This is a genomic window from Candidatus Frackibacter sp. WG13, assembly GCF_900114655.1.
GTDB lineage: Bacteria > Bacillota > Halanaerobiia > Halobacteroidales > Acetohalobiaceae > Frackibacter.
The window spans coordinates 237,659-295,329 of the sequence record NZ_FOTT01000001.1 but is presented as its reverse complement, the minus strand read 5'-3'; the positions used below and the strand labels follow the sequence as shown (position 1 = coordinate 295,329).

At 33.5% G+C, this 57,671-nt stretch carries 59 protein-coding genes and 3 riboswitches (2 of these 62 running past the window's edge); of the genes, 58 read left to right on the top strand and 1 reads right to left on the bottom strand.

Annotated features, from left to right (window positions below; translation table 11 throughout):
• The 47 genes from BM077_RS01555 to BM077_RS01330 form a co-directional block, all read left to right on the top strand.
• Positions 1-435 carry the 3' portion of an ATP-binding protein gene (locus BM077_RS01555; RefSeq protein WP_089747434.1) on the top strand. The gene continues 879 nt to the left of window position 1, outside the view, so only the last 435 of its 1,314 coding nucleotides appear in the window; its start codon lies beyond the left edge, outside the window; it ends in the stop codon at positions 433-435.
• A gap of 94 nt (positions 436-529) precedes the next feature.
• Complete coding sequence (locus BM077_RS01550) at positions 530-1,645, top strand: M20/M25/M40 family metallo-hydrolase (protein ID WP_089747432.1); 1,116 nt, start codon at positions 530-532, stop codon at positions 1,643-1,645.
• Between the two features lie 179 nt (positions 1,646-1,824).
• Positions 1,825-2,481, top strand: a complete 657-nt coding sequence (locus BM077_RS01545; protein WP_089747428.1) for a 4Fe-4S dicluster domain-containing protein — start codon at positions 1,825-1,827, stop codon at positions 2,479-2,481.
• 217 nt (positions 2,482-2,698) lie between these two features.
• Positions 2,699-3,817: a M20/M25/M40 family metallo-hydrolase gene (locus tag BM077_RS01540; RefSeq protein ID WP_089747427.1), complete on the top strand. Its 1,119-nt coding sequence runs from the start codon at positions 2,699-2,701 to the stop codon at positions 3,815-3,817.
• Between the two features lie 70 nt (positions 3,818-3,887).
• A complete protein-coding gene (locus tag BM077_RS01535) occupies positions 3,888-4,976 on the top strand; it encodes a DUF3866 family protein (protein WP_089747426.1) in 1,089 nt (362 codons plus the stop codon).
• A 19-nt stretch (positions 4,977-4,995) separates the two neighbouring features.
• Positions 4,996-5,544 (top strand): NUDIX hydrolase, encoded by a 549-nt coding sequence (locus tag BM077_RS01530; RefSeq protein ID WP_089747618.1) that lies wholly within the window; start codon positions 4,996-4,998, stop codon positions 5,542-5,544.
• 35 nt (positions 5,545-5,579) lie between these two features.
• Positions 5,580-6,287 carry a hypothetical protein gene (locus tag BM077_RS01525; RefSeq protein WP_089747422.1) on the top strand — a complete coding sequence of 236 codons (708 nt, stop codon included), beginning with the start codon at positions 5,580-5,582 and terminating at the stop codon, positions 6,285-6,287.
• A 69-nt stretch (positions 6,288-6,356) separates the two neighbouring features.
• Positions 6,357-7,004 (top strand): stage II sporulation protein M, encoded by a 648-nt coding sequence (gene spoIIM, locus BM077_RS01520; protein ID WP_089747421.1) that lies wholly within the window; start codon positions 6,357-6,359, stop codon positions 7,002-7,004.
• Between the two features lie 155 nt (positions 7,005-7,159).
• The gene (locus BM077_RS01515) at positions 7,160-8,341 is read left to right on the top strand and encodes a phosphopentomutase (protein ID WP_089747418.1); all 1,182 of its coding nucleotides are present in this window, start codon (positions 7,160-7,162) and stop codon (positions 8,339-8,341) included.
• Positions 8,342-8,353: 12 nt separating this feature from the next.
• On the top strand, positions 8,354-9,169 hold the full coding sequence (locus BM077_RS01510; RefSeq protein ID WP_089747415.1) for a purine-nucleoside phosphorylase: 816 nt from the start codon (positions 8,354-8,356) through the stop codon (positions 9,167-9,169).
• On the top strand, positions 9,169-10,473 hold the full coding sequence (locus BM077_RS01505) for a pyrimidine-nucleoside phosphorylase (protein ID WP_089747413.1): 1,305 nt from the start codon (positions 9,169-9,171) through the stop codon (positions 10,471-10,473). The genes BM077_RS01510 and BM077_RS01505 overlap by 1 nt, the downstream gene beginning before the upstream one ends.
• A 337-nt stretch (positions 10,474-10,810) precedes the next feature.
• Positions 10,811-10,893: riboswitch (cyclic di-GMP riboswitch) on the top strand.
• A gap of 108 nt (positions 10,894-11,001) precedes the next feature.
• The gene (locus tag BM077_RS01500) at positions 11,002-11,166 is read left to right on the top strand and encodes an aspartyl-phosphate phosphatase Spo0E family protein (protein ID WP_176941579.1); all 165 of its coding nucleotides are present in this window, start codon (positions 11,002-11,004) and stop codon (positions 11,164-11,166) included.
• Between the two features lie 234 nt (positions 11,167-11,400).
• Positions 11,401-11,483: riboswitch (cyclic di-GMP riboswitch) on the top strand.
• A gap of 108 nt (positions 11,484-11,591) precedes the next feature.
• Positions 11,592-11,762 (top strand): aspartyl-phosphate phosphatase Spo0E family protein, encoded by a 171-nt coding sequence (locus tag BM077_RS01495; protein ID WP_089747409.1) that lies wholly within the window; start codon positions 11,592-11,594, stop codon positions 11,760-11,762.
• 138 nt (positions 11,763-11,900) lie between these two features.
• Positions 11,901-12,635 carry a DUF3784 domain-containing protein gene (locus tag BM077_RS01490; RefSeq protein ID WP_090095101.1) on the top strand — a complete coding sequence of 245 codons (735 nt, stop codon included), beginning with the start codon at positions 11,901-11,903 and terminating at the stop codon, positions 12,633-12,635.
• A 168-nt stretch (positions 12,636-12,803) separates the two neighbouring features.
• Positions 12,804-13,994 (top strand): D-alanyl-D-alanine carboxypeptidase family protein, encoded by a 1,191-nt coding sequence (locus BM077_RS01485; RefSeq protein WP_089747405.1) that lies wholly within the window; start codon positions 12,804-12,806, stop codon positions 13,992-13,994.
• Positions 13,995-14,123: 129 nt separating this feature from the next.
• On the top strand, positions 14,124-14,462 hold the full coding sequence (spoIIAA, locus tag BM077_RS01480; protein ID WP_089747403.1) for an anti-sigma F factor antagonist: 339 nt from the start codon (positions 14,124-14,126) through the stop codon (positions 14,460-14,462).
• Between the two features lie 25 nt (positions 14,463-14,487).
• On the top strand, positions 14,488-14,919 hold the full coding sequence (gene spoIIAB, locus BM077_RS01475; RefSeq protein WP_089747401.1) for an anti-sigma F factor: 432 nt from the start codon (positions 14,488-14,490) through the stop codon (positions 14,917-14,919).
• 12 nt (positions 14,920-14,931) lie between these two features.
• The gene (locus tag BM077_RS01470) at positions 14,932-15,702 is read left to right on the top strand and encodes a SigF/SigG family RNA polymerase sporulation sigma factor (protein ID WP_089747399.1); all 771 of its coding nucleotides are present in this window, start codon (positions 14,932-14,934) and stop codon (positions 15,700-15,702) included.
• A 136-nt stretch (positions 15,703-15,838) separates the two neighbouring features.
• On the top strand, positions 15,839-16,072 hold the full coding sequence (locus BM077_RS01465; protein ID WP_089747396.1) for a hypothetical protein: 234 nt from the start codon (positions 15,839-15,841) through the stop codon (positions 16,070-16,072).
• Positions 16,069-16,281 (top strand): dodecin family protein, encoded by a 213-nt coding sequence (locus BM077_RS01460; protein WP_089747394.1) that lies wholly within the window; start codon positions 16,069-16,071, stop codon positions 16,279-16,281. Before BM077_RS01465 ends, BM077_RS01460 begins: the two co-directional genes overlap by 4 nt.
• A 53-nt stretch (positions 16,282-16,334) precedes the next feature.
• The gene (gene spoVAC, locus BM077_RS01455) at positions 16,335-16,781 is read left to right on the top strand and encodes a stage V sporulation protein AC (protein WP_089747392.1); all 447 of its coding nucleotides are present in this window, start codon (positions 16,335-16,337) and stop codon (positions 16,779-16,781) included.
• Positions 16,782-16,803: 22 nt separating this feature from the next.
• Positions 16,804-17,853: a stage V sporulation protein AD gene (gene spoVAD, locus BM077_RS01450; RefSeq protein ID WP_176941578.1), complete on the top strand. Its 1,050-nt coding sequence runs from the start codon at positions 16,804-16,806 to the stop codon at positions 17,851-17,853.
• A gap of 40 nt (positions 17,854-17,893) precedes the next feature.
• On the top strand, positions 17,894-18,244 hold the full coding sequence (locus BM077_RS01445) for a SpoVA/SpoVAEb family sporulation membrane protein (RefSeq protein ID WP_089747616.1): 351 nt from the start codon (positions 17,894-17,896) through the stop codon (positions 18,242-18,244).
• Between the two features lie 53 nt (positions 18,245-18,297).
• Positions 18,298-18,879 carry a stage V sporulation protein AE gene (locus BM077_RS01440; RefSeq protein WP_089747388.1) on the top strand — a complete coding sequence of 194 codons (582 nt, stop codon included), beginning with the start codon at positions 18,298-18,300 and terminating at the stop codon, positions 18,877-18,879.
• Positions 18,863-20,332, top strand: a complete 1,470-nt coding sequence (locus tag BM077_RS01435) for a spore germination protein (protein ID WP_089747386.1) — start codon at positions 18,863-18,865, stop codon at positions 20,330-20,332. The genes BM077_RS01440 and BM077_RS01435 overlap by 17 nt, the downstream gene beginning before the upstream one ends.
• 34 nt (positions 20,333-20,366) lie before the next feature.
• Positions 20,367-21,089 (top strand): ZIP family metal transporter, encoded by a 723-nt coding sequence (locus BM077_RS01430; RefSeq protein WP_089747384.1) that lies wholly within the window; start codon positions 20,367-20,369, stop codon positions 21,087-21,089.
• Between the two features lie 28 nt (positions 21,090-21,117).
• Positions 21,118-22,044 carry an acyl-CoA dehydratase activase-related protein gene (locus BM077_RS01425; protein ID WP_090095099.1) on the top strand — a complete coding sequence of 309 codons (927 nt, stop codon included), beginning with the start codon at positions 21,118-21,120 and terminating at the stop codon, positions 22,042-22,044.
• A complete protein-coding gene (locus BM077_RS01420; RefSeq protein WP_089747380.1) occupies positions 22,041-23,141 on the top strand; it encodes a CoA protein activase in 1,101 nt (366 codons plus the stop codon). The genes BM077_RS01425 and BM077_RS01420 overlap by 4 nt, the downstream gene beginning before the upstream one ends.
• Complete coding sequence (locus BM077_RS01415) at positions 23,138-24,088, top strand: acyl-CoA dehydratase activase (protein WP_089747378.1); 951 nt, start codon at positions 23,138-23,140, stop codon at positions 24,086-24,088. Before BM077_RS01420 ends, BM077_RS01415 begins: the two co-directional genes overlap by 4 nt.
• Before the next feature lie 18 nt (positions 24,089-24,106).
• Positions 24,107-24,256: a hypothetical protein gene (locus tag BM077_RS13660; protein WP_176941577.1), complete on the top strand. Its 150-nt coding sequence runs from the start codon at positions 24,107-24,109 to the stop codon at positions 24,254-24,256.
• A gap of 256 nt (positions 24,257-24,512) precedes the next feature.
• A complete protein-coding gene (locus tag BM077_RS01410) occupies positions 24,513-26,804 on the top strand; it encodes an efflux RND transporter permease subunit (RefSeq protein WP_089747375.1) in 2,292 nt (763 codons plus the stop codon).
• Positions 26,805-26,983: 179 nt separating this feature from the next.
• Positions 26,984-27,757 carry an outer membrane lipoprotein-sorting protein gene (locus tag BM077_RS01405; RefSeq protein ID WP_089747373.1) on the top strand — a complete coding sequence of 258 codons (774 nt, stop codon included), beginning with the start codon at positions 26,984-26,986 and terminating at the stop codon, positions 27,755-27,757.
• A 121-nt stretch (positions 27,758-27,878) separates the two neighbouring features.
• Positions 27,879-28,982 carry a hypothetical protein gene (locus BM077_RS01400; protein ID WP_089747371.1) on the top strand — a complete coding sequence of 368 codons (1,104 nt, stop codon included), beginning with the start codon at positions 27,879-27,881 and terminating at the stop codon, positions 28,980-28,982.
• A gap of 16 nt (positions 28,983-28,998) precedes the next feature.
• Entirely contained in the window at positions 28,999-29,577 is a 579-nt protein-coding gene (locus tag BM077_RS01395) for a TetR/AcrR family transcriptional regulator (protein WP_089747368.1), read from the top strand.
• Positions 29,578-29,930: 353 nt separating this feature from the next.
• Entirely contained in the window at positions 29,931-31,331 is a 1,401-nt protein-coding gene (locus tag BM077_RS01390) for an OmpP1/FadL family transporter (protein ID WP_089747367.1), read from the top strand.
• A 133-nt stretch (positions 31,332-31,464) separates the two neighbouring features.
• Positions 31,465-32,661 carry a hypothetical protein gene (locus BM077_RS01385; RefSeq protein ID WP_089747365.1) on the top strand — a complete coding sequence of 399 codons (1,197 nt, stop codon included), beginning with the start codon at positions 31,465-31,467 and terminating at the stop codon, positions 32,659-32,661.
• Positions 32,662-32,884: 223 nt separating this feature from the next.
• Positions 32,885-33,814 carry a DMT family transporter gene (locus BM077_RS01380; protein WP_089747364.1) on the top strand — a complete coding sequence of 310 codons (930 nt, stop codon included), beginning with the start codon at positions 32,885-32,887 and terminating at the stop codon, positions 33,812-33,814.
• 79 nt (positions 33,815-33,893) lie between these two features.
• A complete protein-coding gene (locus BM077_RS01375) occupies positions 33,894-34,313 on the top strand; it encodes a secondary thiamine-phosphate synthase enzyme YjbQ (protein WP_089747363.1) in 420 nt (139 codons plus the stop codon).
• A gap of 127 nt (positions 34,314-34,440) precedes the next feature.
• Positions 34,441-34,611, top strand: a riboswitch (Lysine riboswitch).
• A 131-nt stretch (positions 34,612-34,742) separates the two neighbouring features.
• Positions 34,743-36,065 (top strand): diaminopimelate decarboxylase, encoded by a 1,323-nt coding sequence (lysA, locus tag BM077_RS01370; protein ID WP_089747361.1) that lies wholly within the window; start codon positions 34,743-34,745, stop codon positions 36,063-36,065.
• A 223-nt stretch (positions 36,066-36,288) separates the two neighbouring features.
• Positions 36,289-38,964: a CBS domain-containing protein gene (locus BM077_RS01365; RefSeq protein ID WP_089747359.1), complete on the top strand. Its 2,676-nt coding sequence runs from the start codon at positions 36,289-36,291 to the stop codon at positions 38,962-38,964.
• Complete coding sequence (locus BM077_RS01360) at positions 38,965-39,555, top strand: site-2 protease family protein (RefSeq protein ID WP_089747356.1); 591 nt, start codon at positions 38,965-38,967, stop codon at positions 39,553-39,555. It begins immediately after the preceding gene.
• Positions 39,556-39,570: 15 nt separating this feature from the next.
• Positions 39,571-40,560, top strand: coding sequence for a tryptophan--tRNA ligase (gene trpS / locus BM077_RS01355; RefSeq protein WP_089747353.1), 990 nt, complete (start codon positions 39,571-39,573; stop codon positions 40,558-40,560).
• Between the two features lie 13 nt (positions 40,561-40,573).
• Complete coding sequence (locus tag BM077_RS01350) at positions 40,574-41,347, top strand: segregation and condensation protein A (RefSeq protein ID WP_089747351.1); 774 nt, start codon at positions 40,574-40,576, stop codon at positions 41,345-41,347.
• On the top strand, positions 41,340-41,924 hold the full coding sequence (scpB, locus tag BM077_RS01345; protein WP_089747614.1) for an SMC-Scp complex subunit ScpB: 585 nt from the start codon (positions 41,340-41,342) through the stop codon (positions 41,922-41,924). The genes BM077_RS01350 and scpB overlap by 8 nt, the downstream gene beginning before the upstream one ends.
• Positions 41,925-42,065: 141 nt before the next feature.
• The gene (locus tag BM077_RS01340) at positions 42,066-42,833 is read left to right on the top strand and encodes a DUF2953 domain-containing protein (RefSeq protein ID WP_089747349.1); all 768 of its coding nucleotides are present in this window, start codon (positions 42,066-42,068) and stop codon (positions 42,831-42,833) included.
• A complete protein-coding gene (gene ytfJ / locus BM077_RS01335) occupies positions 42,806-43,225 on the top strand; it encodes a GerW family sporulation protein (RefSeq protein ID WP_089747347.1) in 420 nt (139 codons plus the stop codon). The genes BM077_RS01340 and ytfJ overlap by 28 nt, the downstream gene beginning before the upstream one ends.
• Positions 43,226-43,283: 58 nt before the next feature.
• On the top strand, positions 43,284-44,456 hold the full coding sequence (locus tag BM077_RS01330; protein WP_089747344.1) for a D-alanyl-D-alanine carboxypeptidase family protein: 1,173 nt from the start codon (positions 43,284-43,286) through the stop codon (positions 44,454-44,456).
• Here the strand turns inward: BM077_RS01330 and BM077_RS01325 are convergent.
• The gene (locus BM077_RS01325) at positions 44,422-45,117 is read right to left on the bottom strand and encodes a 4Fe-4S binding protein (RefSeq protein ID WP_089747341.1); all 696 of its coding nucleotides are present in this window, start codon (positions 45,115-45,117) and stop codon (positions 44,422-44,424) included. The genes BM077_RS01330 and BM077_RS01325 overlap by 35 nt on opposite strands.
• Before the next feature lie 141 nt (positions 45,118-45,258).
• On the opposite strand from BM077_RS01325, the gene BM077_RS01320 reads away from it, so the two are divergent.
• The 11 genes from BM077_RS01320 to ffh all read left to right on the top strand — a co-directional run.
• Entirely contained in the window at positions 45,259-45,672 is a 414-nt protein-coding gene (locus tag BM077_RS01320) for a c-type cytochrome (RefSeq protein ID WP_089747339.1), read from the top strand.
• 15 nt (positions 45,673-45,687) lie between these two features.
• Complete coding sequence (locus tag BM077_RS01315) at positions 45,688-47,112, top strand: cbb3-type cytochrome c oxidase subunit I (protein ID WP_090003383.1); 1,425 nt, start codon at positions 45,688-45,690, stop codon at positions 47,110-47,112.
• A 157-nt stretch (positions 47,113-47,269) separates the two neighbouring features.
• Positions 47,270-48,013 (top strand): pseudouridine synthase, encoded by a 744-nt coding sequence (locus tag BM077_RS01310; protein ID WP_089747333.1) that lies wholly within the window; start codon positions 47,270-47,272, stop codon positions 48,011-48,013.
• Positions 48,014-48,024: 11 nt separating this feature from the next.
• The gene (locus BM077_RS01305; protein WP_090095097.1) at positions 48,025-49,050 is read left to right on the top strand and encodes an elongator complex protein 3; all 1,026 of its coding nucleotides are present in this window, start codon (positions 48,025-48,027) and stop codon (positions 49,048-49,050) included.
• A gap of 90 nt (positions 49,051-49,140) precedes the next feature.
• Positions 49,141-50,055: a prenyltransferase gene (locus BM077_RS01300; protein WP_089747328.1), complete on the top strand. Its 915-nt coding sequence runs from the start codon at positions 49,141-49,143 to the stop codon at positions 50,053-50,055.
• A 115-nt stretch (positions 50,056-50,170) separates the two neighbouring features.
• The gene (locus BM077_RS01295) at positions 50,171-50,431 is read left to right on the top strand and encodes a stage V sporulation protein S (protein ID WP_089747326.1); all 261 of its coding nucleotides are present in this window, start codon (positions 50,171-50,173) and stop codon (positions 50,429-50,431) included.
• A gap of 154 nt (positions 50,432-50,585) precedes the next feature.
• Positions 50,586-54,152 (top strand): chromosome segregation protein SMC, encoded by a 3,567-nt coding sequence (gene smc / locus BM077_RS01290; protein ID WP_089747324.1) that lies wholly within the window; start codon positions 50,586-50,588, stop codon positions 54,150-54,152.
• 73 nt (positions 54,153-54,225) lie between these two features.
• Positions 54,226-55,359, top strand: a complete 1,134-nt coding sequence (locus BM077_RS01285) for a peptidase S7 (protein WP_090003380.1) — start codon at positions 54,226-54,228, stop codon at positions 55,357-55,359.
• Positions 55,360-55,401: 42 nt separating this feature from the next.
• Complete coding sequence (gene ftsY / locus BM077_RS01280) at positions 55,402-56,550, top strand: signal recognition particle-docking protein FtsY (RefSeq protein WP_089747320.1); 1,149 nt, start codon at positions 55,402-55,404, stop codon at positions 56,548-56,550.
• 98 nt (positions 56,551-56,648) lie between these two features.
• Positions 56,649-56,999, top strand: coding sequence for a YlxM family DNA-binding protein (gene ylxM, locus BM077_RS01275; RefSeq protein WP_089747318.1), 351 nt, complete (start codon positions 56,649-56,651; stop codon positions 56,997-56,999).
• Between the two features lie 21 nt (positions 57,000-57,020).
• Positions 57,021-57,671, top strand: partial view of a signal recognition particle protein gene (ffh, locus tag BM077_RS01270; RefSeq protein WP_089747316.1) — the 5' end (the start) only. 702 nt of this gene lie beyond the right edge of the window; the window shows 651 of its 1,353 coding nt (coding positions 1-651); it begins with the start codon at positions 57,021-57,023; its stop codon lies off the right edge, out of view.

The window sequence follows — 57,671 nt, the reverse complement described above, 5'->3', positions numbered from 1 at the left end:
AAGGAGATAAAACCTTTATGTAAAGCAAGAGGGATTAATTTTGAGTTTTTTAATCGAAATCAAGTAATGTTAATGCTGCGCAGAAAGATCTTTAAAAGAGCGATACATAACTTATTAATAAATGCTATTAATGCTATGGATGATGAGGGTGAAATTATGATTCAAACTTCTCAAATAGAAGATAAATTACGCATAGAGATAAGTGATACCGGCCCAGGGATACCACCGGAAATTGAAGATAATATCTTTCAACCTTTTGTTAAGCAAGGTGAAGAAGGTACTGGACTTGGACTTTATATGGTTTATCAGACTATTGTTGAGGTTCATCAAGGAGAGATCTGGTTTGAAACTAAGGCAGGAGTAGGTACTACATTTTATATTGAACTTCCTACTGTAAAAGAAGATAGTGATAATTCAGAACGAAAATTACATTAATAATAAGCAGGATAACCAATAACATTCTTGAAGTTATATCATATAGTAAATATAACTTATTTAAAATATTGGACTGAAGAAGGAGAGATTAGCAATGATTACACCTAAGAATGTTGTAGACTTATTCACTGAGCTAGTAAGAATAGATAGTGAATCAAAGAATGAAAGAGCAATAGCTGATAGACTTAAAAAGAAGTTAAAAAACTTAGGTTTAGAAGTAAGAGAAGATAATGCGGGTAATAAGGTTGAGAGTGATACTGGGAATATAATTGCTAAACTAGAAGGAACCAGTTCTGATTTACCAACACTATTATTATCAGCACATATGGATACTGTTAAACCAGGGCAAGGGATAGAACCGACCATCAAAGAAGATATCATTTATAGTCAAGGTGAGACTATTTTAGGGGCTGACGATAAAGCAGGTATTACTACAATTTTAACTGTTTTAGAGAATTTAATCGAGAGTGAAAGAGAATATGGCGATATAGAGGTAGTCTTTACTATTTGTGAAGAAGCAGGGTTATTAGGTGCTAAATACTTAGATATCGAGTTATTAAAGGCTGATTTTGGGATTATATATGATGCTGGAGGAGAGATAGGGACTGTTGTTACTGAGGCTCCAGCTCAAGATAAGATTCATGTAGTGATTAAAGGTAAATCTGCTCATGCTGGAATAGAGCCGGATAAAGGAGTTAATGCGATAAAAGTAGCTAGTATAGCTCTTTCTAATATGGATTTAGGACGGATTGATGAAGAAACAACAGCTAATATAGGAGTAATTAAAGGTGGAAAAGCCACCAATATTGTACCAGATAGGGTGGAATTAGAAGGCGAAGCCCGAAGTAGAGATGAAGCAAAGCTAGATGCACAGACTAAGCATATGGTAGAAATCCTTAAAAAATCAGCAAAACAATTTAATGCTGAGGTAGAAGTTGAAACTGAGCGATTATTTGCAGCGTTTAAATTAGATGAAAATTTACCGATACTGAAGTCAGCTATTAAAGCAGCAGAAAGAATAGGTGTTGAACCTAATTTAATAGCAACTGGCGGTGGTAGTGATGCTAATATTTTAAATGGCAAAGGGATTCCAACTATTAATCTTGGGATCGGCATGACCGATGTTCACACTACTGATGAACATATTAAGATAGCTGATTTGATGAAGAGTATCGATTATACTTTAGCGATAATAAAAAGTTTAGGTTAAATTAATAAACTAGAATTGTTAGGTAGCCAATTGGTACTGTAATTGATTACAAGTGACAATTTATTATAAACTTTTTAAATTAAATTGGGCTTTGTGAAATAAGTCATATAATTGTTGGAATTATTACGATATAATTTGATATGTATTTTAACTAAGTATTTATCAAAGGAGTTGTAATAATGAGTAAGAAAGATAGAAGAAAAGGTTTAGATTCAATCTTTGAATTTAAAGCTTGTTCGGGTGTTAAACGTAATTGTCCTAATGTTATTCTTAATGCTGAGGAATTACTTTTGAAATTAAAAGAGATTGTGGAGGAGGAAGGATTAGAGAAGGAATTAAAGAGTGGATATAAAGGGCCAATATTACCACACTTTAAATTTAAAGTAGGGATTGCCGGATGTCCTAATGGCTGTTCGCGACCACAAATTATGGATTTATCATTATTGGCTAGGGTGAGGCCAGAAGTTGTAGATGAAGAATGTATCGGATGTCAAAAGTGTATTGAAGCTTGTAAAGAGGAGGCAATTGAACTTCAGGACGAAATTGCAGTGGTTGATTACGAAAAATGTCTTGATTGTGGAGATTGTATTAAAGCTTGTCCAGTAGATGCTATTGAGAAAGTAAAAGAAGGATGGTCATTTGGAATCGGTGGTAAGCTAGGAAGACATCCGCAGTTTGCTACTAAATTAGTTGACTTAATGGGTGCTGAAGAAGTTATTGATAAGTTTGTACGACTAATTAAATTTTATCAAGAAGAACGGAAAGGTAGAGAAAAATTAGCCGTAGTACTTAATCGCTTAGGTGAAGTAAAAGTTAGACAAGAATTAGATATTTAAGTGAATTTCATAATTAGATTGCAAGCATAATTAACAGATAATTTTTAGGTATCAGTAATTAACTATGCAAGAGTCTTATTTAAAATCTTATATCCTATATTCCAAGGTGCAGCTGCTTAATAGTTGCACTTTTTTCTTCTAGTGAATGATTAGACGGCGATTAACAAATACTAACTTTGCTTGCTTGAAATTGAGTATAATTTAGGAGGCAAAGTTTATGGAAGTTAATCAAGAACGAATCGTTGAGCAATTTTTAGAATTAGTCAAGATCAATAGTCCTTCCCGAAATGAAAGAGAACTAGCTGATTATTTGAAGCGTAAGTTAGGAACTTTAAGTGTTACGGTAGAAGAGGATAATGCAGGAGATAAATTTGACGGAAATACTGGTAACTTAATTGGTAGATATCCTGGTGATGATAGTTTGCCTACTATCTTTTTAGCTGCCCATATGGATATTGTTAGGTCAGCAGAAGGGATTAAACCCGTAGTTGAAGAGGGAATAATTAAGACTGATGGTACAACGATTTTGGGTGGAGATGATAAAGCAGGAATTACAGCAGTTTTAGAGACATTAAAGGTGTTACAGAAGTCTGAAATTAATCACGGTAATATAGAAATTATATTTACTTCTGGAGAAGAGATTGGGCTTTTTGGTTCTATGTATTTAGATAGAGAAGAATTAGAGGCAGAGGTTGGTTTTGTTTTAGATAGTGGAGGGCCTATAGATAAGATTATTGTTAGTGCACCGGCAGAACAAGATTTTGATATAGAGATTAAAGGAAGAGCTGCTCATGCAGGAGTAGAGCCTGAGAAAGGAATTAGTGCTATAGAAGTAGGGTGTGATATAATAACGGAATTGAGATTAGGACGCATAGATGAGGAAACAACCGCTAATATAGGAGTTATCGAAGGAGGAGAGGCTACTAATATTGTAGCTGATAGATTAACTATTAAAGGTGAGGCTAGGAGTATAGATGAAGATAAATTAACAGAATTAGTTAATGAGATTAAAGGTGTCTGTCAACAAAAAGAAGAAGAGTGGCAAGCAGAGGTTAATGTTGAGTTTAAAAAGGCCTATTCAGGTTTCAATTTAACGGAGGAAGATGAAGTAGTTAAGATGGCAATGCAAGCAGTAAAGGAGATTGGATTAACTCCTAAATTACGACCTAGAGGTGGGGGAAGTGATGCTAATATCTTTAATGATAAAGGGATTCCTACGGTTAATTTAGGAGTAGGGGTTAAGAATGACCATACTACTGAAGAAAAGGTTGCCATAGAAGATTTAGTTAATTGTGCTCGGTTAGTCCTTGCGATTGTCAGTAATGTTAGAAAATAAAGTTTGATAAGCAGGAAAAATTAAAATAGGCCATGAATAATTATTAATAACTAAATTGGGGGTAATCGCTTTGATAGCGATTAAAAAAGGAATAGTTACAAATATTATTAAAGAAAGGTCAGGGCTGACTGAATTAGAAGTAGAATTAGAAGCTGGGGAAGTTCGGTCGGTTATAAATTATGATGACTTAACAGGAGAAGTTAATCTAAATGATGAAGTGATTCTTAATACTACCGCTATAGAGTTAGATTTAGGAACTGGTGGTTATGATTTTGTGATTCATATTGTTGGGAATGAACCAAGAGATTTAAAAGGTTCTGGGCATATTATGAAGATGAGGTATTCGCCACTACAAGTAAGGTGCCTCAGTGTTGAGGAAGAAGACAGCCAATATCATGAAGCGATTAAAGACTTTGATACACTAGGTAAGCATCCAGTAATTATTGGTTCTCTGCATAGTATGGTAGCTCCAGTGGCAATGGTATTAAATGAGTTAAGTAAGAAGTCATTGAAGGTAGCTTATATTATGACCGATGGAGCAGCTTTACCTTTAAAGTTGAGTAATACTATAGCTAAATTAAAAGATAGAGGATTATTAACTACTACCATTACTATTGGTCATGCTTTTGGTGGTGATTTAGAGGCAGTTAATATTTATTCGGGGTTAATTGCTGCTAAAGAGGTAGCAAAAGCAGATGTTACTATAGTGGCTATGGGACCAGGGATTGTTGGGACAGGTACTAAGTATGGTTTTACTGGGTTAGAACAGGGAGAGATTATCAATGCAGTAAGAGTTCTAGCTGGGTCTCCGATAGCAATTCCAAGGGTTAGTTTTAGTGATTTAAGGTCTAGGCATTTGGGGCTTAGCCATCATTCACTAACTACATTACATAAAGTAGCTTTAAAAGAGGCAATAGTTGGCCTGCCTAAACTATCTGGGATTAAAGGAGAGAGATTAAAAGCTCAACTGAATGAATTTAATCTTGCCACTAAGCATAATATCAAGTATAGAAACGGGAGAGATATATTAAAAATTATAGATCAATATGATATTAAAGTGAGTACTATGGGAAGAGATGAAAAAGAAGATCCTGAATTCTTTATGACAGCTGGAATAGCAGGGATATTAGCTTTAGAGATGATGAAGGTGGAGTCTTAAATTGAAGGAGGCAGTAAAGATGGGTCAAAATTTAATTGAGAAGCAACTAAAGAGTACAGAAATTTACGAAGGAAGAATCTTAAACTTAAGGATTGATAATGTTAAACTACCAGATGGAAATGAAGCTAAGAGAGAGATAGTAGAGCACGCCGCAGGAGTAACTATTATCCCTTATCTACAGGATACAGGAGAAGTAATTATGGTTCGACAATTTAGAAATCCAGCTGAACAGATATTATTAGAAATGCCAGCGGGGATGTTAGAAATTAATGAAGAACCAAAGCGGTGTGCAAGAAGAGAGTTAGAAGAGGAGACAGGATATAAAGCTGGGGATTTAAAAAGAATAGGCAGTTTTTATACGTCACCAGGCTTTTGTGATGAACGGATCCATCTTTATTTAGCACAAAACTTATCTAAATATGAACAACATACTGATGTCGATGAGTTTCTTGAGGTGCTTAAAATACCTTTAGAAGACTTAAAGAATAAGTTATATACTCCAGAAATAATTGATGCTAAAACAATTATTGGTGTTCAATTCTTATTAAATTATTTACAAAAAGATTAAATTAGGTAGAGTTGTTGTTAAGGGGTGAAAGTAAAGTGACAAAATTATTAGGCAAAAAGGTAAATGGTGAGTGGGTACCAACCTTAAATATTACTTCTAATGCTTCTGGAGCAGCTAAAGCAGCAAGAAAAGGTGATGTAGTAGTTATAGTTGATATTATAGATATGTCAACTACGATAGAGTCAGTCTTAGATGCGGGTGCTATAGATGTGTTTGGTGCTAGTCCTGATTATGTTTCTGTGCCAGTACAGGTTAATCCTGAAAAGATAGGTTATTTTGCTGGTAAGAAAGCATTAAAGAATGATACTCAACTTGTAATTATTACAGAACCACGTGTAGGTAACGAAGAGGAACGTAAAGAGAATATCCAAATGGCTTTAACTGGAGTAAAGCGTTCCGGAGTAGCAATTGAAGCTATATTACCTAACTTAGGGGCAGAAGTAGTAAAGATGGCTGATTTTAAGGATAAGGTAGTCTTAGTGATAACTGATAGTGGCGGAGTGGCTTATGATGCAGCCTATAATTATGGAGCACCCGCGGTAATAACCGGGACAGTGGCTAGAACGTTTAAGAAAAATGGGGTCTTACCAGCAAAAGAATCAGCCCAGAGAGCGATTAGAATGGCCCAAAAGTTTAAAACAGGAATTACTTTAGTAGCAGCTAGTTCTAAATCATATGAAGATGTTTTAGCGGCTGATCATATCGGAAAGTTAATTATAGAGGAAGGCTTTTTGGAGTTTTAGATAGCTTGTCATATTTACCCTTTCTAATACATATATTTTAGCAAAGTAGGTCTAATTAGGAGGGGGAGTATGTTTAATTTAAAGCGGATTGGCGATAGCAGTCTACAGTTTATCCAACGTAATTTTCATATATTCTTATTTTTAACGATAATCTTTATTAGTGGGGTCATTTTTGGGTCAATTGCAGTTAAGATGTTAAGTTATAATGAGAAAGGGGAACTGATTAACTATCTATCTAGTTTCTTTCAGGGGTTTAAAGATGAATTAATTTTGCAGAAAGGTATTTTAGCACAACAAGCGATTCTTTATAATTTAAAGATGATTATAATATTATGGGTTTTGGGTGTTTCAGTAATTGGGATGCCTCTAATTCCAGTCATTGTCTTTCTACGTGGCTTTGTAATTGGTTTTACAGCTAGTTTCTTAATAGATGAATTAGCCATGAAAGGTTTAGTATTTGCTGCTGCTTCTATTCTACCGCATAATTTATTGGTAATTCCAGTGTTGCTCTTATCGTCGGTAGCAGGTATTGCATTTTCTTTTAATCTATTTAAGAGTCGCTTCTTAAATTTACCTATAAATTTTGTTCAGTATTTCTTCGGTTATTCTACCTTAATGGTCTTATTAGCTATTGTTTCAATAGGAGCAGGGCTAATTGAATCATTCTTAACTCCTACCTTAATGGGGGTCGTTACCAAATTAATTATTAATGGTTAATACCCCAAAGAAAAAACAGAAATAAGCAGGATTTTGTCTAATAGATATGGAAATAAAGTCATAGGAGTTGTCTGACGTCTAACAATAGATAGGTGTATATTAATATTTAGCTAGGAAATAATAAACTAGATAATTTAATAGAAGGAGGAAGAATTATGGATATAAGAAGAGTAGTTTTAATCATTTTAGATAGTGTTGGCATTGGTGCATTACCTGATGCAGCTGAATTTGGGAATGAAGGTTGTAGTACTTTACCTCATATAGCTGAGGTAGTTGGGGGGATTAATCTTCCTAATTTAGAAGAGTTGGGGCTAGGAAATATTGTAGAAACAGACATCGAAGGAGTACAGGAGGTAGCAGAGCCAAGAGGAGCTTTCGGAAGAATGGCTGAGGCATCTAATGGAAAAGATACTACTATTGGTCATTGGGAGATAGCAGGGATTATTTCTGAAGACCCTTTTCCAACCTATCCAGAGGGCTTTCCAGCAGAAATTATTAAAGATTTTGAAGAGAAGATAGGAAAAAAAGTATTAGGAAATCGTCCTGCGTCAGGAACAGTAATTATTGAGGAGTTAGGGAAAGAACATTTAGAGACAGGTAAGCCAATAGTTTATACTTCTGCTGATAGTGTGTTTCAGATTGCCGCTCATGAAGAGGTGATTCCAGTTGAAGAGTTATATGAAATGTGTGAAATAGCTAGAAAAATTTTGACTGGTGAGCATGCGGTAGGGAGAGTAATTGCTAGACCATTTGTAGGAGAACTAGGAAGCTTTGAACGGACTGATAGAAGAGAAGATTTTTCTTTACAGCCGCCTACAAAGACGATTTTAGATTATATCAGTGATACAGATAAGTCGGTTATGGCAGTGGGAAAGATTGAAGATATCTTTTCTCATCTAGGAATTACTGATTCAATACATAGTGGCAATAATCAGGAAGCTATCCAAGATATTATTAAGTTTTTACAGCAAGATAAAGATGGTTTAATCTTTGCTAACTTAGTCGATTTTGATCAAGAATATGGACATCGGAATGATCCAGAAGGATATGCTAAAGCATTAGAGAGGTTTGATGTCGAACTACCAAAGATTATAGATCAATTAAATGAAGAAGACCTTTTAGTAATTACAGCTGACCATGGGTGTGATCCAACTTATGAAGGAACAGACCATACTAGAGAATATGTCCCTTTATTAGTCTATGGAGCGGCAGTAAAAGAGAGTGTTGATTTAGGTACTAGAAGGTCGTTTGCAGACTTAGGAGCGACTATTACTGATCTTTTAGAAGTTAATAGTACAGGAAATGGGACAAGCTTTAAAAAAGAGATAATTAAGTAGGAGGAATGAGATATGGATTTAAAAGCAATAGAAGAAAGTGTAGAGTATTTAAAGGAAGCAAGTGATAGCAGACCTGATATAGCTATGATCTTAGGTTCTGGTCTAGGTGTTTTAGCTGAAGAGATTGAAGATGCTACTATAGTCAAGTATGATGAAATCCCTAACTTTCCAACTTCTACAGTCGACGGACATGCTGGGCAGTTAGTGCTTGGTAAGTTAGAAGGGAAAAATGTTATAGCTATGCAAGGAAGATTTCATTATTATGAAGGTTATGCAATGTCTGAGGTGGTCTTTCCAGTAAGAGTTATGAATTTATTAGGAGCTAAAAAGTTACTTGTCACTAACTCAGCCGGAGGAGTTAATCGCAATTATAATGTAGGAGACTTAATGATTATTAATGACCATATTAATTTTATGGGGACTAATCCGTTGATTGGAGCTAATCAAGAAGAATTAGGACCACGTTTTCCTGATATGTCGATGCCTTATAATGAAGAACTGATCGATTTAGCTGAACAAGTAGCTGAAGATAAAGGAATTAATACTAGAAAAGGTGTCTATCTAGCGATGACAGGCCCGAGTTATGAGACTCCGGCTGAGATTCGAATGATTTCTAGATTAGGTGCTGATGCTGTAGGAATGTCTACAGTTCCAGAGGTAATTACCGCTAAGCATATGGGAATGAATGTTTTGGGTATTTCATGTATAACTAATATGGCAGCTGGTATTTTGGCTCAACCATTGGATCATAATGAAGTTATTGAGACTACAAAACGAGTAAAATCTAAATTTATTACTTTAGTTAGAGAGATTGTGAGTGAGATATAATGCGTGCTTATGATATTATCTTAAAAAAACGAGAAGGCAATGAGTTGTCGAAAGAAGAAATAGAATATTTAATTGAAGCATATACAGCTGGTGAACTGCCTGATTATCAATTATCTGCTTGGGCGATGGCAGTATTCTTTAAAGGAATGAATGAACGAGAGACAGCAGATTTAACAATGACTATGGCTAATTCAGGTGATACTATAGACTTAAGTCCTATCCAAGGGGTCAAGGTTGATAAGCATAGTACTGGTGGTGTAGGAGATACTACAACTTTAGTTTTGGCACCTTTGGTAGCTGCTGCTGGTGCTCCGGTAGCAAAGATGTCCGGTAGAGGACTAGGACATACTGGTGGTACTATTGATAAATTAGAATCGATTCCTGATTTTAATACGTCATTATCTCGGGAGCAGTTTATTAATAATGTAAATGATATTAAAGTAGCGGTAGCGGGGCAAACCGGAAATTTAGCGCCTGCTGATAAAAAGTTATATGCTTTGCGTGATGTAACGGCTACTGTTGATTCTATTCCATTAATTGCTAGTAGTATTATGAGCAAGAAGATAGCTGCTGGTGCTGATGGCATAGTATTAGATGTTAAAGTTGGCGATGGTGCGTTTATGAAAGATTATGAAGAAGCGAAAAGGTTAGCTAAGACCATGGTAGATATTGGGAAAAATGTTCAACGTGAAACAATTGCTGTTATTTCAGATATGAATCAACCATTAGGATTAGCAGTTGGTAATGCTTTAGAGGTTAAAGAAGCGATAGAAACTTTAAGAGGAGAAGGGCCTGTTGATTTAACTGCTCTCTGCTTAACTTTAGGGTCACAGATGTTAAGGTTATCGGGAGTTGTAAAGAGTGTAGAAGCTGGAAGAGAAGAGTTAGAGAAAGTTCTAACTAGCGGGGCAGGATTAAAAAAATTAAAAGAGATGATAACTGCTCAGGGTGGTAATCCAGAAGTAGTAGATAATTATAACTTGTTACCAACAGCTAAGCAGAAGATCGAATTAAAAGCAGAAGCTGATGGTTATATTGAAGAGATAGCTGCGGAGGATGTTGGTATTGCAGCAATGTTATTAGGAGCTGGGCGAAAAAGTAAAGAAGATAATATTGATATGGCTGTTGGTGTTGAATTAGCAGTTAAAGTTGGTGAGGAAGTAAGTAAAGGGGATAAATTGGCTCTTTTACATGTTAATGAGCAGAGCGATTTAACAGCAGCTAGAGAAAAGTTACAGAAAGCCTATACTATCACTACAGAGCCAGTAGAAGAAAAAGCATTAATCTATGAAATAGTAAAGTAAGATATTATAGAGGTAGATTTTAAAATATGTTAAATAATTGATAATAAAAGCAGGAATCTGTTTGTGAATTATAGAACTTAATAAATGTGGACATATTTCATAATTAGATTTTAAGTATGATTAACTGATATGGGAATCTTATTTATAAGATTGCGAGAAACAAAAGAGAAAAAATATAATTTTTTCCTAAAAAATGCAGGAATTAATTTCTAAATCTTGAATAATTATTATAGAGGAACAATTAAAAGAAGTAATTAATTTATAAAAGATAAATATTGAACAGACAATTAAATTAATAATTAGCAATAAAATCAAATAATATTTTGAAGCAAATCCTTGGAAAAAAAGGTACACCTGTTGAAAGACAGGGTCACAAAGTTTGGGTCTACGGCGATAAGCTATGACTGTCAGACTGCCAAAGGGATTAACGGCTTATTTTCATATTATAAGGCCTCATTCCTTTCTTGGTAGTCTGAAAGGAATGAGGTTTTTAGTATTTTAGTGAAAAGACAAAGGGGTGTGATGATAATGATTAATACCGCAAACCTAGATGATGAAATTAACAAACTAAAATCAGAGCTTATAGAGGCCAGCCAAGAAAATGATGATTTAGTTGCTGAAAGTGTAGTTGAAAAGAGTCAAGAATTAGATAAATTAATTGTTGCTTTTATGGACAAGCAGTTACAAGGATGAGATATATTTTATACAAAATGCGAAAATATAAAGAAACATGTACTTAATAAGATTAATTGGACAGTTTAATAAGGAATATAATGTAAAATATATTTTTTTATAAATTATGCAGGAATATTATGCCTAATATAGAATAATAAATATGGAAGCAATGATTTTAGTAATAATATCCATATTATCATAAAAATGAAATCAGTAAAATTAATAAGATCAATTAAATATTGAAACAAATCCTTGGAAAAAAGGTACACCTGTTGAAAGACAGGGTCACAAAGTCTGGGTCTACGGCGATAAGCTATGATTGTCAGACTGCCAAAGGGATTAGCGGCTTATTTTTATTATAAAGTCTTATTCCTTTCTGGTAGTCTGAAAGGAATAAGACTTTTAATTTTTAATATGGAAAATTATTAAAGGAGTGAGGAAGCATGTTTAATATTGATAATTTAAAGAATGAAATTAATAAGTTAAAGGCAGAACTTATAGAAACTAGTGAAGATAATGATAAATTGGTTGCAAAAAAAGTTGTAGATAAGAGTCAAGAATTAGATGAATTAATCGTGACTTTCATGCGGCAGCGGCAACAGGTGCAGAATTAGTGAAGCAGATTATAGTATTATAATATAAGCTAATTTTATAGCTAGATTTCAAGCATAATTAAAATTGAATCTATAATATAAGTATAGCTCCCTAAAGATAGAGTTATAATAAGAAAAAATCTTAAGGAGCTAAAAACAATGAATAGTCTAATTAAAAAGATAGTAGGTAGTGTAATAGCTATTATTCCAGTTGTCTTAATAATAAGTGGTATATTGTTTGGATTTAATATATTATCTATTTTACAATTCTTTTTGTTACCAGGAATAGTGATTTTAACTCTCTTTAATTTATATTTGTTTTTTAGAGTGGATGGTAAGTCAAAGAGTAATCTACAACATAAAAAAGAAAGTAAGCAAAATAATGCTAGTAATAATCAAACAGGAGAGGCTAAAAAGCAAGATGAGCAAACAGGAAATAAGGAACAAGAGAATAAGAAAGAAAAAAATAAAGAAGCAGAAAAAAATAACGAACAAGATTCTAAGGAGAAAGTACAAAGTGAAGAGAAAAAAGAAGTTAAAGGTGTTACTATAGAACAGAATCAAAATGAAGGAGAACAGGCTAAAGAAGAACAAAATGAAGACGAAAAGACTTTAGCAACTGAGAAAATGATAAAAGTAATTAAGCCTAAGAAATTAGAAAGTTATTTCCAGTCTTCTAAAGAAAATCAGAATAATCAGGAAGATCAATTAGAACAGCAAGATTCATCTAAGACTGAAATTAACTCTGGTCAAGAGGATACAAGTGATGTAGAGTTATTAGAGAAGGCTAGAGAACTTGGCCCCAAGGGTTGGAGTGCAATTACTATGGGAGCTACGAGTTTGATTTCACTGATTGTAAAAATTATAAAGGAAAAACGAAAGAATAAGAACTAAGTATAAAAGAGAAGGGATATCCCTTCTCTTTTTATATGTTATCCTAATTTTTCTTTAATGGAATGTGTTAGTTCTTTATTTTCCTCCTTTTACCAAGAATACTTTTCTTTGACCACTAATAATCATTTAACATAGTAGAAGAGTTTGTAGAAAGGGGGAAGTTAAGTTTTGAAAAGATTATTGGGAATTATATTAATAATTTCGGTCTGTTCTTTGTTATTTACTCCTTTTATATTAGCTGAAGATATTCCGAATCCTCAGTTTGATTTGAAAGCTAAATCAGCTATCTTGATGGAGGCTAAGTCTGGTCGTATTTTATATGAAAAGAATTCGCATGAAGAACTACCGCCGGCTAGTATAACTAAGATTATGACTCTATTATTAACTATGGAAGCTATTGATGAGGGAAGAGCTAAGTTAGACGATGTAGTTTCAACTAGTGAACATGCATCTAGTATGGGTGGGTCACAGATTTGGTTAGAACCAGGTGAAGAGATGACATTAAAAGAAATGATTAAGGCAATAGCAATAGTTTCTGCTAATGATGCTTGTGTAGCAGTGGCTGAATATCTTTATGGGACGCAAGAAGCTTTTGTAGATGCTATGAATAAGAAGGCTAAAGAGTTAGGGATGAAGGATACTTATTTTGTCAACACTAATGGGTTGCCGCCTACTGACCCTGAAATGAAAGGTAATTATACTAGTGCCCATGACGTTGCTTTAATGTCCCGAGAATTAATTAATAATTATCCTCAAGTTTTAGAATATACAAAAGTATGGATCGATTACTTGCGTGATGGGGACTCATTCTTACGTAACACCAATAATTTAGTTAGGTTTTATAATGGAGCTGACGGATTAAAGACGGGATATACCAGTGAAGCTGGTTATTGTGTGTCAGCTACTGCTCAAAGAGAAGGATTGCGCTTTATATCAGTAGTAATGCAAGAAGATAATTCTAAGGTTAGATTTAATGAAGCAGGTAAGTTACTATCATATGGTTTTAATATTTATCGTTCGATTAAAGTAATTAAGAAAGGTGAGGTGGCTATTGACCAGATAGAGGTCTACAAAGGTAAAGAGCCAATGATTAAAGCGGTTGCGAAAGAGGATTTAAATGCAGCAGTAATTAGAGGTAATGAAGATAAGTTAACGAAACAGATAGTAATTAAAGATGACCTAATGGCTCCTTTAAAAGCAGGAGATAAGGTTGGAGAGATAAGGGTTTTAGCTAATAATAAGGTTATAGCTAAGACTGATTTAGTTTCTAATCGCGACGTGGAAAAAGGAAATATAATCCAGATAATCATTCAATTATTAAGAAAGTTTTTAATGAATATCGTTAATCTCTTTAGCTAATCAATATAGAAATAATAACTTTAAAATGAAATATATTGAAAATATTGTAAAAAATGAAGGAGAAAATAAATCAATATTGAATTCTAATTAATACAGAACTATATTTATAGCAGGGAGGTTAATCTAACGATGAGCTTAGAGATAGAGCGAGAAGGAGTAAATTTAATTGTAAGGGTTTATGGTGATTTGGATTTACATACTGTTGATAATTTGCGAATGGAGATAGAAGATAGGTTAGACCAAGAAGTTGGAATCAAGAATATGATTCTAAATTTAGAGGATGTTGACTTTATTGATAGTTCAGGTTTAGGATTTATAATTGGGCGCTATAAGCGAATAAGTAATCATGGTGGAGAGCTTAAATTAATTAATGTCAAAAATTCAATTAATAAGGTATTTGAATTATCAGGTATTTTGAAAATAGTAGATGTATTTCCTAGTGAACGTGAAGCATTGAAAGCAGTTTAAAACTTTCTTTAAGGAGGTAAGGAGATTGAGTAGTAATAGTGCTAAATTAGAAATCAAGAGTCTTACGGATAATATCGGTTTAGCTAGAGTTACAGTAGCATCTTTTGCCGCCCAGTTAGATTTTACTTTATCTGAAATTGAAGAGATCAAAGTGGCTGTTTCAGAAGCAGTATCCAATGCAATCATCCATGCTTATCATAATGATGAAGGAGTAATAGAGATTGGGATGGCAATAAATAATCACAGATTAATAATTACTATCAAAGATTATGGACAAGGGATTTCAGATATTGAACAAGCTAGGCAACCTTCCTATACGACAGCTGATAGAATGGGATTAGGGTTAGTGTTTATTGATTCGTTTATGAATGATTTAGAAGTAGATTCTAAGCTACAAGAAGGAACTAAATTAAAAATGGTTAAAATTCCAGAAAAATCACAAAAGAAAGCAACTTAGGAGCGAGATTTAATGAAAAAGTTTGGGAATGGTAACTTAAATATTCCAGAGAAAGAGTTGTTATCTGACGAAGAAACAAAGGAGTTATTAGCTAAAGCTCAAGCAGGGAGTAATGAGGCCAAAGAAAAGTTAGTTAATCATAATCTAAAGTTAATACTTAAAATAGCTCATAGGTTTGCTAATAGTAATTATAATTATGAAGAGTTATTTCAAATAGGTAGTATTGGTTTATTAAAAGCAATTGAAAGGTTTGATTTAGATAGAGGAGTAAAATTTTCTACATATGCTGTTCCTTTAATTATTGGTGAAATAAAACGATTTTTAAGAGATGATGATGTAGTTAAAGTTAGTCGCTCCTTAAAGAATAGGGCCTATAAGATTAATAAAGTTAAAGAAGAATTAATGGCAGAGTTAAACCGTGAACCAACTGTAGGAGAGGTAGCTGATAAATTAGATGTTAGTAAAGAGGAGGTTGTGACGGCTTTAGAGGCAGTACAGGAGCCTACTTCTCTTTATACTTCAATTTATGAGGAAGAAGGTAGTTCAATTGAACTAATTGACCAGTTAGCGGCGACTAGTGAAGAGTATGAAAAAGAGATTGATAGATTAGATTTGCAGCAAGTAATTCAATATTTAGAACCAAGAGAAAAATTAATTTTGAAGTTGCGCTATTTTGATGAGTTAACTCAAAACGAAATTGCAGAGCAAATTGGAGTTTCACAAGTACAAGTATCAAGACTAGAACGAAAGATTATTAAGAAGATTAGAGAAGAAATAAATTAAAATTAAAAATATCAATAATTTGTATGAGAAGGTTACAGGAAGATTATGTAACCTTCTCTTTTTATTTCTATACTATATTTTTTCATATTGCAAATAATAACTACAAGATTAATAATTAGTTAAAGGTGGTGATTCGATGCTAATAGAAGAGACTATAGCGACAGCTGTTACTATAGCTTTAATTTTAGTTATTGCATTAACTATTTTTTCTTGGATACTAATGAATAATGAAATTTTTGACTCAGGGTTGCCGCCAGGAGCTAAAAAAGTCTTTAAAATGCATAAATTAGACATGGCAGGAAAGAATACTGATAAAGGAATAATAAATAATGAATTTAACTTAAAATTATTATGGAGGGAAATAAGATGACAATTACTAAGGTAGTAGAGTTGGTAGGAGAATCGACAGATAATTGGAGAGATGCTGCTAAGAATGCAGTAGCAGAAGCAAATAAAACGATTGACGGTATTACTGGAGTAGAGATTTTGAACTTAACTGCCGATGTACAGGATGGTGAAATTGTAGAATATAAAGCTAATGTACAAGTTGCATTTCCAGTTAAGGAAAGTCGCAAATAATTATTAGGCACCTAATATTAGGTGCCTGTAATTTGTAAAGGAGGTAAATGATAATGCCCCAAATTAATAAAACTCCTAATGAATATCAGAAGATGGTTAAGAATGCTCATCCATCTGATTCTAAAGTTAAAAACTTTATTTCTGCTTATGTAATTGGAGGGTTAATTTGTGTAGTAGGAGAGATAATTACTAATATACTGACAGCTCAGGGGCTTGCTTTAAATGAGGCAGGACCATTAATGAGTGTAAGTATGATCTTTATTGGTGGTTTACTAACTGGCATTGGGGTATATGACGAGATAGCTCAGTATGCAGGAGCAGGAACTATAGTTCCAATTACTGGTTTTGCTAATGCGATAGTCTCCCCAGCCATGGAGTATAAGCAAGATGGGTATATTTTAGGACTAGGTGCTAAGATGTATAGTGTAGCTGGGCCAGTATTAACTTATGGGATGTTGAGTGCTTTTATAGTTGGAATAATTAAGTTGATTTTTATTTGATTATTTTATAAATGGAGGATATATGATGAATAAAGTAGTTGGAAATCAGACAATTAAATTTGAAAGAAAGCCTAAAATTATATCCTCGGCAGCTATTGTCGGTCCGAAAGAAGGAGAAGGTCCATTAGGAGAGTACTTTGATAAAGCTTTACAGGATTCATATTATCAAGAACAGACATGGGAGAAAGCGGAACGAAAGATGACACAAGAAAATATAGATCTTCTCTTGCAAAAGGCAAATTTAAGCCCGGATAAGATTGATTATTTAATCGGTGGAGACTTATTAAATCAAACAGTTACTTCTAATTTTGCTGCTAGGAAATTTGCAGTTCCTTACTTTGGGATTTATGGTGCTTGTTCTACAATGGTCGAAGGAATGATCTTAGGAGCTATTCTAATAGATGGCGGTTATGGTTATAGGACAATAAACTTTACTTCTAGTCACTATCAGGGAGCAGAGCGGCAGTATAGAACCCCCAATGAGTATGGTGATAAGTATCCAAGTTATAAGCAATGGACGGCTACTGGAACCGGAGCTACATTATTAGCTAAGGATGGACAGGGTCCAGTAGTTACAGAGGCAACTGTAGGTAAAGTGATCGATTTAGGAGTTAAGGACCCGAAAGATATGGGTTCTGCTATGGCTCCCGCAGCGGCTGATACAATTTTACAGCATCTAAATGATACTGGACGGACTCCACAGGATTATGATTTGATAGTTACAGGAGACTTAGGAGAAGTAGGTAGCAAATTATTAAAAGAGTTATTGGCTGAAAAGAATATAAATTTACAAGACTGTCATGATGATTGTGGAAAGATACTATATAATTCTGATCAAGATGTAGGGGCAGGAGGAAGTGGATGTGCATGTGCAGCAGTAGTAACTGCTGCTTATTTGCTACCTTATTTAAATAATGGTGAATTTAAGCGAATATTTGTAGTAGCTACCGGAGCATTGCTAAGTCCATTAACATCGCTGCAAGGAGAATCAATCCCAAGCATTGCTCACGGAATTGTGATTGAAAATGAATCGCCAAATAATGCTATTGGTAATTTTAGCTATGAAGAATAGAAAAGATACTTAAGCACTTATGGAAAGTGAGGTAAGAGGCTTGAATTATTTAGCTGCTTTTTTAGTTGGGGGATTGGTTTGTGGGTTAGGACAACTATTTTTAGATTTTACTAATTATACACCGGCTCATTTATTAGTGGGGATGGTTATAACTGGTTCACTTTTAACTGGAGTTGGCTGGTTTCAACCAATTATTGATTTTGCTGGGGCTGGCATTACTGTTCCAGTTATTAATTTTGGACATGTTTTAACTAAAGGAGTTTTAACTGAAGTTGAACGTGAAGGATTTTTGGGGCTATTTGCTGGTGTTTTAGAAGTAGGAAGTGCTGGAGTAAGCGCCTCAATAATAATTGGATTCTTAATGGCTGCTCTTTTTCATCCCAAAGAATAGCAATTTACGCATATTTTCAGCTATTAATCACAAGACTAATAAGGAGGTAAGTGATGGCAGCAAAAAAAGCTATATTAATTACTGATGGAGATGAAACAGCATGTAAAGCGGTTGAGGCAACAGGAAAGAAGTTGGGGTTACGTACTATCTCTAGATCGGCTGGGAACCCTACTCAAAATAGTGGTGAACAGATAGTTGAATTAATAAAAGAAGCTGAATCGGATGTAGCTTTAGTTATGTTTGATGATCAAGGAAACAGCGGTAAAGGTGCTGGCGAAGAAGCTATGGAAATTATCTTGGATTCTGGAGATATAGAAGTATTAGGTGTTTTGGCTGTAGCCTCTGATACTAAAGATGTAGAGGGAATTCAACCAAACTTTTCAGTTACTAATAATGCTGAAATAGTAGATGGTCCAGTCGATAAAGAAGGGGATTCAGAACCAATTACTAATCTCTATTTAGAAGGAGATACTATTGATATTATTAACGAATATGAACCAGAGATGGTGGTAGGAATCGGGGATATCGGTAAGATGGATAAGAAAGATGATTTGTCTAAAGGTTGTCCAGTTACTATGAAAGCTATTGAAGAAATATTAAGTAGGAGTGGAATCAGTTATGAAAGAAATCTTTAAGGAATTAGATAAAAATTTAGAATATTTGCAAGATGAATTACATGCTGATCTTAGTTTTGATGTGCTGACTAGAACCTTTCTAATTGGCGATAAAAAAGCTGGGATGGTATATTTAGATGGTTTCGTTAAAGACGATTTTATACTTATTTTGGAACAGTTAATAGAAACTGAAAGAGAAGAGCTTAGTGTAGATGTAATTCAAAAAATATTAGATAAAAGAATTCCATATTTTGAAGTTAGTACAGTAAATACCTTAGATGACTCTATAGATCAGATCTTAGCTGGTCCACAAGTAATCTTTGTTGAAGGTGAAACTGAGGCAATAGTTATTGATGGTCGAACTTGGATGTCTAGAGGTCCTGAAGAACCCGAGTTAGAAAAGTCTACTCGCGGCCCTAATGATGGCTTTGTTGAGACAATGTTATTTAATGTACAGATGATTAGAAGACGTTTACGTGATCCAGAATTTATTGCTGAGGTCATCAAAATAGGTAATAGGTCGAATAGTGATGTAGCAGTTACTTATATTAAAGATATAGCAGATCCTGGATTAGTTGATATTATAAAAACAAAGTTAAAGAAGATTAATGTAGATGGATTGCCTTTAGCAGATAAAACAATTGAAGACTTTTTGACTGGTAATACTCTGAATCCTTTACCTGAAGTTAGGTATACTGAACGGCCAGATCTTGTGGCTGCTCATTTACTAGAGGGTAAGATCTGTGTTATTATTGATAATTCACCGACTGCCCTTTTATTACCAGCGGTCTTTTTCGACCATGTACAGAGTTTAGAGGATTATCGGCAAACACCATTGCCAGGAACTTATTTAAAGTTAGTACGTTTAGCGGCAACAGTAACTTCGTTATTTTTACCGGTACTTTGGTTATTATTTGCTTTACAACCAGATTTGTTACCATCATCTTTAGAATTTATTGGACCAAAAAAGGCCGGTACAATTCCAATAGGATGGCAGTTTGTTCTGGCTAGTTTAGGTATTGATTTAGTTAGAATGGCCTCAATTCAAGTTCCAAATGCTTTAGCAACTTCTTTAAGTTTAATTGGAGCATTATTATTGGGAGATTTTGCAGTGAAAGTAGGCTTGTTTGTTCCTGAAACTATCTTATATATGGCGATTGGAGCTACTAGTAACTTTGCCATTTCCGGTTTTGAATTGGCGTTGACAATTAAACTATTGCGATTTATATTATTAATTTTGGTTACTTTATTTAAATTGCCAGGATTTATTGTAGGCACAGTAATTATAATTGGATTATTCTTATTTACTAAATCTTTTGGTATCTCCTATTTATGGCCTCTAATTCCTTTTAATTGGAATGCATTAAAGTCTTATATTGCAAGACAGTCGATTCTGGATTTATCGCACCGGCGACCAAATATTCATAGTCCAACTGATTCTGATAGATATCCGGAGGATAGAAAGGATGGTTAGTATTACTCAAGGAGCAGGGAACGAGGGGTGATGAATGGATAATTTAACTAAAGTCATTATTTATAGTTCTTTAGCAGGAAGCACCATTTTAGTAGGTGGGTATTTAGGAACTAAGGATATATCTGAGCGTTTATTATCTTTCATGCTATCATTTGGTGCTGGAATATTGCTTTCAGTTATTTCTTTTTCATTAATCCCCGAATCGTATCGCGGGGCTGGAATGTTAGGGAGTTCTGGTAGTTTTATATTAGGAGGGATATTCTTTTTAGTAATTGATGACTTTATTGAAAAGCGATTTAGCTCCGGAGTTGGAATTGCTTTAGGTACTTTTTTAGATGACTTGCCAGAAGCAATTAGTATGGGAATTGGTTTTGCTACTGGAGGTGGAGGGTTAGGGACAGTATTAGCGGTTTCTGTCTTTCTGCATAATATTCCTGAGGGTTTTTTGACCACCGAAGAGATGATTAATGAAGGAAACTTTAAAAAAAGATTTGCCTATTTAATTGCAGGAATAATTGCTTTGATTAATCCAATAGGGGCTATTATTGGTTTTAAATTTTTGGTTGGGCTATCAAAGTTTTGGCTAGGCTCAATTATGGCATTTGCCGGAGGAGCTATTCTTTATATGATTACTGATGAGATGATTCCAAGAGCTGTTAGTAACGGTGGTAAGTTTGAGGTAATGGGAGTCCTAATTGGCTTTTTATCTAGTTTTCTTTTAGGAGAAATATTTACAGCTGGTTCTTTAGCTTTTTAATTTAAATGTTGTAGAAAGGAGGAAAGAGATGACATTGAAAGTAGGAATTCCAAAGTCATTATTATATTTTTATTATTATCCTGGATGGAAGAAGTTCTTTGCTGAATTAGGAGTAGAAACAGTGGAGTCATCATCTTCTAATAAAGCAATAGTAAACAAAGGGGTTAAATTAGCTATAGACGAGGCTTGTTTTCCGGTTAAAATGTGTCATGGTCATGTGCTTGATCTTTGTGATAAAGTAGATTATCTCTTCTTACCTCGCATTGTGAGTGTAGAGAATAATGAATATGTCTGTCCTAAACTAATGGGTTTACCGGATATGATTAGGAGTAATATAGATAATTTACCACAATTATTGACGCCAACGATTAATCGTAATCAAAGTTGGTTATCTTTATTAAAGGCTAATTTAGAGCTAGGGGCTAAGTTTACAGATAACAAATTAAAGATCTTAAAAGCACATTGGAAGGCTAATCAGGCTTTTAAAAAGTATCATAAAGATTTAACAAAGAGTATTAAGAGTCAAGATAGATTAGTAATTGCTTTATTGGGACATTCTTATTTGCTTAATGACCAATATATTAATTTAGGTATTATAGATAAACTAAAGAATCTAGGAGTAGAAGTCATAACTCCTCAAAATCTTACTTCACAACAGATTAAGCAAGGTGCTAATAAATTATCTAAAGACCTTTTCTGGACTTTTAATAAAAGAATTATTGGGGCTGCTTACTATCTATTTGATCGCCAAGAGATAGATGGTATTATTCAACTAGCAGCTTTTGGTTGTGGGCCAGATGCTTTAATTGGAGAATTGATTGAAAGAAGGGCTAAACGAAGAGATGATATTCATTTTATGTCTTTGAACCTAGATGAACATTCAGGAGAGGCAGGATTATTAACTAGGTTAGAAGCATTTGTAGATATGATTAAGTGGGAGGTTAAAGGAGCATGAAGGTAACATTTCCGCATATGGGGAATATGAATTTATCGATTAAGTCATTATTTAATAATTTAGGTCTAGATGTGATAGAACCACCTCCAATTACTAAACGAACTTTAGATTTAGGAGTAAAGTATTCACCAGAGTTTGCTTGTTTACCATTAAAGATAAATATAGGTAATTATATAGAAGCATTAGAATTAGGCGCAGATACAATCATAATGGGTGGTGGTATTGGTCCTTGTCGTTTTGGATATTATGCGGAGGTGCAGAAGGAGATTCTTAATGATTTAGGTTATGATTATGAAATGATAGTTTTAGAGCCTTTCCAAAGTCGTTGGGAGAATTTCATCAAGCAATTTAAGTTTATATTTAAGCATGTTGAATGGTGGAAGTTTATAAGCGCTTGGCGATTGGCTTGGGCAAAATGTGAGGTTATTGATAAAGCTAATGAATATGTTAATCAAATGCGAGCTTATGCTATTGAACCGCAGTCAGTGACTAAATTATATAAAGAATTTTTAAGGAAATTAGAAAGAACAGAAGATAAAAGAGAGCTTTATTCATTAGTAATAGGTTTAAAAGATAAAATTTTAGATTTGGATTTGGATATGAAAAGGGATCCACTTAAGATAGGTATAGTAGGTGAGATTTATGTAGTCTTAGAGCCATTTACTAATCTTAATTTAGAGGAAAAGTTAGGGGAGATGGGGGTTATAGTTGATCGGTCTATATACCTTAGTGACTGGGTAAGTGAACATCTTTTTTCAAATGCAAGTAATACTGCCAAACATCACAAAATAGAAGAAGCTGCTGAACCTTACTTAGAACATTTTGTTGGTGGTCATGGGTTAGAGACAATAGGTCAAACGATTCTTTATGATGAAAAAGGATATGATGGTGTAATTCAATTAGCTCCATTTACCTGTATGCCAGAGATAGTGGCGCAGAGTATTTTGCCTGAGATTAGTAAAGAAAGGAATCTACCAGTGCTATCATTAGTATTAGATGAACATACTGGGGATGCAGGGTTTATTACTAGATTAGAAGCATTTGTTGATTTATTAGCAAGAAAGAGAAGAGACCAGGTGGGAGGTCAAGTTATATGAAAGGCTATTTAGGAATTGATGTGGGGTCAGTAAGTACTAATTTAGTCTTATTAAACGATAATTATCAAGTGTTAGAAAAGTTATATTTAAGAACACAAGGACGGCCAATAGATACAATCCAAATCGGTTTAAAGAAACTAGGTGAGAAGATTGGTGATATTCAAATCAAAGGCGTCGGAACTACAGGTAGTGCTAGAAATTTAGCAGGAGTAATTGTAGGGGCTGATGTAATCAAGAATGAGATTACAGCTCATGCTGTTGCCGCTTCAAATGTAGTTCCAGGAGTTAGAACAGTATTAGAAATTGGTGGTCAAGACTCAAAGATTATTATCTTGCGAGAAGGAGTAGTAGTCGATTTTGCGATGAATACAGTCTGTGCGGCAGGAACTGGTTCGTTTCTAGACCAGCAGGCGAGTAGATTAAGTATACCAATTGAAGAGTTTGGAGAATTAGCATTGCAAGCTAATTCCCCAGTTAGGATTGCTGGTCGTTGTTCTGTCTTTGCAGAGTCAGATATGATTCACAAACAACAGTTAGGCCATTGCACAGAAGACATAATTGCTGGACTTTGTGAAGCATTAGTTAGAAATTATCTTAACAATGTAGGACAAGGGAAAGAGATCTTAGAGCCGATTCTTTTTCAAGGCGGAGTAGCTGCTAACAAAGGTATTAAAGCAGCTTTTTCTGAGGAATTAGACGCTAAAATAAACGTCCCAAAACATCATAATGTAATGGGAGCCTTAGGTTCAGCCATCTTAGCAAAAGAAGAAATGAGACAGAAGAAAAAAACTTCTTTTAAAGGCTTTGATGTGTCAGAATTTAGTTATAATGTTTCTAGCTTTGAATGTGATTCCTGTCCAAATAGTTGTGAGATTATTAATATCTATCAAGATGAAGAATTAGTAGCTAGATGGGGCTTTAAGTGCCCAAAATGGGAAGCAGTTTAAACAGTTAACAGTGTACAGTTGACAGTTGACAGTGAAGCCCAGAAAAGAGTTTTCGGATTAGAAGTAGAGTCTATCGTAGGCTTGCGACCAGCTTTGAACTTTAAGCTGGGCGAGACAGTGAAGCCCAGAAAAATACAGGTTAAGGTCAAGGTTAAGAAATTTGCTTAACGGTTAATCTTAGCTCTTGCTTAAAATTTAGAGAACAAATAAGTTTTATAGATAGTTTGCGTTCATAATCAATTGATTATGAACGCACAGGAATAACAACTTTATCATAGAGGGAGTCAAAAAATAATTTGAGTTATTTTCTATAGTAACTTGACACAATCTAAACTCACTTCCTTACTTGACATTTAATGGGAAGTGAGATATAATTATGGATATATAGAACTGACTGGTCAGTTCTGAAATAGGAGGTGGTCAAGTGAAATTTATCAAGTCTTTTGTACAAAAGTATGCTAAAGGAATTATTATAATGACTATTTTATTAACAGTATTTTTTGCTTATCAAGCTATTGGGGTTAAGATTAATACTGATATGAAGAAGATGTTTCCAGATGGTGACCCAGTAGTTGAAACATTTGATAAGATAAGTGATAGATATGGTGGTTCAGAATATATAGTCTTAATGCTAAAAGATAGAGATATAATGGATAAAGAGACTTTACAGCATATTGATTACTTAACTAAGAAGCTGGAAGGTATTAAAGGAATTAATAAGGTGCGGAGTATTACTAATATTGAAGAGATTCGCGGTAAAGGATTTACGATTGAAATAGGGGAATTCATTAAAGAAATACCTAAAACTAAAAGAGAAATTCAGAGCTTAAAAGAAGATGTTTTGACTAAAGACCGCTATTTAGGGACTTTAGTAGCCCAAGATTTAGAGGCAGCAACAATTATTTCTCAATTAAGTCCTGAAGCTAATCAAAAAAAGGTAGTTTCTAAGGTGCAAAAGATTAGGAAGGAAGCTGAGCTAACAGAGGAAAGTTATTTAACAGGAAGTCCAGTTTTGACTAAAGCGATGGCAGATAATATGAAGAATGATATTATTAAACTCTTTCCTTTTGTTTCGATAATGGTAATGTTAATCTTATTTGATAGTTTTCATAGTTGGCGAGGAGTAGTTTTACCTATTATTGTTGTGCTTTTTAGTGTTATTTGGACGATTGGTTTGATTGCTTGGTTAGGTAAGAGTTTATCAATAGTTAGTACTGTACTACCAGTATTATTAGTTAGTGTAGGTAGTGCGTATGCTATTCATTTCTTAACTAGGTTTTATGAAGACCAAAAAGAAGGGTTGAATAAAAAAGAGGCAATTATTGAAAGTATTCTAAAAGTAGGAATGGCTATTGTGATGGCAGGAATAACTACTATTGCCGGTTTTTCTTCTTTGGGCTTATCAGACTTAACGATAATTAAAGATTTTGGTCTCTTTACTGCTTTTGGTGTCTTTGCGGCTCTTATAATGTCTATAACCTTTTTACCAGCTACTCTCTTTTTACTTAAAAAGCCTAAACATTTACGAGCAGCAGAAGATAGAAAGCTATTAGATAAATTATGTAGTAATATATCCAAACTTGTTAATAGGCATGCAATTTTAATAATTATTGGAGTCATTATCATCTGTTTATTATCATTATGGGTTGTCCCACAGATTAAGCCCGAGACGAATTATATTACTTTTTTTCAGCAAGGAAGTGAAATCAGAAAAGCAGATACATTAGTTAACACTAAGTTTGGTGGTTCAGAATCATTAGAGATTATAGTAGATACTAAAAAGAGAAATGGTATAGAAAATCCTAATTTTTTAAAGAAAGTAAAAAGTTTTCAGACAGAATTAGAAGAAATAGATCTATTAAGCAATTCAATGTCGGTGGTTGATCTGTTAGAAGAAGAAAATCAAGCTCTAAACCAAGGGGATGAGAAGTTTGAGCGACTACCAGGCAGGGGGATTGCACAGTATCTTCTACTTTTATCTTCCGATGATGATGATTTATTAAGTGATTTTATAGACTTTGATCATCAGGAAGTTAGAATTAGAGTTATGGTAGCTAGTGCTAGTAGTCAACAGACTAAATTGATGATACAGAAAGTAAGAGGTTTGATTGATGATAAGTTTGGGAATAAAAGTTATGATATTACTTTAACTGGAACTCCTGTCTTAAGTAATCGGTTAACAGACATGATTATCAGTAGTCAGATTAAGAGTTTATTATCATCAATTCTATTAGCTTTTATCATTACTAGCATTCTTTTAAAATCACCATTGAAAGGGTTTGCTTGTAGTTTTCCAATAGCAGTTACTGTATTAATAAACTTTGGGTTAATGGGTTGGACATCAGTGCCATTGAATGTAGCAACTAGTATGATTGCAAGTATTGCCGTTGGAGTAGGGGTGGATTACAGTATTCATTTCTATACTCGCTATCAGGAAGAAAGAGAAAAAGGAGCAAATTTAAAAGAAGCTTTGGAAATAGCTATTAAGACAATTGGAAGAGCAAATTATTTTAATGCAACAGCTGTAACTGCAGGATTCTTAGTTCTATTATTTTCTTCATTCCCACCGCTAAAGACTTTTGGATTACTGACGTCAATCACAATGTTAGTTTCCTTTTTAGGAGCAATGGTAGTACTGCCATCACTGATTATTGTAGGTGCGAAGATAAGTGACGTGATGAGTTCAGAAGATGATATTTCGTTGAGGGGAAGGTAACAGTTAACAGTGAAGCCCAGAAAAGAGCTTCCGAATTAGAAGCAGAGTCTATCATAGGCTTGCGACCAGCTTTGAACTTTAAGCTGGGCGAGACAGTGAAGCCCAGAAAAGAGCTTCCGAATTAGAAGCAGAGTCTATCGTAGGCTTGCGATCAAATACTAAAAAGGAGTGATTTATCAATGAGAAGAAAAATGATTAGTCTAATTCTAATGTCAGTATTAATTCTAGGATTAATAGGAGGAGTTTCAGCACAAGATTTAACTGGGGATGATATATTAGATAGAGTTGAAGCAGCAATTGATGCCGATTCATCAGAAATTAAATTAAAGATGCAGCTTTATAATGAAGCGGGAAGCATGAGAGAAAGAGAGTTAAAGGCTTATACCCAAGATGGAGAATACGATAAAGCTTTAATTCGTTTTTTAGCGCCAGCTAGTGTAGAAGGAACTGCCTTTTTATCTCATGAGAAGAATAATAATGATGAAGATATGTATCTTTACATGCCCGTATTAGGGAACGTAAGAAGGATAGCAGGTAGTCAAAAGAATGGTAGCTTTGTCGGTACAGATTTTAGTTATAATGATTTGTCAATCTTAGGTGGCGGTAACTATAAAGAAGATTATAAAGCAACAATTTTAGAATCCAATAAAAATGAATATTTATTAAAACTAATTCCTACTGATAAAGAGATTGAATATAAATTTGTCAAGATGTGGGTAAAAAGAAGCAATTGGTTTCCAACTAAGTTAGAGTTTTATGATACTAGTGGAGATTTACATAAGGTATTAATTAATGAAGGTGTTAAGCAGATTGCTGGATATTGGACAGCTAGTGAATTAACGATGAAGAATGTACAGAAAGGTAGTAAGACGGTATTACGCTTAGATGAAATTACTTATGATAAGCCAATTAGTGAACGAATCTTTACAACAAGGTATTTACGGCGATATTAATTGATTATACAATGGTTTTAGATGACAATTATAATTGAGGTGAGCAAAATATAAAACTTACTTAATAAATATTAGACTTATTTAGCTAATAATATTTATACAAGTAAAAGGAGGTTTATGAATGCGCAGATTTAAAGTTTTAACTTTGCTACTAGTGTTGTTATTGATTCTTTCTTCTGTAAGTTATGCTAAGGATATAGAGATATCTGGTTCATTAAATAGTTATTTAGTAGGCAATCCAAATAACGGATTAATTGAAGAAGAAGAGAAGGTTAATTTAATCTTAGAAAAAGAGTTTGGTTTTGATGCTAACATGCATTTAGATTTAGAATTTAAATCAGATGCTAATAGCTCTACAACTACCTCGTTTAATGAAGCATATTTAAATTATTATACGCAGAATATGGATTGGCGACTTGGGAAACAAGAGATTAGCTGGGGGAGTGCGTATAAGATAAATCCGACAAGTTATTTTAATCCTAATGATTTAACAGCACTTAAACCCTTGGATGAAAAGCTAGGTGTCAAAGCAATTAAAGGTATCTATTATGCTCCTAAAGGATTAGAGATTACCGGAGTAGTAGTTCCGTTTTTTAGAGGGATTAGTTTAAAAAATAATGCAAAAGATAATGTGGGGGATAATGTAAAGAATATACAAAGTGGCTTCAAGGTAACAAAGCGGCGTTTTCATGACTATGATATATCATTAAGTGCTTATCATGGACGAGATAAGTTACCAGCAGTAGATAGCAAAGCTAATTTTATTTATCCTAAAGCTAATCGTGTAGGATTAGATATCATTGGTGATTTAGGAGATATGGGAGTATGGGCGGAAACAACTTATAGTGATTATCAAGACGAGCAGTTTAAGAATGTAATTGAAACTGCCGTAGGTATAGATTATAAGTTTGATAATAATCTATACTTAGTAGGTCAGGGTTATTATAAAGAAGGAAGAACAGAGAGTGAGCCGAGAGTTAAAGCAGCAAACTTTTATGTTTCTAAACCGATTTTTGATTTTCATGAGATAGAGGTTACTACTTTATATGATTTTGAAAGTGAAACTTCTTTAATAGAACCACAGTTTAATTATTCCTTGGCTAATTCTGTTGAATTACAATTAGGAGGAACCTATGTAGATAGTGCAGAAAAGGATACTAGTAGCGGTTTGATTTCTGCTTTAGGTCAAGATAGAATATATACAAGGTTAAATGTTGAGTTTTAATTAAGGAGTTGAAAGTATGAATTCCAAAAAAGAAAGAATATTTACGGCAGCTATTGATAAATTTTCACAGAAAGGCTCTACTAATACAACAATGCAAGAGATAGCAGAAACTGCTGGAGTAGGGAAAGGTACTTTATATCGTTATTTTGAAAATAAGGAAGACTTGATATATTCATTAATTCAGTATGGCATTAATAAGATGACAAATCAAGTTAAGGAGAAAATTTCTCAAGTGGAATTACCACTTGAGAAATTAAAAATAATTGTAGGTGCTCAGTTAGAATTTTATGATCAACACCAGAATTTTTGTAAATTTTTAACGAGAGAAATTTGGGGTTATCAAAGCAAGTTTGAAGATTATATTAAAGAAATTCGATCTAATAATACAGTGATAATTGAAAATATCATTAAAGATGGAATTGAAAGAGGAGTATTTAAAGAACTTAATGCGGAAACAGCAGCAGTTTCATTGAGTGGAATGATTAATATTACAGCGTTGCATTGGTTTATGTTTCAAGATAAGTTTCCTATAGAAAAAATAAGAAATGATATCATTCAACTTTATTTTAATGGGATAAAAAAATCAAATATTTAAGTTAATATGAAAGGTTTTATGCTTTCTCAAAGTATAAAGCCTTTTGTTTTTAATCAAATTTCCTAAAATAATAAATCATAATATTGGTTATTATTTTTCTTTATTTGACAAAAAAAGATAACATATGATATTATAAATACAAAGATAATGAAATTAATCACAATGTTTTTAAAAAAGGGGACTTTTTATTTTTACCTTGTAATCCCCTCCCTAATGCGGGGAGGTAAAGGTCGATTGTGAAAAAAATAATTATTTATTATACCCAGAATGTAAAAAGGGGGGTTACATAATTAAGTGATATTAAATGTAAATAGAAGGGGATTAATTTTATAATTAACAAGGGGGTATGAAAAATGATGAAGAAGACAATGGGTACTTTTATTTTAACTTTAGTGTTAGTTTCATTGTTGATTTCTCCAGTTTTAGCGACTAATGGGATGCAATTTATTGGTGTAGGGGCTTATCAGAAAGGAATGGGCGGTGCAATTACTGCTGCACCGTATACAACAGCAACGGCTATCACTAATCCGGCTGGAATGGCTTTGATTGGGATGAGAACTGATTTTAGTACTGAATTATTTGTGCCTAACAGATATGCTGATTTCCCAGATATGGGACCTTTAAAAGGCGGAAAAGATGAGGGTGGTTCTGAATTCTATATGGCACCAGCTATCGGTTGGAATGCTCCGGCTTGGTTTAATAAAGACATCTGTTTTGGTGGTGGGATGTATGGTGTTGCTGGTATGGGAGTAGATTATGGAGAATTACAAACACCTACTATTGGTTATGGGATGGACCAACAATTGGGACAGATAGCAACTTCGATGGGGCAGCCTGACCCGACAGGGGATAATAACCCTCAGAATGCCACAGGAAATATTTGGTCAAATTATCAATTTTGGAAGTTAGCTCCTTCGGCAGCTTATAAAGTAAATGACAAGCTAGCTATTGGTGGTGCACTTAATGTTGATTATCAGGCTCTGAGTTTTGAAAGTTATTATACAGGAGATTTCATGACAGATATAAATACAATGACTGGTAAAAATTTAAAACACTTCGGTTTTGACTTAAGTGAAACACAAGCTGCTTTTGGTGCTGGATTTACTCTAGGTACTATTTATCAATATAATGATGCGCTTACTTTAGGTGCTAGTTATACTAGTAAGCAGCATTTTACAGATTACGAATATCGTTTAGATAAGGGAGATATCTTAACTCAACAAGGTAATGAAATGTATTATAATGAAGCTGGAGTTTATAAGATGAACATGGATGCTCCTCGCCAGGTGGCGTTAGGAATGGCTTATCGCCCTAATCAAAAATGGTTAGTTTCTACAGATGTAAAGTGGATTAACTATAGTGATACTATGGATAACCTCTATTTAGAAGGTGACTTCAAAAATTTAATGACTGGTACTTCTAAGGATAGAATAGCTATGCCTTGGGGGTGGGATGATATTGTTACTTATTCTATAGGTATTCAATATAAATATAGTCCGAAATTAAATTTAAGAGCAGGTTATAATTATGGTGATTCACCAGTAGAGAGTGACGATGTATTTAATAACTTACCAGCGATTGCTATTGTTGAAGATCATCTTTCAGTTGGAGCTACTTATAAATTAGATGAGAATTGGGAATTGACTGCGACTTACATGCATGCTTTTGAAAATGAGCTAACAGATAGTATGTATAATGTTAAAAGTAGCCTAGAAGAAGATTCATTTGATGGTACAATAAGTTATAAGTTTTAATTAAATTTAACAAATTTATTTAAAATCAAGTTTTAAAATATTAGGGCTGGGTTTCTAATTAATAGAGGCCTGGCTCTTAATTTTTATATAGAAGAAATTTAGAGAAAAGAGATATAAATCAGGGGGAACAGACATGCGAAAGTTTAATGTTTTAGTTTTAACTTTGCTGTTGATTTTAATTTGTAGTTTAACGGTTTTAGCTCAAGGACAAGAAATAGAATTTTCTGGTTCATTAACAAATTCTTTAGTAGGATATACTAGTGATGGTCAAGTAGTAGCTCGGGAAGTATTTGATTTAGTTTTAGATAAAGATTTTGGTTTTAATGCGAAGATAACTCTTGATTTAGAATTTGAATCATATCATAATGGTCAGGAAGATATAAGAAATACAGAGATAAGCACACGTAAAGCTTATTTAGATTATTATACTAAAAATATGGATTGGAAAATTGGCAAACAGAATATCAATTGGGGACATGCGTATAAAATAAATCCAACGGATTATTTTACTACATATGATTTAACGTCTTTTAAACCTTTAGATGAGAAGTTAAGTGTTGAAGCACTTAAGGGAACTTATTATACCTCTAGAGAATTAGAAATAACAGGAGTTGTAGCTTCTTACTTTAAAGGGACTAAGTCAGATAGAAGAATGTTTGATTCAATAGTGGATAAGTTAGCTGGTGCTGTTGATAAAGAAGGAGATTTAGAGTTAGTAGAAAGTGATATTAAAAATACTCAACTTGGATTAAAGATTACTAAACGTTCTTTTTATGATTATGATATTTCTTTAAGTACTTATCATGGTCGGGATAAAATACCAGCAATTGATACTAGAAATTCTAGTTCAAACTTAGCCAAATTCGTTTTTCCTCAAGTTAACCGTTTAGGTATTGATATTATTGGTGATTTAAGGGAAGTAGGTATTTGGACAGAAATTGTTTATGGTAATTATATAGATGATCAATTTGATAGTATTATAGAGGCAGCGGTCGGTGCTGATTATAAATTTGAAAATAATCTATATTTAGTAGGACAAGGTTATTATAAAGAAGGAAGAACAGAGTTAGAAGAAGAAATAAAGGCTATTAACTCCTATATGATTAAACCAGTATTTAAGTTTCATCAAATTGAATTAAATATTTTATATGATATTAATAATGAAGCATACTTAATAGAACCTCAGTTTAATTATTCTTTAACTAATGCTATTCAGTTACAGTTTGGAGGGAGTATAGTAGAAATCGGCAGAGATGATAATGGTACCGGTATAGTCTCAAATTTATGTCAGGAAGACAAAATTTTTATTCAGTCAAAGGTTAATTTTTAAATAGAAGATATTTGATGTTTTTTGATTCTATGTTGTAAACTGCTAATAAATATGTTTTAATATAATTGATGGTTAATATATTACTTATATAGTCTAGTCTCATAATTAGATTATCAGCATAATTGACGTGGGTTTTTGGACGCTAGCAATTAAAATTATACAAGAGTCTTATATTATACTTGTAGATATATAATAGTAGGTTCAGTTAGGGAGGTAATGATTAATGATAAAGGAAGAAGGATTACCAATATTAGCAGGAGGGTTTGTAGCAATAGTCTTTGGGTTTTCATTTTTATTTACAAAAGAAGCCTTATCTTCAATAACTGCCTTTCATTTATTAGGGTTTAGGTTTGCTTTTGCGGTTATAATATTGACATTACTAAGGGTTTTGGGAATAATTAAAATTAATTTTAAAGGTAAAAAATTAAATACATTGCTATTATTAGCTTTCTTCCAACCAGTAACTTATTTTATTTGTGAAACTTTAGGTATCAAGATGACCTCTTCTTCAGAAGCAGGGATGATGATAGCTTTAATTCCTGTCTTTGTGACTATTTTAGCAGCGATTTTTCTTAATGAAAGACCTAGTAAAAAGCAGTTAGTATTTATTTTAATTTCAGTAATTGGAGTCTTATTTATTATTCTTATGAAGGGAAGTTTGGAAGTAAGTGGACAGCTAACAGGTATATTCATTCTTTTAGGAGCAGTAATTTCAGCCGGAATTTTTAATATATTATCGAGAAAGTCATCATTGCAGTTTAAACCTTTAGAGATTACATATATTATGATGTGGATTGGGGCTATATTCTTTAATATAGTTGCTCTTACACAACATTATATACAAGGCAATCTAGTGAATTATTTTCAACCTTTAGGTGATACAAGTATATTAATTGCTATTCTTTATCTAGGCGGTCTTTCTTCAGTAATAGCATTCTTTTTATTGAACTTTATGCTATCTAAAATTGAAGCTTCAAGGTCAGCGGTTTTTACGAATTTAACAACAATTATTTCTATAATTGGTGGAGTAGTATTTAGGAATGAACCTTTTTATTGGTTTCATATCATTGGCGGAATTATGATTTTACTTGGAGTGTGGGGAACTAATTATTATGGCAACTATGAACCGAAAGAAGTTGTTCCTAAAGGTTGAGATTGAGGCCTAGGTTAAGGCTAAGGTTAAGGTTTCAATGTTTTTAATCGTCAATTGAATTTTAAAGGGGGATTTATTAATGAAATCTATTCGTGAATATCTATGGTTTAATACGGACGAGAGGGTTGAATTTATCAATATAACTCGGAAAGTACAGGAAATAATTGACGAGAACGGAATTCAAGAAGGGTTATGCTTAGTAAATGCCATGCATATCACGGCTAGTGTTTTTATTAATGATGCAGAAAGTGGGTTAATTTCTGATTTCAAAGAATGGTTAGAGGAGTTGGCTCCTCATGAACCTACTTCTCAGTACTTACATAATCGAGGAATAGAAGATAATGCAGATGCTCACTTAAAACGGCAGATTATGGGAAGAGGAGTCACTGTAGCAATTACTGAAGGAGAGCTAGACTTTGGACCATGGGAACAGATTTTTTATGGTGAGTTTGATGGTCGGCGGAAAAAAAGAGTTATGGTAAAGATAATAGGAGAATAAGATATCAAAATCAAAAGAGAGCAAAGGTGTAAGTTATAATAGATAATATTGATAATAGTAATCAATTTGAAGAAAAGTGTTGACAGTAAATAATAATTATGTTATTCTATTTAAAAATGAAGATTTAGAGCAAGGTAGAGGAGCGGTAGCTAAAAGTAATCTTAATGAGCAGATGTCAGTAATGATTTAAGATGAAAGGAGCTATTGCCGAAATCTTAAAATAGACATCGATTTTAAGATTGAAACTATAATTAATAATTATAGTTTTGTCACTAATAGGTGAAGAGCTATCTTATAGACTGGTTATAGATTTAAACGGTTATGAGATAAACTACATAACCGTTTTTTAAATGTCATCATATAATATAAGAAACATAGAGAAGTATAGTCAAATTAAATAAGAGGATTTTGAGGAGGAGTAGTGAGAGTATGGAATTACATGGAACGATGGAGATTAACGATGAAGGCATTTTAGAAATTGGTGGTTGTGAGGTAAATAAGATTGCTGAAGAGTACGGTACACCTTTATACATTCTTGATGAAAAAGAGATTAGAGATAACTGTCGAGCTTATAGAAAGGCTTTTGAAGAATGGTATCCAAATTCAGAGACTATCTATGCTAGTAAGGCCTTTATGTCACTAACTATGTGTAGAATTGTTGATGAAGAGGGCTTAGGTTTAGATGTTGTTTCTGGTGGTGAACTATATACTGCTTTAGAGGCAGATTTTCCAGTAGAAAAGATATATTTCCACGGTAATAATAAGACACCTGAAGAATTAGAGATGGCTTTAGAAGCAGGAATCGGAAGAATTGTAGTCGATAATAATTATGAACTAGAATTATTAAATGGAATAGCAGCTGAAAAAGATAAAGTAGTAGATATCTTAATTAGAGTAACACCAGGAGTAGAAGCTCATACTCATAGTTATATCCAAACAGGACAGACAGATTCTAAATTTGGTGTTGGTATTCAGAATGGTTTAGCTTTAGAAACGATTAAGAATGCTATTAAGTTAGATAATATATCTGTAAAAGGGATTCATTGTCATATCGGATCTCAGATCTTTAATCTTGAATCATTCGGTCTAGCAGTAGATGTTATGTTAGATTTTGTAGAAGATGTAAAGGAAGAGGCAGACCTAGTAATGGAAGAGCTTAATCTTGGTGGTGGAATCGGTATTAAGTATACAGAAGATGACCAGACTGTAGATATTAATGAATATGCAAAGATTGTTTCACAGGCTATTCAAGAAAAATGTGACGAGTTAGAGATTCCGTTACCTAAAGTAATTAACGAACCTGGCCGTTCTATTATTGGTACAGCCGGTTCTACAATTTATACTGTCGGTTCTATTAAACAGATTCCGGATATTAGAAAGTATGTGGCTGTTGACGGTGGAATGCCTGATAATATCCGTCCGGCACTTTATGATGCAGAATACGAGGCGATTGTAGTTAATAAAGCTGACCAAGAGACAGAAGAAGTAGTTTCAATTACAGGTAAATGCTGTGAATCTGGTGATATGTTAATTTGGGATATTGAGCTGCCAGAATTAGAATCTGGGGATATTCTATTAGTTTCTTGTACTGGAGCTTATGGTTATTCAATGGCCAACAATTATAATAGTCTACCAAAACCAGGAGTGGTATTGGTTAATGATGGTCAAGTAGAAGAGATTATTCGTAGAGAGCAGTATCAAGATTTAGTGGCAAAAGAAGAAATTCCAGCAAAGTTAAAAGGTAATAACTAAGAATCTGCTGCTTCTTAATTATACGAATGTCACAATTAATTATATAAAATCTATAGTTAAAGAAGAATTTTTGAGTTAATTATGATATTCTGCTTGTTATACTAAACCTTACTTAATTATTAAGTAAGGTTTAGTTTTTTTGTTTGAAATTATATGCCTTTCTAAATAGCTCGATTTATGGTATAATAGAAGTTGATGTTTATAAATTGCAGGAGTTGATAAAGTGAAAATAATAACTAGTCATCTCGGAACCGATTTTGATGGTCTAGCGGCTATGGTAGCGGCTAGTAAATTATATCCGAATGCTATTATGGTCTTTTCCGGTAGGTTAAGCCAAAATGTTAAAGATTTTATGTCATTGTATAAAGACCGGATTATTATTAAGAGGCCTAATGAGATTAAAGAAGAAATAGCAACTTGTCACGTAGATAAATTAATAGTAGTAGATACTAGAATTGGTAGTCGAATAGGTGAATTGGAAGAGTTGGCTAATGATTCAGAAGTGGAGTTAATCATTTATGATCACCATCCAGAATTAGATGAAGAGATGAAAGGTGATTGGCAATTAGTTAAAGCAGTAGGAGCAACTACTAGTCTTCTGTGTCAGGAAATAGAGAAACGTGGAATTGAAATTACTCCTTTTGAAGCGACATTATTTACTTTAGGGATTTATGAAGATACTGGTTGCTTAACTTTTACTTCAACTACTGCTCTTGATGCTGAGGCTGTTTCATTCTTACTAGAAAATGAGGCCAACTTATCAGTTGTTAATCAATTTATTGAGCGTCCTTTAAGTTCGGCTCAACAGGATTTATTTACACAATTATTAAATTCATTAACCGTACATGAATTAAATGGATTGAAGGTTACGACTTATGAAGCAAAGGTTGATGAGTATATCGGAGGCATAGCTTACTTAACACATAAATTAGATGACCTTAATCGTTCTGATGTTGTCTTTACTTTAGTGCGATTAGGTTCGAAAGTATTAGTAGTGGCACGGAGTAATATTGATGCGGTCGATGTTTCTGAGATAGTGACTGAGTATAATGGTGGCGGCCATGCTAAAGCAGCATCAGCTATGATTAGAGACGAAGATATAGTTTTAGATGATTTAAAAGCTGAGTTGATAGGGTTAGTACAACAAAAGATGAAACCATCAGTTTTAGCTAAAGATATTATGTCCAATCCAGTTAAAACGATTACTCCTGATGAATCAATTGAAGAAGCAGAGGCAATAATGCTTCGTTATGGACATTCTGGTTTAATTATTACTAAAGATGAAGAGATTGTAGGAGTTATCTCTAGAAGAGATATAGATAAAGTGCGTAATTATGATCTGATGCATGCCCCTGTAAAAGGATATATGTCGCGTGGGGTAGTTACTATTAATGAAGAGACTACTTTTAAAGAGATTCAACAAGAGATGGTAGAGCATGATATTGGAAGATTGCCGGTAATGAATGATGATGATGAATTAGTCGGAATTGTAACTCGAAGTGATGTTCTAAAGGTTCTATATGGGCAGGCTGACTATATCAAAGGACAACAGAATCGATATGGAAGAAGTATGGTTGAGGTTTCTGAAGAGAGTTCTAATGTAGAGAATTTATTAGCAGATTTAGATTCAGATCTATTTGATTTACTAGTAAAAGCAGGTAGAGTAGCTGACCAGTTAGAACTTAATCTCTATATAGTTGGTGGCTTTGTCCGTGATTTAATTTTAGGAGTTAAGAACTTAGATTTAGATTTAGTCATAGAAGGCGATGGTATCGATTTTGCTTATAAATTGGCTGAAAGATTAGAAGGTGAAGTGAAAGAAGTTCATAAAGAGTTTGGAACGGCGATTGTTAAGTTAACAGATGGCTTGAAATTAGATATTGCAAGTTCTAGAGTTGAATATTATGAATATCCAGCAGCACCTCCACAAGTAGAAGCTGCTTTACTTAAACAGGATCTATTTAGGCGTGATTTTACGATTAATGCTTTGGCTATTCAGTTAAATGAGAAAAGATTTGGTAGATTAATTGATTATTTTGGTGGAGAAGAAGATTTAGAAGAAGGAATAATTAGAATTTTACACAATTTTAGTTTTATTGATGACCCTACACGAATTTTTAGAGCATTAAGGTTTGCCAACCGTTATGAATTTGAAATAGAAAGCTTGACTAAAGAATTAATTGAGCATGCTATTAATCAAAATGTAATTAAAGGCTTATCATCTGGAAGGTTAGGAAATGAATTATTTTTAATGTTGTCTGAAGAAAAGGCAGGATATATTCTGTTAGACTTAGATAAGTTTGGATTATTGGCGTATTTTCATCCTAAATTAACCTGGGGGGAAGAAGAATATCGTTTAGCCTTAGAAATTCCTTGGATAAATGATTGGCTTGAGCATTTAGAAATAACTGAGGATGTAACAATAAAAATTTGGCAGTTATATCTAATAATTTTAACTAAGTCTTTATCTGAGCACGTCATTAAGCATTTATTATTAAGATTGAAGTTTTCTAAGGCCTTAATTGATAAAGTGATTTTTGCTAAGAATGAAGCCAAAGATATTTTGAACTTGTTATCTAGTTCAGATATAAAACCTAGTAAAGTATATTATCATTTAGAACCATTAAGTACTGAAGAAATATTATATTTAGTATTATTAACTGATGAGGATGAAGTTAAAGACTGGATTCAAGATTATTTTTTAAATTTGAGAAGGATAGAATTAGAAGTAACAGGCAAAGATATTATTGATTTAGGATATAAGCCTGGGCCTTATTTCAAAAAGGCATTGCAAAAAGTTAAGAAGGCAAAACTAAATGGGAATTTTAATAGTTATGAAGATGAATATAAGTATCTTAAAGATTGTTTAAAAGAATTAAAGAAGGAGTGTAGTGAATAGATGCAGATAGCTCGTTTTATACTTTTGATTCCATTAGTATTATTATCTATATCGCTTCATGAGTATGCTCATGGCAAGATGGCAGACTTATTGGGAGACCCAACACCAGGAATGACGGGAAGATTAACTTTGAATCCATTGGCTCATTTAAGTTTGATGGGGACTTTAGTTTTATTAATCACCCAAAGGTTTGGTTGGGCTAAGCCGGTGCAGATTAATCCGAGGTATTTTTCTAACTCTCGCCAAGGGATGATGTTTGTAGGGCTAGCAGGTCCATTAGCTAATATATTTCTAGCAGTTATATTTGCTGTTCTATTTAAGAATTTTGCATTTAATTTACCGACAGTAGTGGCTATTTTTCTAAAATTAGGAGTTGGAATTAACTTAGGTTTAGCTATATTTAATTTAATTCCGTTGCCACCATTAGATGGTTCGAAAATTTTAAAAGGGTTACTACCAAGAAAATTTGATAAGATTTTGCATGAAATTGAGGCTTATGGTCCTTTTATTTTGTTATTCTTTGTCTTTACAGGCTTATTAGGTAAAATTATAGGACCAGTTTGGATTATTTTTTATAGACTACTTTTGTAAAGGGAGGAATCAATTATGGCAAAAGGAAGAATATTAAGTGGAATGCGACCTACTGGCAAGTTGCATGTAGGTCATTTAGTAGGAGTATTAGAAAATTGGGTAGAACTACAGAAGGAGTATGATTGTTATTTTGAAGTAGCAGATTGGCATGCTTTAACTACTAAGTATGATCAAACTGATGATATAAAAGATAACACGCGAGAGCTAGTGATAGACTGGATTAGTGCTGGTATTGATCCAGAAGAGAGTGTTATTTTTGTTCAGTCTGATGTTAAAGAACATGCCGAATTACATCTGTTATTTTCAATGATTACTTCAGTTGGTCGTCTAGAGCGGGTTCCAACTTATAAGGAACAGATTGAGGAATTAAACTTGGGTAATTCTGTTCCTTATGGTTTATTAGGTTATCCAGTCTTACAAGCAGCAGATATTTTATTATATAAAGGTGATACTGTACCAGTGGGTAAAGATCAATTACCACACTTAGAACTAACACGTGAAATTGCGCGAAGATTTAATTACCTTTATGGTGAAGATGATGAAATACTTCCAGAACCAGAACCTAAATTAACTAAAGTGCCTAAATTATTAGGAACTGATGGACGTAAGATGAGTAAGAGTTATGGTAACGCTATCTTTTTAGGTGATAGTGAAGAAGAGATAGAAGATAAAGTAAGAGAGATGGTAACCGATCCACAACGTATCCGATTAAAGGACCCTGGTAATCCAGATGTTTGCTCTGTTTATGATTATCATAATATATTTAATACAACAGAAGTAGAAGAATTAGCAACAGGCTGTCGTGAGGCAGGGATTGGATGTATGGACTGTAAAAGGAATTTAAAAGATGTTTTAACTAATGAATTAGCTAAGATTCGAGCTAAACGAGAAGAATTAAAGGCAAATCCTGAACAGATTGATGATATTTTAAATGCGGGTGCTAAAAAGGCTAGAAAGTTAGCCCAAGAAACAATGGAGGAAGTAAGAAACGCAATGAATCTGTGATCGAGGTGAAAGCATGAGTTATGAAATAAAGATAGATGCTTTTGAGGGACCGATTCCCCTTTTGTTACATCTGATTAAGAAAGATGAGGTAGAGATATATGATATCTCTATCTCTGAAATTACAGAGCAGTATCTAAATTATATAGCAGCTATGCAAGAGTTGAATTTAGAAATTGCAAGTGAATTTTTAATCATGGCTGCTAATCTAATTGAGATGAAATCAAAGATGTTGTTGCCGGATGATAACGAAGATGAGGATGAGGAAGAAATTGATCCAAGACAACAGTTAATTAACAGGTTACTAGAGTATAAAAAGTATAAAGAATTGGCGGATAGCTTAAGAGACTATGAAGAGACACAGAGAAAGAGATATACTAGAAATATGGAATCAATCTTAGCTGAAATCGAGTCTGATGAAATAGAAGTTAATCCATTAGAGAATATATCACTTAATCAATTTGTCGATACTTTTGAAAAAATATTAAAAACAAAGACAGAAGAAAAAGAAGATGATGAAGAAGAATCAGAGGATAAGTTATCTCATGTTAATAGAGAAGATATAAGCATTAAAGATAAAATAGTAGAACTAACAGCTAAAGTTGAAGAAGAAAAGGAAGTTAAATTTGACGAATTATTCGTTAATGATTCTACTAAATTAGAGATTGTAGTTACCTTTATGGCAATTTTAGAATTGATTAAATTACATAAAATAGGAGTTAGACAGAATGGTGTTTTTGGACAAATTGATCTTTATCTGTTAAAGGAAAGGGTTGATAATGATGGTTAAAAGTCAAAAAGCTCTTATTGAGGCTTTACTTTTTACAACCTCGGAACCTTTACATATTAAAGAAATAAAAGAAGTGACGGAACTAGGTGCACGTAAGATTAAAGAGATTATTAAAGAAATAAGAGATGATTACGATAACCCTAATCGGGGTGTCCAATTATTAGATGTTAATGGCGGATATCAAATTAGGACTAAACCAGAATATGAAGAATACATCAAAGAATTACATAAGCCAGAAATAAATAATCGGTTAACTCAGGCTTCCCTAGAAACTTTAACAATCGTTGCTTACAAGCAGCCAGTAACCAGAGCTGAAGTTCAGGATATTAGAGGAGTTAATGTAGAAAAGCCGTTAAAGACTCTACAGAAACGCGGTTTAGTAATTGAATTAGGTCGTAAAGAGACTATTGGCAATCCAATCATTTATGGAACTAGTGATAAATTTCTTGAATACTTTGGGTTGAATGATTTAAGTGAATTGCCATCTCCACAAGACTTTTCAGAATTAAATGAGGAAACTTTATTAGAAGAAGAATTGGAAGACGAGGAGTTAGAAGAGTTAAAAAGTGAAGAGTAATAGTATTTAAGAGCTACAGTGATTAGACTGTAGCTCTTTTTTCTTTTAACTATACAAAAATTTCATCTGAATGTATATTAATCTTTTTAAGGGGAAAAATAACCAATGTACTAAAAGAAAGGAAATCAAAAGGTGGAGAAGATGAGTTTGATTATATTACCATTATTAATGGTACCATTAATAATCTATTTGATACCTATTAATGTATTTATAGAGTACCAACGAGAAGATAATAAAGATCAATTAAAGATTTGGATGGAAGTCTTTTTTGGTTTAATAACTTATAAATTACATATTCCTTATATAGAATTAAAACAGTTATTTGCACGGCCTTTATTAAAATTCAGAGCAGAAATTGAAGCAACTGGTTCACCCAAAATGGAGGTAGAAAAAGAAAAGCCCTTAGCAATTCACAAAATTGATTGGGAAAATTTGACAAAACAGATTAAATTCATGAAAGGCTTTGTTGATCAATTTGAAGCTATAGAGAGAGGATTAGATACTTTTAAAGATGAACTACATCGCTTAGATGAATTAACTTTACGAAATCCAATTTTATTAAGAATTATTGGTACTCTAATCTTAAGTATTAAAGGAGAATGTAAAAAGCTTGTCTGGAAGACCAACTTTGGCGTAAAAGACCCTGCTGTAACAGGAATATTAACAGGAGTGTTATGGTCAATAAAGGGGAGTATATATTCTTTTTTAAGTCAGAATACTAAGAAGATGGTACAGCCTAATCTACAAGTTTGTCCTAATTTTAATCAAGTTGATAAATTAGAGGTTGATTTTACAAGTATATTTAGTTTGAAATTAGGCAACATTATTACTAAAGGTGTAAAGATAATCTTTAAAAGATATAAAAGGAGGTTTTCAAAGCGATGGCAGACCATCCAATTGAAGCACTAATGAATACAGCTATGGAAAATATTAAAGGCATGGTAGATGTAAATACGATTGTAGGTGACCCAGTGGAGACAGCAGATGGGAGTGTAATTGTTCCTATTTCTAAGGTGAGTTTTGGTTTTGCTGCTGGTGGTGCTGAGTATACTGATACTTCGAATCAACAACAAGATGGAGGTAAGAATGGTAATGGTAGCAATAAGAAACCTTTTGGTGGAGGTAGTGGAGCTGGTGTAATGTTACAGCCAGTAGCGTTCTTAGTAGTTTCTGAAGAACAGGTACGATTATTACCAGTAACCGATAATGCGGTAGTTGAACGGCTTATTAATGTAGCACCTGAATTAATGAAAGAAATAAAATCAATGGTAAAAAATAATTCTAAAAATGATAATAGTTAAATAATATATAAATGGAAGATACTTATATATATTAGTTTTAAATGGAGGGGAAGGGAGTATGAGTTGCTTCAAAAGTAATAAGGTTACTTTTTCACGAAAACATAGTTTAATAGCACTATTAATAATGTTAGTGATATTAATTAATACTAATGGTATTGCCATAGCAAAGCCGAGTGTTACAGCAAGAGCAGCTATCTTAATTGATGCTGAAACTGGTGAGATACTATATGCTAAGAATCCACATGTAAAACGATCACCAGCTAGTACTACTAAAATTATGACTGCAATTTTGGCTATTGAAAATGGAAACTTAGATGATAAAGTAAAAGTAAGTAGGAGAGCAGCTTATGAGGGAGGATCGTCTATTTGGCTAGCTGAAGGTGAGGTATTAACCTTAGAAGAATTGTTATATGGATTATTATTAAATTCCGGTAATGATGCAGCGGTAGCGATTGCAGAACATATCGGTGGGAGTGTAGAAGAGTTTGCACAGATGATGAATCGGAAAGCAAGAGAGATTGGGGCGTTAGATACTTCGTTCCAAAATCCTAATGGGCTGCCACAAAAAGGGCATCTAACTACAGCTTATGATCTGGCGATGATAGCACGTTATGCACTACAAAATAAAACTTTTGCTAAAATAGTGGATACTACTCGGAAGACTATTTCATGGGGTTCACATGAATATGGGCGTTCTTTATTAAATACCAATCGTTTACTACGAAGGTTTGATGAGGTAGATGGAGTAAAGACTGGATATACAGATGCCGCTGGTAGATGTTTGGTCTCCTCAATGACACGGGAGGGGAGACAAGTGATTTCAGTCGTCTTAAAGAGTGGACAGATGTGGCATGATTCAATAAAATTATTAAATTATGGATTCGATAACTTTAATCGAATCCAGTTAGCAGCAAAAGATGAGGTAATATATTCTGCTCGGTTGGAAGCATTGGAAAACCAAAGATTAGAAATGGTTGCTTCACAAGAATTTGCAACTGTAGCTTCTGAGGGTAAAGAGATTAAGGTTAGAAAAGAGATTATTATAAAAGATAACTTAAAATTACCTATTGCTAAAAAAGAACAGATTGGAAAAGTTACCTTTTATGTTGATGATGAACTAAAAGGAACTATTCCTTTGTTAGCTAAGGAAAAGCTAACAACTAAAAATAAATTTAATAAATTATGGCAATGGTTAACTAATCAAGGTCCATCTCTAACCTATTTAAAGTGACCCCTAATCTTTCTTGCCCCTCTCCCTCCTCAACGAAGACTTTTATGGCTTTATTAAGGATTTTCATTAATTCTTCTAAGTCACTTAAATCAGTTACTATATTAGCTAAATGAGGATGTCTCCCTAAATGTCCCCCAACCTGGATTTGATACCCAACTTTTTTTATAGTAAGAGCTTCTGTAGGACAGGCTTTTACACAGTCACCACAGAAGATACATCTATCAAAATCTATATCCGGTTCTTCATCATTAAGCATAATGGCATCTTCTTGACAGGTACTAAGACATCTTTGGCAACCAATACAGAGATCTTCTTGGATTTTAGGTTTTAATTGACCAACAATTGCAAAATCTTTAATTTGTGGTTTAGAACAGCCATTGACACAGCCTGAAATGGCTAATTTAAACATATGATGTGGTAGAATGTATTCTTCATCAACTAACTTTTTATGTAATCTCGGTGCAATCCTACTTTCTTTTAAGGTATTTTGGATTAATTTATTAACTTCAGTTACATCTATTACATTACGGGAACATCTCTTTGCACCTCGACATAATTCTATGTTAAACATTTTATCGCTATCAAAGCCTGACCGCTTAATCATTCGTTTAATCATATAATTACTAAATTTCTTTTTAAATTGCGATAATAGTTTCTTCATTTGCAAATCACCTCTCTTAATTATATTTTATTCTATTTAATCGAAAAAATCAATTTTGAATCTTCTAGAAAATGAATTTAAATTTTAAAAGCAGGATAAGATAAGCAATAGTATTATTCAATTAAGAAGTAGGTGAGTATAATGAAATATTTAATTACATTTTTAGTAGTAGTTACTTTAGTTTCGTTCAGTTATATTACATATGTAACGGTTAATAATCTTAAGACTCCAGATTTAAACAAGAGGTATTTAGCAGGAAAGAAAGTTTGGCATAAAAATGGGTGTGTTGATTGTCATACGATCTTTGGGAATGGCGCTTATTTAGCTTCTGATCTAACCAAAACGATGAGTAATCGAAATGCAGAATGGATTAAAAAGTTCTTTAAAAAAAGACCAGCGATGCCGCCGAATAGAACTAAAAGACATCCTGGGCTTTCAGAAGGTGAGACTAAAGATATGATTGCTTTTTTACGTTTTGTGAATAAGATTGATACTAATGGTTGGCCACCTAAAACTTTATTGGAACCTAAATTAAGAGATTATAATTTAAAGTAAAGAAGGTGATAGAGTATGGGCAGATTCTTTGATATAGTTAAACAGATAGTTCCCTTTTGGTCTACAAATAATAATAAAAAAAGAAGTGAAAGTGAACAATCTAAGATAAAGACTATTGAATATGAATCACAGAGAGTGAGTTTCAAGTTCTTAATTGCTGCTATCTTAATGTTTACCTTCCAAGTCTTCTTAGCTTCTGGAGCGTCAATTGAATTTATTATCCCTGATTTGCCGGCGCCTATTCCCTTCAATTCTGGTAGAGCATTTCATATTAATCTAAGTGTTTTTTGGCCTTTATTAGGGATAATTGGTGGAGTGTATTATATAATACCAGAAGAAGTTGGGTATGACACAAATATTAAGATAGCTAATATACAATTCTGGTTAACGATAGTAACCTTATTATTAATTTATGGTAGTCTATCTTTAGGTTTTACTACTGGGCGTGAGTATTTAGAAGCATTATTACCATTTAAGATATTGATAGCCTTATCTTTAATTATATTCTTTATAAATATCTTATTAACATTATTAAAACGAAAGATTACTGAATGGCACCCTACTATGATTGGACTAGTTGTAGGAGTCTTTTTTTCTATTATTATGTATATCCCTAGTATGTTAACATACAAAAATATAGCTATGGATGAATTTTTTAAATTCTGGACAGTACACATTTGGGTAGAAAGCACATTAGAATTAATAATTGCTTCCGTGATTGCATCAATCTTATTAATGATGACTGGAGTTGAACGAAAAACGGTAGAGCGTTGGTATTATGTAGAAGTTTTTTTAGTAATTTTAACTGGTTTCTTAGGAGTGGGGCATCATTATTTTTGGATTGGAGCTCCTCATTGGTGGCTATATATAGGAATGATATTTGGTGCTTTACAGATAGTTCCTGTCTTTTTCTTGGTTTATACGGCGTTTAAGAGTGTCAAGCGACAGAATATGAAGACAACTAATGACCTAACTTTTAAATATTTATGGGCAACGGTCTTGTGGAACTTAGTTGGAGCAGGTATTTTAGGATTTATTATGACCTGGCCTAGTATCAACCAATATACACATGGCACAGAGATGGTTTCACTTCATGGACATCTAGCTTTATTTGGGACATATGGCTTTTTGACTCTAACATTATTCTATTTTATCTTACCTCAATGGCAAAGAACTAAAAATTTAAGTATGAAGAAAGGGAATATCGCATTTTGGTTACTAAATAGTGGCTTAGCTTTAATGGGTATTTCACTCTTTGTAGCAGGAGTTATACAATCATATTTACTTAGATATGTAGGGATTGAATTTACAAAAGTTAGAGAATTATTAGTTCCTTATATGATAGGAAGAACATTAGGAGGCTTAATTTTTGCTGGTGGAGCAATAATTATTGGTTGGGATTTAATAAGTAATCTATTGTTTAAAAAAAGCATTCCATAATACAAAATGCTTTATTAGAGTTATTAAATCTAATCTTAAAAAGGAGTTTAGATAGAATTAAGGAATTAAAGTAGAGAAGAAGGTAATAATGGCTTTAGAGTATAATCAATTGATTATGCAAGAACTTTAGATAACAATTATAATTGAGGTGGTAGTAATGGCAAAAGAAAGATTACAGAAAGTAATGGCTAGGGCAGGGGTTGCGTCTCGTAGAAAGAGTGAAGAGATTATTGCTAATGGTAGAGTTAAGGTTAATGGCAAAGTAGTTACTGAGCTAGGAACTAAGGTTAACCCACAAAAAGATACGATTGTAGTCGATGGAAAGGAGATTGAAAAGGAAAGATTAGTCTATCTTCTTTTAAATAAGCCACAAGGGTTTATAACTACTGTAAATGACCCACGAAATCGAGCGACGGTTATGGAACTTATAACAGATGTAAAACAGACTGTTCATCCAGTAGGAAGATTGGATAGGGATACAAAGGGACTTTTATTATTAACTAATGATGGTGATTTAACTTATGCTTTAACTCATCCGAGCCATGAAGTAGCAAAAACCTATATGGCTACAGTAGAAGGGACTCCTAATCCAAATACGATTGAGGCTTTAGAGAGAGGAATTAAATTAAAGGATGGTTGGACTGCACCAGCAGAGGCCAAAGTAGTAGCTGATTTAGGTGATAGGGCGATTGTATCACTTACAATTCATGAAGGTAGAAAGCATCAAGTTAAAAGAATGTGGAAGTCTGTAGGTCATCCGGTTCAAGAGTTAAAACGAACTAATTTTGGTCCTTTAGATTTAGAAGGAGTTCCTGAAGGGCGTTATAGACATCTGAATAAAGATGAGGTTAGAGAATTAAAGGAGATAGAGAAGGAAGTTGCAGACAATGAAAGCAAGTAGGTGAAGTAGTAATGAGTAAAAGACATTATATTATTCCTATCTTTGTTCCCCATGCCGGCTGTCCGCATGATTGTGTCTTTTGTAATCAACGAGAGATTACGGGTTTACAAGAGATGATGACTCCTAAGAAGGCTGAGCAGATAATTAAAGAATACTTAAACACCATGGATCATAATAATAGTAAGATAGAGGTTGCTTTCTATGGCGGTAGTTTTACTGGCTTGGATATTAAAAGACAGAGTGAATTATTATCAGTAGCTTATAAATATTGTGAAGAAGGTGTAGTAGATAATCTGCGCCTATCGACTAGACCGGATTATATTGACCAAACAATTTTAGATAACTTAAGTAAATATAATGTAGAAGTTATAGAGCTAGGGGTCCAATCTTTAGTGCCGAAAGTATTAGAGGCTGCTTATCGTGGCCATACAGTTGAAGATGTAATTAGAGCTAGTAAATTAATTCGAAAGAATCAGTTTAAATTAGGAATTCAGTTAATGCCTGGTCTACCGGAATCAGACTGGGAAAGTATGCTTTATAGTGCCCAAAAGACAGTCGAATTGGGTCCTGATTTAGTTAGAATCTATCCTACATTAGTAATTAAGGATACATATTTAAGTAAATTATATAAGAAAGATAAATTCACCCCTTTAAGCTTAGAGGAAGCAGTAGAGATATGTAAAGAAGAGTTAAAGTTATTTCGTCAACATCAGACCCCAGTAATTAGTTTAGGCTTACAGCCATCAGATGGAGTGAATAAAGAAGCAGTTATTGCTGGACCGTTTCACCCTGCTTTTCGTCAGCTGGTTGAATCTAGATTAGTTTTGGAGAGCATTATTGATTTTTTAGGAGATGAGATTGAAAGTGACGAGTTAATTTTAAAAGTTAATCCGCGTTTTAGCTCTACAGTAAGAGGGCAGAAGAATAGTAATCTAAAATTACTCCAAGAAAAATATGAAGTAGAGATAAAGGTTAAAATAGATAATAATTTGCAGTTGCGAGAAATAAGTATTAATAATGATGTAAGAATGGTATAAGAATGGTCTATCTGTCGTAAAGGTATTATTAAATCAAATTATTATTTTCTTGCTAATAGGCTAATACTACTAGCAAGGAGGTAATATAAGATGCAGAAGTTAAGGATTTTTTGGCAGGTATTCAGGTGGCAACCTACTTTATCCTGGGCAGGTAGTAGTGTGATTATCGGTATTTTAATGGCTTTAGCAAAGATTGAAATTACATTATATAACTTTGGGATTGCTACTTTGATTGCTTTAATTCCGTTGCTTTTACATGGGGTAGTCTCTCATGCGTATAACGATTGGTATGATTGGGATTCAGGGACTGATCTGAATAGTCCTGGGATTCTATCAGGTGGTTCTGGGGTCTTGACTAATAGTTTGTTAGCACCTAAGGAGTTGCTAGACTTTGGAGATAAAGGATTATTCTTAGCTGTAATCTTTAGTGGCCTTTTAATATATTATAAAGGATTAATTGTTTTGCTTTTTTTGGTGGTTGGAGTCTGGTCTGCTTATACTTATACTAAGTCTCCATTCTTATTTGCTTACCGACCGTTCTTAGGTGAGTGGTTAGCCGCCTGGCCTGGTTTAGTAATGGCTACAGTGGCCACCTATTATCTTTTGACTGAAGAGATAAATTTAATTGTTTTATGGTCAGCTATCATTCATAGTTTATTTGCGATTGCCCTTTTAATGCACCATCATGTACCAGATGTTTCTGCTGATAAAGAGGCAACACCTCCTAAGGTTACAACAGTAGTTTGGGTTAAAGATAATTATGGGACTAAGGCTCTTAGTTGGCCAGCATTAATTTATTTTAGTTTAAGTTCTATACTCGCTTTAATAGGTTATCTTTATATTGATTCAATCTTCTTGGTTTCATTTGTTATAGGGATGATATTGATAACTATTGTTTTAATAACTGATTACGACGATATAGCTCAGATTAGCAAGTATGAAAAAGGTTTAATCTTAGTTATTATTATTCATGCTATAAGTTTAGGGTTAGAAGTATTAATTTAAATCTTTGTAAAAAGAAGGCTTTTTTTTACTTTTAATGAATAATATAAGTATCAGATGAACTATACATAGTAGTAAAGAAGATGAAATCAAATTTGAAAACAAAAGGAGGAGAAAGATGGAAGTACTAAAGATAGCATCTAATTCAAAACCAAAGTCAGTTGCTGGTGCTTTAGCAGCGGTATTAAGAGCTGAAGATAAGGCTGAATTACAGGCAATAGGCGCAGGAGCAGTCAACCAGGCAGTTAAAGCGATTGCGATTGCACGAGGGTTTATGGCACCTAGTGGGATAGATTTAGTTTCTGTCCCAGCATTTTCAGAAGTAGAGATTAATGGTGAAGAAAGAACTGCCATTAAATTCTATGTAGAACCAAGATAAAATTTAATAGATTAGTATTTAGTTGACCTACTCAGACCTATTGAGTAGGTTTTGTTTTGTTGATTTGTAGCTATTTCTTTTTTCTTTAATTTATGATAAAATAATACTTAGTGCTATTTAGAACAAGGGTTTAGTTTGGTAAGGAGGGCTATAATTGTATCTAAAGAAGATCGAGATGCATGGTTTTAAATCGTTTGCTAATGAGATAGAATTAGAACTTGAATCAGATATTACAGCAATTTTAGGTCCTAATGGCAGCGGGAAGAGTAATATTGCTGATGCTATTAGATGGGTCTTAGGTGAACAGAGTGCTAAGTCATTACGAGGAAGTAAGATGGAAGATGTTATTTTTGCGGGTAGTGGTCAACGGAAGCCTTTGGGAATTGCAGAGGTGAAATTAACCTTAGATAATAGTGATGGGAAATTACCTATAGATTATAATGAAGTAACGATTGGAAGACGAGTGTCTCGGTCAGGAGAGAGTGACTACTTAATTAATAATTCAATCTGTCGTTTAAAAGATATAGAAGAGTTGATTATGGGTACTGGTATGGGGAAAGAAGCATATTCAATTATCGGTCAAGGTAAGGTAGATAGTATTTTAAGTAGCAAATCGACTGAACGAAGAGAACTATTTGAAGAAGCAGCAGGCATTACTAAGCATAAGAAACGTAAGGAGAAAGCAACTAAGAAATTAGAAGAAACAGAACATAACTTACAAAGAATTACTGATATTATTGGAGAGTTAGAAAAACAGGTTGGCCCTTTAAAGAAAGAAGCTAAAAAGGCAGAGGAATATGAAGAGTACTATACTGAATTAGAAAATTTAGAAGTTAACTTGCTTTTAAATAGATATAGTGAGATGGATAGTAATAGGATTGAGGTTGGCAAGAAACGAAGTGAATTAGATAAGAAAGCAAATCAAATTAAGACGCAGGTAGTTAAGTATGATTCGAAAATAGAAAAATTAAATATGGAGTTAGACCAAATAATAGAAGCTATCAGTCATAATAAAGATAAGAAGTATCAATCCGAAAGTCAGATAGAGAGAATAAATAATAAAATTCAGATTTTAAAAGAAAAACGTAATAATGCTGATTATCGTTTAAAACAATTAGCGCAGGAAATAGATGGTTTAGAAGGAAAGATAGAAGACTTAAAAGGGGAGAAAGAGAAAAAAGAAGAAAAATTAACTAAGATTGAAACAGAATTAACAGAACAGCAGAGTTATTTGCAGGCTAAAGAAGAGGAATTAGCGACAATAATTAGTGACTTGAAGAAAAAAGAGGGCAGTAAAGATGACGCTAAAGAGAGTATGATTGAACAGTTAAATCAAATTAATAAACAACGTAATCAGTTAGAAAATATTAAACGACAGATTGAAGATATAAAAGAAGAAATAATAGAAAAAGAAGATAAAAAAGAAGAGACCAATTTAACTCTAAATAACCTTAAAGAAGAATTAACAGAAGTTGAAGAAGAGATTCTAACTACTAAACGGGAATTTAAAGCTAAGAAAAGAGAGGTTAAGGATAAGGAAGAAGAGCGAACTAATTTGCAAGAGAAATTACAAGGTTTACAAGAAAAGTATAATCAATTAAAGGCAAAACAGAATAATTATCAATCTAAATTAGATGTGTTAAAAGGTATGCAAGAGAAATACCAAGGATATTATAGAGGAGTTAAGAGGCTCTTGCAGTATCATAAAGATAATCCGGAGTTTGCTAAGGTCTATGGGGTGGTAGCTGAATTATTGACAGTGCCTAAAAAGTTTGAAACAGCTATTGAGGTGGCTTTAGGTAGTAGATTGCAGAATATCGTTGTAGACCAAGAGGTAGATGCTAAGAAATCAATTAATTATCTTAAAAAGAATAAAGCTGGACGAGCTACATTCTTACCTTTAAACTTAGTAACTCCCCGCGATTTGAGAAAGAGTGAAGCAAAAGCACTAAATAATTCAGGAGCTTTAGGCACAGCAGCAGAGATTATCGAATACAAAGATAAGTTTGACCCGGTGGTTAAGAACTTATTAGGAAGAATAATAATTGCTAGTGATATTGATTCAGCAATTGCTATCTCTAGAAAGACTAATCAGAGAGTAAAAGTAGTCACTTTAGAAGGAGAAGTTATTAATCCTGGTGGTTCAATGACCGGGGGTAGCTCACATAATAATAATGCCAATCTATTAAGTCGTGGTCGCCAGATAGAAGAGTTAGCTGAAAAAGTCCAAGAAGCTGACTTGAAGTTAAATAAGATTGAAGATAAGGGTATTGATGTTAGAAATAGATTAGTTGTTCTTGAAGAAGAGATTAAGGGAGAAGAGGATTTAATCCATAAATTAGATTTAGATTTAACAGGTAAAAGAAAAGATTATCAACAATTAGAAAGAGAGATATCAAGATTAGAAACTATTAAATCGCAATTAAATAAGTATTTGAAGGCTTTGAGGAAAGAACTAGAAGGTCTAAAAAGAGATGAGGAGAATGTTAAAAAAGAGGTTTCATTCTTAACTAATGGAAACCAAAGTATTGAGGGCACTATTGCTTCGATTGATGAAAAAATTAAAGAGATTGAAATTAAAAAAGAGGATTATAATCAAGAGATTACTGATTTAAAGGTTAAAATAGCGACAATTAAGCAAGAAAAGCTAAATTTAGAGCAAGAGGGAGAAAGAATTAAGAATAATATTCAGCAGGCTAAAACTAGTATTAATCAGAAAGAAGATGAGATTAAGAAACTAACTAGAAGGAAAGATAATTTAGCTGATCAAAAAACTAATTTAGTATCTCAAAAGGAAGAAATGTATCAGCAGAAAGATAGATTGGAAGAAAAGTTAAATACTTTACAGGAAGATAGGACAGGATTATCAGCTGAAATTAATCAATTACAACAAGACTCGAAAGGGATTCGTAAAGAGTTAAATGAAGTTCAGGCCGAGTTAAATGATTATGAAGTTAAAGAAGCTCAGCTAGAAGTTAAGTTAGAGAATATATCTGATAAGTTAATAGAAAATTACGAAGTAGAAGTTGAAGAAAGAATAAAAGAGAGAGAATCAATAGATAGTTATGAGGAAGTAGAGACTAGAATTGATCAATTAAAGAAGAAGATTAATAAATTAGGACATGTAAATCTAGGTGCGATTGAGGAATATGCAACACTTAAAGAACGATTTGATTTTATGCAAGAACAATATACAGACTTAATAGAGGCGAAAGAATCATTGACAGAAGTAATTGAAGAGATGAATGAAACGATGCAAAAGAAGTTTGAAGATGCCTTTAGAAAGATAAAGGTTGAGTTTGAAGATATATTTACAGATCTATTTAGAGGTGGACAAGCTGAGCTATTATTAGATGAACCTGATGATCTGTTAGAGACAGGGATTGAAATTAATGCTCAGCCACCAGGCAAGAAATTACAAAAGCTTTCGTTAATGTCCGGAGGAGAGAAAGCATTAACAGCAATTGCCTTGATATTTGCACTTTTAAAAGTGAATCCTAGTCCATTCTATATTCTCGATGAGATTGATGCACCGTTAGATGAGGCTAATGTGGATCATTTTGCTGAATTTTTAAAGGAATTTGCTTCAATTGCCCAATTCATTTTAATTACACATCGCAAAGGAACGATGAAAGTAGCTGATACTCTTTATGGAGTTTCTATGCAAGAATCAGGGGTGTCTAAAATGGTTTCTTTAAAATTATCAGAATTGGCGAGTTAGCTAACAACTCTTATTGTATATTATATTTTTAAGAGTGGGAAAATATAATAATAGTCTTTGAAGGAGGAGTAACATGACAGTAAATGGAATTTCTAAACGGATAGTAGACAAGTTAGTGGACAGGAGTATTGAATTAAGTCAGGGTAGATCAGTAGGTGCTATAGGTTTTGTTAATCAAGAAGGATATATTGATAGTATGTCTGAAATTGTAAATGGTGGAATTTCTGGTCTTCCTTATCGAATGTTATTAGGAAAGGTAACATCAATAAATGGGAAATCATTGTTAGAAGCGATTAATCAACTGCCAGATAATGCAGTATTAATTACTACTAACCCTGGTAAGACAGGATTAATTGTGGATACTGGTGGGATTAATATCTTTAATTTGCCGGTTGTCAGTCTAGGTGTTAAACAGTTTGAAGAAGCTGGTGTAGGTATCGTCTATCCTAAAGGTGAATACTTTGATTTAGCTACTAAATCAGAACAGATCCAGATTAAAAGATTAGCAGCTAAAGATATGGATGAAGAAAGAGAAATCTTAAAAGAGTCATCACGCTTAAGACTTAATTATTTGGATATTAGTCAGGAGTTAGAAGTATTAGAAAGAGAAGAGAGCGAACTATCAATTACAGATATACCTAATGAAGAGTGGGAGTTAGAAAGGTTTGAAGTAAATTCAATTGATAAAGAATTCGTGCAAGAGTTAGTTGATAAGTCAATAGAGGTTGAGCAAGGTAGAGAAGTTGCAGCTATGGGAATAATTGAAGATGGACATGTAGTCAAAAAAGGGGAAATAGTTGTAGGTGGAATGGGATATGTTCCTTCACGGATGTTAGCGTCTAGTTTTACTGATATAAGCGGAATATCATTACGAGAGGCTTATAGTGAAACTATTCCGGAGAATGTAATTATAGTCCATACTCATCCTGGTGGAACCGGTGTAATGCATATGGGAGATGCTATGGCCGGTCCTGGAACTTGGGGGAGAGCAATCATTGCTATCGGTCACGATAAAGATGGTCAGGTAAAAGGAGCAACCGTAATTGAAACACAGGATAAGGTGACGGACTTGGCCGATGAATACGAAGAAGTAGGTCAGAAGTATTATGAAGTAGATACACCGGAGGAAGAAGCTAAAATTAGAAAGAGGAGATTTGGGATTGCTCAAGAATATACTGATTTATGTAAACCAATAGAGATTAAGTAACATATTAATAAGATTGCAAGAAAATAATGGGGGGGGAGTCTTATGTTTAGAAAGTTATTTGGGAGAGGCAAAAAGAAGAAAGAAAAGAAGAAGAAAGAAGAGCAGGATTTAAAAGAAGTTGAAGAAAAGAAAGAATCAGCAAAGCAAGAAGAAGTAAAAGCTAAAAAGGAAGAAGCAACTTCGGGAGGACTTTTTTCTCAGTTTGAAGCTCATAATCCTGATGAAGCTGAAGAGGAAGCAGAAGTTGAAGGAGAAGAAGAAGAAGAAGAAGAAGAAGGAGGTTTCTTTTCTCGTTTAAAGAATGGCCTAGACAAGACGAGAGATGTTTTTGCTTCACAAGTAAATAACCTGTTTACAGGGCGTAGCAAGATAGATGATGAATTATATGAAGAACTAGAAGAGATCTTAATCCAAGCTGATGTTGGAGTACATACTACAATGAAGATGGTCGATGAATTAAGACAGAAAGCAGATGAAAGGAAGATTAAAGATCCTGCTGAATTGCAAGAGGTCTTCAAAGAGCAGTTACAGGACATATTAAGTGGTGGTTTAGATGATGTCTATGATGAACATCAATTAACTATCTTAATGGTAGTTGGTGTTAATGGAGTTGGGAAGACAACGACTATTGGTAAGATAGCACAACGAGCTAAGATGAACGACCAGGAAGTCTTGTTAGCGGCAGGAGATACATTTAGAGCAGCGGCTATTGAACAGTTAGAGACTTGGGGTGGCAGAGTAGGTGTAGATATCATTTCTCATCAAGAAGGAGCTGATGCAGCAGCAGTAGCTTATGATGCTGTACAAGCAGCTAAATCTCGTGGTATTGATTTATTAATAGTAGATACTGCTGGACGTTTACATACACAAGATAACTTAATGCAGGAATTAAGAAAGGTTAGAAAGATTATCGGTCGGGAAGCAGATGGGGCTAGAGTAGAGGTGTTATTGGTATTAGATGCGACGACAGGACAGAATGCGATTACTCAAGCTAAAACCTTTAATAAAGCAGTTAAGGTAGATGGAATTGCGTTGACTAAGTTAGATGGTACAGCTAAGGGTGGAGTTATATTAGCTATTAAAGAAGAACTGGATATTCCAATTAAGTTAATTGGAGTAGGAGAAGCTGTAGAGGACTTACAAGATTTTGAGGCAGAAGCATTTATTGAAGCATTATTTGATGATGAGTAATCGAATAATGATTAATTCTTGCTTGACAGCAGAAGGAGACTATGTTATACTATCGGCTGTAAAGTATTTTTGCTTAACAGAGATTGTAGGTGATCTGTTTGTTAGAACGAGCCGTTAGAATTGGAAATTTATTTGCTTTTTATGAAGAGTTGTTAACTGAAAGGCAGCAAGAGATGATAAGGCTCTATTTTTATCATGATCTATCTTTAGGAGAGATTGCTGATGAATATAGTATTAGTCGTCAGGCTGTTTATGATAATTTGCAGAGAGCTGAGGCTGCTTTAGAAGATTACGAAGCAAAGTTAGGTTTAGTAAAGAAACATAAGAAGAATCAAGTTAAAGTTAAAAAGTTAGCTAATATTGTTGATAAGATAGCCAATCAGATTGATGATAAAGAAGTGAAGTCTCTATTAGAAATTGTTGATGATTTAGGTGAGCTAAGTGATTAATATAAGGAGGGGACTTAGAAAGTGGTATTTGAAGGTCTAGCTGAAAAATTGCAAGGCACATTTGATAAGTTGCGCGGCAAAGGTAAGTTGTCAGAAAAAGATGTTAAGGCTGCTTTGCGTGAAGTCAAGTTAGCTTTATTAGAAGCAGATGTTAACTTTCGAGTAGTAAAGAGTTTTATTAAGGATATTGAAGAGAGAGCAGTTGGACATGAAGTATTAGAAAGTTTAACTCCAGGACAACAAGTTATTAAGATAGTTAATGAAGAGTTAACAGAATTAATGGGAGGAACCCAAAGTAAATTAACCTTAGCTCCTGAACCGCCAACAGTTATTATGTTAGTTGGATTACAAGGAGCAGGTAAGACAACGACTGTTGGTAAACTAGCGAAACATCTTCATAAGAAAGGGAGAAGACCATTATTAGTCGCTGGTGATGTTTATCGTCCAGCAGCTATTAAGCAGTTACAAGTCTTAGGAGAAAGGCTAGATCAACCTGTCTTCTCTATGGGGGATAAACAGGACCCAGTTGATATTGCTAAAGCAGGTGTTAATCACGCTGAATCTAATGGACGTGATGTTGTGATCATAGATACGGCTGGTAGACTACACATAGATGAGACATTAATGGATGAACTAAAGAATATTAAAGCAGCTGTTAAGCCACAAGAGATT

Bases quoted from the DNA above. Each gene is read 5' to 3' on its own strand.
- BM077_RS01550 (WP_089747432.1), top strand. From the start codon at position 530: ATGATTACACCTAAGAATGTTGTAGACTTATTCACTGAGCTAGTAAGA.
- BM077_RS01545 (WP_089747428.1), top strand. From the start codon at position 1,825: ATGAGTAAGAAAGATAGAAGAAAAGGTTTAGATTCAATCTTTGAATTT.
- BM077_RS01540 (WP_089747427.1), top strand. From the start codon at position 2,699: ATGGAAGTTAATCAAGAACGAATCGTTGAGCAATTTTTAGAATTAGTC.
- BM077_RS01530 (WP_089747618.1), top strand. From the start codon at position 4,996: ATGGGTCAAAATTTAATTGAGAAGCAACTAAAGAGTACAGAAATTTAC.
- spoIIM (WP_089747421.1), top strand. From the start codon at position 6,357: ATGTTTAATTTAAAGCGGATTGGCGATAGCAGTCTACAGTTTATCCAA.
- BM077_RS01515 (WP_089747418.1), top strand. From the start codon at position 7,160: ATGGATATAAGAAGAGTAGTTTTAATCATTTTAGATAGTGTTGGCATT.
- BM077_RS01510 (WP_089747415.1), top strand. From the start codon at position 8,354: ATGGATTTAAAAGCAATAGAAGAAAGTGTAGAGTATTTAAAGGAAGCA.
- BM077_RS01505 (WP_089747413.1), top strand. From the start codon at position 9,169: ATGCGTGCTTATGATATTATCTTAAAAAAACGAGAAGGCAATGAGTTG.
- BM077_RS01500 (WP_176941579.1), top strand. From the start codon at position 11,002: ATGATTAATACCGCAAACCTAGATGATGAAATTAACAAACTAAAATCA.
- BM077_RS01495 (WP_089747409.1), top strand. From the start codon at position 11,592: ATGTTTAATATTGATAATTTAAAGAATGAAATTAATAAGTTAAAGGCA.
- BM077_RS01490 (WP_090095101.1), top strand. From the start codon at position 11,901: ATGAATAGTCTAATTAAAAAGATAGTAGGTAGTGTAATAGCTATTATT.
- spoIIAA (WP_089747403.1), top strand. From the start codon at position 14,124: ATGAGCTTAGAGATAGAGCGAGAAGGAGTAAATTTAATTGTAAGGGTT.
- BM077_RS01470 (WP_089747399.1), top strand. From the start codon at position 14,932: ATGAAAAAGTTTGGGAATGGTAACTTAAATATTCCAGAGAAAGAGTTG.
- BM077_RS01465 (WP_089747396.1), top strand. From the start codon at position 15,839: ATGCTAATAGAAGAGACTATAGCGACAGCTGTTACTATAGCTTTAATT.
- BM077_RS01460 (WP_089747394.1), top strand. From the start codon at position 16,069: ATGACAATTACTAAGGTAGTAGAGTTGGTAGGAGAATCGACAGATAAT.
- spoVAC (WP_089747392.1), top strand. From the start codon at position 16,335: ATGCCCCAAATTAATAAAACTCCTAATGAATATCAGAAGATGGTTAAG.
- spoVAD (WP_176941578.1), top strand. From the start codon at position 16,804: ATGATGAATAAAGTAGTTGGAAATCAGACAATTAAATTTGAAAGAAAG.
- BM077_RS01440 (WP_089747388.1), top strand. From the start codon at position 18,298: ATGGCAGCAAAAAAAGCTATATTAATTACTGATGGAGATGAAACAGCA.
- BM077_RS01435 (WP_089747386.1), top strand. From the start codon at position 18,863: ATGAAAGAAATCTTTAAGGAATTAGATAAAAATTTAGAATATTTGCAA.
- BM077_RS01430 (WP_089747384.1), top strand. From the start codon at position 20,367: ATGGATAATTTAACTAAAGTCATTATTTATAGTTCTTTAGCAGGAAGC.
- BM077_RS01425 (WP_090095099.1), top strand. From the start codon at position 21,118: ATGACATTGAAAGTAGGAATTCCAAAGTCATTATTATATTTTTATTAT.
- BM077_RS01420 (WP_089747380.1), top strand. From the start codon at position 22,041: ATGAAGGTAACATTTCCGCATATGGGGAATATGAATTTATCGATTAAG.
- BM077_RS01415 (WP_089747378.1), top strand. From the start codon at position 23,138: ATGAAAGGCTATTTAGGAATTGATGTGGGGTCAGTAAGTACTAATTTA.
- BM077_RS01405 (WP_089747373.1), top strand. From the start codon at position 26,984: ATGAGAAGAAAAATGATTAGTCTAATTCTAATGTCAGTATTAATTCTA.
- BM077_RS01400 (WP_089747371.1), top strand. From the start codon at position 27,879: ATGCGCAGATTTAAAGTTTTAACTTTGCTACTAGTGTTGTTATTGATT.
- BM077_RS01395 (WP_089747368.1), top strand. From the start codon at position 28,999: ATGAATTCCAAAAAAGAAAGAATATTTACGGCAGCTATTGATAAATTT.
- BM077_RS01390 (WP_089747367.1), top strand. From the start codon at position 29,931: ATGATGAAGAAGACAATGGGTACTTTTATTTTAACTTTAGTGTTAGTT.
- BM077_RS01385 (WP_089747365.1), top strand. From the start codon at position 31,465: ATGCGAAAGTTTAATGTTTTAGTTTTAACTTTGCTGTTGATTTTAATT.
- BM077_RS01380 (WP_089747364.1), top strand. From the start codon at position 32,885: ATGATAAAGGAAGAAGGATTACCAATATTAGCAGGAGGGTTTGTAGCA.
- BM077_RS01375 (WP_089747363.1), top strand. From the start codon at position 33,894: ATGAAATCTATTCGTGAATATCTATGGTTTAATACGGACGAGAGGGTT.
- lysA (WP_089747361.1), top strand. From the start codon at position 34,743: ATGGAATTACATGGAACGATGGAGATTAACGATGAAGGCATTTTAGAA.
- BM077_RS01360 (WP_089747356.1), top strand. From the start codon at position 38,965: ATGCAGATAGCTCGTTTTATACTTTTGATTCCATTAGTATTATTATCT.
- trpS (WP_089747353.1), top strand. From the start codon at position 39,571: ATGGCAAAAGGAAGAATATTAAGTGGAATGCGACCTACTGGCAAGTTG.
- BM077_RS01350 (WP_089747351.1), top strand. From the start codon at position 40,574: ATGAGTTATGAAATAAAGATAGATGCTTTTGAGGGACCGATTCCCCTT.
- scpB (WP_089747614.1), top strand. From the start codon at position 41,340: ATGGTTAAAAGTCAAAAAGCTCTTATTGAGGCTTTACTTTTTACAACC.
- BM077_RS01340 (WP_089747349.1), top strand. From the start codon at position 42,066: ATGAGTTTGATTATATTACCATTATTAATGGTACCATTAATAATCTAT.
- ytfJ (WP_089747347.1), top strand. From the start codon at position 42,806: ATGGCAGACCATCCAATTGAAGCACTAATGAATACAGCTATGGAAAAT.
- BM077_RS01330 (WP_089747344.1), top strand. From the start codon at position 43,284: ATGAGTTGCTTCAAAAGTAATAAGGTTACTTTTTCACGAAAACATAGT.
- BM077_RS01325 (WP_089747341.1), bottom strand. From the start codon at position 45,117: ATGAAGAAACTATTATCGCAATTTAAAAAGAAATTTAGTAATTATATG.
- BM077_RS01320 (WP_089747339.1), top strand. From the start codon at position 45,259: ATGAAATATTTAATTACATTTTTAGTAGTAGTTACTTTAGTTTCGTTC.
- BM077_RS01315 (WP_090003383.1), top strand. From the start codon at position 45,688: ATGGGCAGATTCTTTGATATAGTTAAACAGATAGTTCCCTTTTGGTCT.
- BM077_RS01310 (WP_089747333.1), top strand. From the start codon at position 47,270: ATGGCAAAAGAAAGATTACAGAAAGTAATGGCTAGGGCAGGGGTTGCG.
- BM077_RS01305 (WP_090095097.1), top strand. From the start codon at position 48,025: ATGAGTAAAAGACATTATATTATTCCTATCTTTGTTCCCCATGCCGGC.
- BM077_RS01300 (WP_089747328.1), top strand. From the start codon at position 49,141: ATGCAGAAGTTAAGGATTTTTTGGCAGGTATTCAGGTGGCAACCTACT.
- BM077_RS01295 (WP_089747326.1), top strand. From the start codon at position 50,171: ATGGAAGTACTAAAGATAGCATCTAATTCAAAACCAAAGTCAGTTGCT.
- BM077_RS01285 (WP_090003380.1), top strand. From the start codon at position 54,226: ATGACAGTAAATGGAATTTCTAAACGGATAGTAGACAAGTTAGTGGAC.
- ftsY (WP_089747320.1), top strand. From the start codon at position 55,402: ATGTTTAGAAAGTTATTTGGGAGAGGCAAAAAGAAGAAAGAAAAGAAG.